This window comes from Streptomyces sp. NPDC056161 (assembly GCF_042268025.1).
In the GTDB taxonomy this organism is placed as follows: domain Bacteria; phylum Actinomycetota; class Actinomycetes; order Streptomycetales; family Streptomycetaceae; genus Streptomyces.
On sequence record NZ_JBHJUV010000028.1, the window covers coordinates 1 to 57,671 of the forward strand.

Below are 57,671 nucleotides of genomic sequence, written 5' to 3' on the forward strand. Positions count from 1 at the left end.
CTCTGGTGGCGTCCGCCGCGGCGGACGCCACCAGAGGGCGCCCGGCGTCTTGTTTCGCATTACATCTAAGTGCATAATGCGCTTATGTATAAGCAGGTTATGGATCCAGTCGACGAGGCGTCAGGGGAAGACCTGATCACCGCCGTCGAGCACCTGGTCCGCCACGTCCGCCGCAGCGCGACCGCCGGCGGACTGAGCACGACCGCCTCCGCCGTGCTGGCGCGCCTCGACCGTGAGGGCCCCCAGCGGCTGACGGAACTGGCCAGGGCCGAGGCGGCCTCCCAGCCGAACATGACCCAGTTGGTCACCCGGCTGGAGCGGGCGGGCCTGGTCAGCCGCGCCGCCGACCACAGCGACGGCCGAGGCGTGCTGGTGGCGATCACCCCGACCGGCCTGGAGGTCTGCCGGCAGCGGCGCGCGGAGCGTGCGCGGGCGCTCCAGGAGCTGATCGCGCGCTTGACCGGGCCGGAGCAGCGCGCGGTCGGCGTCGCGCTGCCCGCTCTCGCCCGGGTCATCGAACTCCAGGACCGCCGGGCCCGGTCCTGACCCCGGCTGTGCGCGCCTGCTCCGCGCACCCGTGCCCCCGCACCGGCTCGCCCGAGCCGGCCTTCCTGGACCAGTTCGCCCGCACCTGTACACCCGCACCTGCACTCCCGCATCCGTACTCCCGCATCCGTCACCGTCCCCCGGAAGAGAAGCGCCCATGAGTGCATCCGAAGGCAAGGCCGTCAGCCCCTTCAAGCAGCCCAAGGCCGTCTGGGCCGTCGCGTTCGCCTGCGTGATCTCGTTCATGGGCATCGGACTGGTGGATCCGATCCTGCCCGCCCTCGCCACGAGCCTGCACGCCTCGCCGAGCCAGGTCTCCCTGTTGTTCAGCAGCTACCTCATCGTGACCGCGGTGGCGATGCTCGTCGTCGGCTGGTTCTCCAGCCGCTTCGGCGCCAAACGCACCCTCGTCGTGGGCCTGGCGATCATCGTCGTCTTCGCCGCGCTCGCCGGCACGTCCGGCTCCATCAACGGCATCGTCGGCTTCCGGGCCGGCTGGGGCCTGGGCAACGCCCTGTTCATAGCCACCTCGCTGGCCGTGATCGTCGCATCGGCCAGCGGAGGTTTCGGCGGCGCGATCATCCTGTACGAGACCGCGCTCGGCCTCGGCATCGCCGTCGGCCCCTTGCTGGGCGGGGAGTTGGGCGCGATCAGCTGGCGCGGCCCGTTCTTCGGCGTCGCGGCGCTCATGGCCGTCGCCCTGATCGCCACGCTGGCCTTCGTGCCCGCCCTGCCCAAGCCGGAACGCCGCAGCTCGCCGCTCGACCCGATCAGAGCGCTGCGCCACCGCGGCCTGCTGACCATGGGCATCATGGCGCTGCTGTACAACTGGGGCTTCTTCACCATGCTCGGGTACGCGCCGTACCCGATGGAGCTGAGCCCCCATCAACTCGGCCTGGTCTTCACCGGCTGGGGCCTGCTGGTGGCCGGCTTCAGCGTCTTCTTCGCCCCGCGTCTGCAAGCCCGCTACGGCACCGCCCCCGTCCTCTACGCGAACCTGGTCGGCCTCGGCACCGTGATGGCCGTCATCGCCGCCGGAGTCGACGACCCGACCGTCGTGATCGTCGCGGTGATCGTGAGCGGTGCCTTCATCGGCATCAACAACACGCTCACCACCCAGGCCGTCATGCTCGTCTCCCCGGTGGAGCGCCCGGTCGCCTCCTCCGCGTACGGCTTCGTCCGGTTCATCGGCGGTGGCCTCGCCCCCTACGTCGCGGGCAAGCTCGCCGACGCCACCGACCTCAGCGTCCCCTTCTACCTCGGCGCCGCCACCTTCCTGCTCGCCATTCCGGTGCTGGCCAGCGGCCACCGCCTGCTGCGGGCCGCCGAGACGGGCAGCGGCGAGGGCGAGCCGGTGAGCCCGGTCCTCACGCCCGTCTCGGACGCGCGGACCGGCGGTGACCGGCCGGTGATCGTCGCCGTCGGCGCCCACGACGGGGCGGCCGCCACCGTCGACACCGCGGCCCGGCTGGCCCGGGAGGCCGGCAGCCCGCTGGAGGTCGTCCACGTGCAGCAGACCGCCGTCGTCGAGGAACAGGCCGCCGACACCGAGACCGCCGACCAGGCGCGCGCCGCGGTCGCCGCCCACCTCGACCGCCTCGCCGCGCTCGGCGTCCCCGCGACGGGCCAGATCCTCGGCAGCGTCGGCGACCACGCCGCGGCCGGCCGCGCCCTCGCCCGGCACGCCGCCGAAGTGGGGGCCCGCGCCATAGCGGTCGGCCGTTCGCCGCGCGGGCCGCTCGCCCAGTTCGCCGACGGCAGCCTGACCACCGCGCTCACCGAGGCCGCCGACTGCACGGTCGTCCTCGTCGCCCCCGACGCGGAACCGCGGCCCCTGACCTCGGCCGCACTGCTGGAACTGCGCACCGAGGCAGGCTGATCCACACCGCGCGCACCCCGGCCGCCGCCGACGGCCGCGTCCGCACCGGGGTACGTCCCGGCGGTCGGGACGTCGGGGCGGCCTTCGATCGGGGCCGACGCGCGTCGCGCCGGGCAGGGACGTACGCCCGGGAAGGTACGCGAGGTTACTCCCGTGGGCAGACGCCGCGGCGGCCCGCGCCCGGCACGGTGATGTCCATGAAACTGAGCCGCCGGGCCCGCCGGGCCCTCCTCGTCGTCCACGTCGTCGTCTCCGCGGGCTGGCTCGGCCTCACGCTCGGGCTGCTCGCGCTGGGGATCACCGCGGCGAGAACGGGACAGTACGCGACCGTGGCGGCCTCGGTCCGTTCGATGCGACTCTTCGCCGACTGGCTGCTGCTTCCCGTGGCGTTCGGCACGCTCCTGAGCGGTCTGGCGCTGTCCCTGGGCACGTCGTGGGGGCTGGCGCGGTACCGCTGGGTCTGGACGAAGTTCTGGCTGACCCTCGCCACGACCGCCGCGACGGCCTTCGTCCTGCGCCCCGGGGTGAACTCGGCGGTCACGGCCGTCGCCGACGGCGGACCGCTGCCCGGCGCCGGTGACGTCCTGTTCGGCCCTTGCGTGTCGCTGTCGGCCTATGTCTTCATGACGGTGATCTCGGTGCTCAAGCCGTGGGGCCCGACCCGGCGCGGGCGGCGGCTGCGGAGGGCCGCCCGCGCGGCCGGAGCGGCCCGGCGCGCCGACTCGCCGGGCGTCCGGGTCTGAGCCCAGGACGCACGGCTGCCGGGCCGCGGGCCGCGGGCCGTGCGGCGGCCCTGGGGCCAGGAGGTCAGGGGGTCACCGTGATGTTGGTCAGCCCCGCGCCGCCCGTCACCGTGTTGCTGCTGTGGACCGTGGTCGGGCAGCCGGACGACAGATTGGTGACGTCGATGGCCAGCCGGTTGGCGCCGCTCGCCCCGGTGAGGGTCGACCTGTTGTTCCGGAACACCGTGCCGCAGCCCCAACCGGACTGCTGGGTGTGGGTCTGGTAGCCGTCGTTCGTGGTGTTCTTGCCGGTGTTGTCCGCCACGAGGACGTCGTTGCCCTTCACGTCGACCCATGAGTCGTCGTAGTTGGCGCCGGTCAGGCCGCTGCCGTCGAAGGTGTTGCCGACGATCCGGGCCCCGGTCGTGCCCTCCTTGATGTCGATGTTCTCGCCGCCGACGCCGGGTCCGATGGTGTTGTCCAGGATCTGGATGCGGTCGCTCTTGTCGGAGAGGGTGTTCGCGGTGCCGACGTAGACGCCCTCGCCCATGCCGCGGCCGTCCTTCCCGGTGTCGTAGACGCGCGAGTTCCTGATCACGCCGTCCGTGCTCGACGTGCGGAAGTGGACTCCCTCCATGTCGAGGTCGTGCACGGTCACGCCGTCCACGACAACGCCCCGCGCGGAGTCGATCACGATGCCCTTCTGGCCGCCGGTCACGGTCACGCCGCTGACGGTCCAGTACGAGGCGCCGTTCAGATGCAGGCCGTAGCCGCCGCCCGCGGTCAGGACGGCCTTCGCCGAGCCGGTCAGGGTGATGCGGGAGCCGGCGGACGCCGCCGTGGCCGCCTTGAAGTTGCCGGTGTAGGTGCCGTCGGCGAGGTGGATGGTGTCGCCGGGTGCGACGGTGGTCAGGGCCGACTTGAGCTGGGCCGCCGTGGCGACCTCGATGGTCGACGCGACGGCGGCGGATGCCGCGGTGGCCGCGGGGACCAGGGCGCCGGTGACGGCGGCGACGGTGAGCAGGGAGGCGAGCAGCGTGCGGGAGCGCGTGCGCATGTGGGGGTACCTTCCTCTGTCCCTGGTGATCGGTCCGGACGGCTGCCCTCGACGAGGACGCTCGACCGGTGTTCTCATGCGTGAATTGCGAGCGCGCATATGAACGCGAGTCAGGGCAGAAGGTAGGGAAGAGTCGTGCGCACGTCAAGAAGAGGGTCGATGTGCACATCCGGCGGCAGTCGGCGACATCCGGCGGTGCCCGGCCCAGGCCGGGCCGGGCACCGCCGGGTGACCGCGCGTGCCTACGCCGCGAGCACGTGTCCTGGATGCAGGACGACCTTGGTGTACCCCTCGATCCGCTGGTCGAACTTCTCGTACGCCTGCGGCGCCTGGTCCAGGGGCAGCTCGTGCGAGACCACGAAGCTGGGCCTTGCCCGCCCCGAGATGATCAGGTCACGCAACTGCCTGTTGTACTGCTTGACGTTGCACTGGCCCGTGCCCATCTGCTGGCCCTTCTCGAACATCTTGCCGATGGAGACCAGCAGTTGGCCGTGTTTGGCGTGCTCGTCGGGCCCGCCCGGGTCGGACGGCACGTACAGGCCGGGTATGCCGAGCAGGCCGGTCGGCCGGACCGTCTCGACGAGCGTGTTGAGGACGACGGCGGGTTCCTCGTGGCTCGCGTCGTGCGACTGGGCCTGGTAGCCGACCGCGTCCACGCCCTTGTCGGTGCCCTCGCCGTGCGTCTGCTCCTTGATCTGCTCCGTCGGATCGCCCTTGGTGAAGTCGACGGGAATGGCCCCGATCTCCGCCGCCTTGGCGAGCCGCTCGGGCACCCGGTCCACACAGAACACCTTCGACGCGCCGCGCAGCAGCGCGGAGTAGGCGGCCATCAGACCCACGGGACCGGCGCCGAAGACCGCGACGCTCTCACCGGGGGACACCTTGGCGAGTTCGCAGCCGTGATATCCGGTCGGGAAGATGTCGGCGAGCAGCACGAAGTCCGTCTCGAACTCGTCGCCCGGCGGCAGCTTCAGGCAGTTGAAGTCGGCGAACGGCACCCGCAGCAGCTCCGCCTGGCCGCCCTCGTACGGGCCCATCGCCACATAACCGTACGCCCCGCCGGCGAAGCCCGGATTGACCGTCAGACAGAACCCGGTCTTCCCGGCGAGGCAGTTCTTGCAGAACCCGCACGCGACGTTGAACGGCATCACGACGCGGTCCCCGGCGGACAGGGAGGTCACGCCGCTGCCGGTCTCCTCGATGATGCCGAGGTTCTCGTGCCCGAAGACGATGCCGGCCTCGGCCGCCGTGCGGCCCTCGTACATGTGCAGGTCGGACCCGCAGATCGCGGTCGACGTCACCCGTACCAGCACGTCGTTGGGATGCTGGATGTGCGGGTCGTCGACATCTCTCACCGTCACGCTGAAGGGCTTCTCGTAAACGACGGCTTTCACCTGTACCACCTCCGCGTCGAACGCCGGGTGCCGGCGGCGGACCGCCGCAACCGCTCAGACGCGCAATGCGACCCGGCCCGTCGGCTCGTTTCGCAGCCCCAGGCGTTCTGGCTTCGCCACTCGATACTTCCAGGGAACGCCCGTACGTCACCGCCTGCAACCCGCGTCCCGTGGGCCCCCACTCCGTCCCGCACGCCGGCCCGGTTCCGTCGCCGCAGCCGCGGACATCGGCACCGCCAGGAAGATGAGGTCGGTCTCGGCCCGCCGCCGCTGCCCGGCTATCCGACCGTCCGCCTGTGCGCGGGTGACCGCTCCCGCCACGGAGATCATCCGCTCGCGCGGGTCCACATCCACGGCCCGCATCCCCCGCGCGGTCAGCTCCGGCACCGCCCGCCCGCCGCCGCGGCCCACGTCCACGAGCGCTCCGCCTGGCCCGACACCGAGCAAGTCGCAGGAGAGCGGGCGCAGTTCACCGGCGCCGGGCTGCGGTCGGCGGCGCCGAGCCGGGCGGGGAGACCGCGCGCGGCGCGCCTGCCCGCGGGAAGCCAGTATCCGGCGCGCCCGCCCGACGGACGTCGACCTGTGGGACGCCCGGCCCCGGGACCTCCGGGGACTCCGGAACCGTCGGGGACTCCGAGAACTCCAGGGGAATCGGGACCTCCGGGACCCTCGCCCCCTGACCGGAGACCTCCTCGACGGCAGACCGCCCGCGCCGGTACACCTGGACCCATGCGAACCCACGGCGGTGCGGACCTGGCCCGCGTCCTGATCATCGGTGGCGGCGTCGCCGGGACGGCGGCCGCGCTCGCCCTGCACAAAGCGGGTCACGACGTCACCGTGTACGAGGCGCACCCCGACACGGCCGAGGACATCGGGGCCCGGTGTCAGTCGGGTGTCCGGGCGGGCCCGGACGCGGGCCCGACCCGGGCCGCCTGCGACTCGGGCGGCTGGGGCGCGGCCGGCTGCGGCATCGGGGGCTGCGGTACGGGCGGCTGCCGCGCGGTGCGCAGGCCGCCGAGCAGCAACCGCCGCGCCGGCCGCTCCACCTTCTCGTACAGGACCCAGGACAGGCCGAGGGACAGCGCGAACGCGGCGGCGGTCACGGCCAGACCCGTCGCCACACCGAACCGCGGGGAGAGCCCGAGCACATTGGTCCCGGCCCGCAGCACCAGCAGATGCACCATGTAGAAGGCGAACGACAGTTCCCCCAGCCGCACCAGCCGGCGGTGCCGCCACAGTGAGGGCAGCCCCCGCAGGTCCGCGACCGCCGCCGCCGGGATGAGCAGGGCGAAGCCCACGATGGTGCAGGCGGTGGACGTGTAGCCGGGGTCGACCTGCGGCACGAGGAAGTAGCCGACGACGGCCAGGGCGAGGGACGCCTCCAGACCCGGGCCGCGCCAGCGGTCGAGGAGGACCAGCCGGGCGGCGGCGGCGCCGAGGACGAACTCCGGCAGCCGGGCGGCGGGGTTGGCGCTGATCGGCTCCGCCGTCCAGTGATGCGTCTCGGCCCAGGCCAGTACCAGCACGGCCAGCACCGAGGCCCCGGCCAGCGCCGTCGTCCCGCGGGCGCCGAGGCGGCGCAGCACCAGGGCGAGCAGCGGGAAGGCCGCGTAGAAGAAGGCTTCACAGGCGAGTGACCAGCTGACCGGGTTCAGCGTCTGCCACCAGGGACGCCACCAGGAATGCACCAGCAGGGCGTTGGCCGCCGCCTGGGACGGCTCCGGCTTCGTCTGGTAGGCGAGGGTGTACGCCATGAGCAGCGCGAGGGCCGCCGTGACCAGGTGCACCGGATAGATCCGGGCGATGCGCCGCCGCCAGAAGGCGACGGCGCGGTCCTTGGGCCGCGCGGACCACGTCAGCACGAACCCGGACAACACGAAGAAGAACGAGACGCCGCTGGCCCCCGGCCCGAACGCCCAGGTCACATAGCGGTCGCCGGTGCCCCCGAAGTAATGGAAGTTGCGTACGTGCAGTCCGAAGACCAACAGCGCCGCCACCCAGCGCAGTCCGGTGAGGGACGGCAGCGAGGGCGCGGACGCGGTGGCCGGCGGTCTGGCGGCGGGGGAGGAGGCGGTGACGGGCGGCGTCCCGGTGGTGCGGGTCGTCCTGGTCGCCGTCGTCATCGGATCACCTTCCGGGGGGAGTGGGGGGAGGGCATGGAAGGGAGCGTTGCCCGTTCGCCACTTTTCATGCGGCTTGTTCAGGAAACATCACACCCCTGCGCCCGTGGAGCGGTGGCGGCGCGTCTCGGCGGGCGGGCCAGGACCCCCGTATGGCGGACCCTCCTGACCGGGGACGGCCCGCCCGGGGGCGTGCCGGGACACCAGGTGGCCGCGCGGGGACACCACGCGGGAGCGCAGGACACGGCGGGGGTGCGTCAGGACACGGCGGGGGCGTGCCGCGGCACGCCTCGGTCGCGCCGGGGCGCGACGTGAGGCTGTCGGGACTCGACGGGAACCGAGCGGACACGCGGGACGTGACCGTTGTCGGCCGGGCGCCGTCGGGGGACCGGCGGCACCACGGCCGGCCATGGCGGGATCTGTGGGATACGTGTCGATATCGCCCTGGCAGCGGCCCGCTCCCGGCGGTGATCCTGGAACCAGCCGCGCGGCCCCGGTCCGATCCCGCCCAAGGAGACACATCATGAGCAGCGCAGATCTCGACGTGAAGGTCCCCGACACGGCCCTCGCCCGCGAGGCCACCCAGCTCGTCCGGGACACCACCAGCGACCTCATCTACCACCACTCGCGTCGCGTGTACTACTGGGGCAGCCTCCAGGGACACAACCGCGACCTGAGCTTCGACCCGGAACTCCTCTACATCGGCGCGATGTTCCACGACGTCGGACTCAACAAGGAGTTCCACCACAGCGGTCACCGCTTCGAGGTGGACAGCGCCGACGAGGCCAAGCGGTTCCTGCTGGCCCACGACCTGCCCACGGACAGCGTGCGCCGGGTGTGGACCGCGATCGCCCTGCACACCACGCCCGGCATCCCGGAGTTCATGGAACCGGAGGTCGCCCTGGTCACCGCCGGCGTCGAATACGACGTCCTCGGCATCGGCTACGACGACGTGTCCGAGACCGACCGGGCCGCGATCGTCGCCATGCACCCGCGCCCCGACTTCAAGCGGCGGATCCTCGCCGCCTTCACCGAGGGCATCCGTCCCAAGCCTGGCACGACCTTCGGCAACGTCAAGGCCGACGTCCTCGAACGCTACGTACCCGGATTCGAACGCGGCAACTTCGTGGACACCATCCTGGAATCGGCGTGGAAGGAGTGACATCCCGGCCCGCCGCCGGCCGCCGGACCGTCGCCGTCGTCGCCTTCGACGAGGTGCAACTGCTCGACGTCTGCGGCCCGGTGGAGGTGCTGACCACGGCCAACTCCTACGGCGCCGACTACGACGTGCGGGTGGTCTCTCCGTCGGGGGACGACGTGCGCACCTCCTGCGGCGTACGCCTCGGCATCGACGGCGGGCCCGGCAGCCTGCCGCCGTCCCTGGACACCGTGATCGTCGCCGGCCGCCGGGACTGGCGGCGGGCCGTCGCCGACACCGGACTGGTCGCCCTCGTGGCACAGTTGTCCGCGCGCTCCGGGCGTACCGCCTCGGTGTGCGCGGGAGCCTTCGTGCTCGCCGCCGCCGGACTGCTCGACGGCCGCCGCGCCGCCACCCACTGGGAACTCGCCGCCGATCTGACGGCGGCGTTCCCGCGGGTGGTGGTGGAGGCCGACCCGCTGTTCGTGCGCGACGGGGACGTCGTGACGTCGGCAGGCGTCTCCGCGGGCGTAGATCTGGCGCTGTCCCTGGTCGAGGCGGACTGTGGGGCCGGCACGGCACGCGACGTCGCCCGGCGGCTGGTCGTCTTCATGGCCCGGCCCGGCGGCCAGTCGCAGTTCAGCGCACGCATGGTCGGCGACCACGCGGACAACACGGCGGTGCGCCGGGTGATGGACACGGTGGTGGCGGACCCGGCCGCCGCCCACGACCTGCCCACCCTGGCCGGCCGGGCCGGCCTGAGCCCCCGTCACCTGGGCCGGGTCTTCCGCGCGGCCACCGGCCTGACCCCGGGCCAGTACGTCGAGGCCGTCCGCGCCGAGGCCGCCCAGGCGCTGCTGGCGGACGGTGAGCGCAGCGTCGAGGAGATCGCGCACCTGGCCGGCTTCGGCTCCGCCGAGACCCTGCGCCGGGTCTTCCAGCAGCGGCTGGGCGTCGCGCCCACGGCCTACCGCGCCCGGTTCCGGACCACCGCAGTGGGCTCGCCCACCACGGTGGCGGGCCGGTGATCCGTCCGTGCCCGCGCGATGAGCGGCCCCGGGCACGGCACACGAGGGCGCCGGGCTCCCCTGCGGAGCCCGGCGCCCTGATACGCGGCTGATGCCCCGATACGCAGCCGATGCCCTGATGCGGAGTCGGCGCCCCGGTCGGTGCGCGCGGTCCGCCCCTCCGGCGCCCGCTCCGCGTCTTCCGACCGGCGCCGCACGGCGCTCGGCGGGCACCGCCCTCGGCTCACAGCATCCGGCGGCGGCGCCCCAGCCAGGTCTGGGCCACCACGACGACGGCCAGGAACGCACCGCTGACCACCTGCTGGTAGGCGGAGTCGAGGGAGCCGATCTGATTGATGACGTTCTGGATCACCTTCAGCAGCAGCACCCCGACCAGCGACCCGCTGACGAAGCCGAACCCGCCGGTGAGCAGCGTGCCGCCGATGACGACGGCCGAGATGGCCTCCAGCTCCATGCCCGAGCCGAGGATGGTCACGCCCGACACCAGCCAGGCCGCGTTCAGTGCCCCCGCGAGCCCGGCGCACAGGCCGGACAGCGTGTAGACGGCGATCTTCGTGCGGGCCACGGGCGCCCCCATCAGGGCCGCGGCGTCCTCGTTGCCGCCCACCGCGTACACGTACTGCCCGAACCTGGTGCGGCGCAGCACGACGGCGCCCAGGACGAAGAGCACCACCGTGATCCACACCGGCACCCCGACGCCGAGCAGCGAGCCCTGGCCGAGCGTCGCGAAGAAGGAGTCCTTGTCGACGAGATACGTGCGCGAGCCCTCGTCGGTGACCGCCAGCAGGATGCCGCGGGCACCCAGCATGGCGGCGAGCGTCACGATGAACGGAGCGAGGCCGGACCGCGCGATCAGCAACCCGTTGACCAGGCCGATCAGCCCGCACCCCGCGAGCGGCAGCAGCAGCGCGACGGCCGTGCCGTACTGGGACCCCCAGGCCGCCAGCACGCCGCCGAGGGCGAACAGCGAACCGACCGAGAGGTCGATCCCGCCGGTGACGATCACGAACGTCATGCCCAGCGCGACCACGGCGAGGAACGCCGAGGACAGCGCCATGTTCTCCAGATTGTCACCAGTCAGGAAGGTGTCGAAGCTCAGCGAGGCCGCGACCATGGCGAGCAGCAGGGTGACGAGCGCGCCGTGCTGCTGGGCGAGGGCGCTGAGCCGTTCGGCCCGGCCGGGGCCGCCCGGCTCGGCGGCGTCCCGGTGGACGGTGTCGGACGGCATGCCGGCCTCCGTGGTCCCGGTGGTCATCGCTTCCCCCGTTCACGTGCCGCGTAGACGGCGGCGACGATCACCACGGCCTGCGCGATCTGCGTCCACGACGGCGGCAGGTCGTGCTTGACCAGCGTGGTGGTCAGCAACTGGATCAGTACGGCTCCGGCGACCGTGCCGCCGATGCGCACCCGGCCCCCGGACAGCGGCGTGCCCCCGACGACCACCGCGGTGATCGCCGACAGCTCCATCAGGGTGCCCAGCGAGGTGGGGTCGCTGGCCGACAGCCGCGCCGTGGCGAGCACCCCCGCGACCGCGGCCAGGGCGCCCGAGCAGGCGTACACCACGATGAGCACCCGGCGGACCGGCAGCCCGGCCAGCCGGGCCGCAGGCCGGCTGTCACCGATGGCGAGCAGTTGCCGTCCGAACGTGCTGCGGCGCACCACGAAGGCGACCAGCAGGGCCAGGGCGGCGGCGATGAGCACGAGATGGGGCACGCCCAGCACATCGCCGGAGCCGAGCGCCGCCATCCCCGGGTCGCGCACGTCCTTGAGCTGGGGGAGCAGCACCAGCGCCAGGCCCCGCGCGGCCACCATCAGGGCGAGCGTGGCCACGATCGGCTGTACGCCCACGAACGCGACCAGCGCCCCGTTCGCCAGCCCCACCAGCACACCGCCCGCCACCGCGACCAGCGCGGCGAGCCACGGGCCGTAGCCGAGGTAGAGCGAGAGCACCGAGGTGGCCAGCGCCATCACCGAGCCCACCGACAGGTCGACGCCCTCGGTGCCGATCGCCAGCGCCATGCCCAGCGCGACGATCAGTACCGGGGCCACCTGGACGGCCTGGGTGCGGAAGTTCTCGGCGGAGGCGAAGTGCGGCGTGAAGACGAAGTTGAACAGCAGCAGCACCAGCACGCCCGCGTAGACGCCGTACTCCTGCGCCAGCCGCAGGAGGCGGGCGCGGTCGAGCGAGCCGCGGGCGACGGCGAGTTCAGTCATGGGTGCCTCCGTCGGGTGCGGCCGCGACGGCCCGCAGCAGCGCGTCCTCGGTGACGGCCCCACCGGTCAGCTCGTCCACCACCCGCCCGTCCTTGAGCACCACGACCCGGTCGCTGCCCTCGACCAGCTCCTCCGTGTCGGACGAGATCAGCAGCACGGCGAGGCCGTCCTCGGCGAGTTCGTCGATGAGAGCCTGCACCTCCGCCTTGGCGCCGACGTCGATCCCCCGGGTCGGCTCGTCGAGCAGCAGCACCTTCGGGTGTACGGCGAGCCAGCGGGCCAGGAGGACCTTCTGCTGGTTGCCTCCGGACAGCTCGCCCACCTTCTGGTGCGGGCCCGCCGACTTGATGCGCAGCCGTCGGACGAAGGTGTCGACGACCCGGTCGACGCGCGCGTCGTCCACCAGGCCGAACCGGGAGAGCGCGGGCAGCGCGGCGAGCGCGATGTTCTCCCGTACCGAAAGACCCGGGACGATCCCCTCGGCCTTGCGGTCCTCCGGCAGCAGACTGATGCCGGCCCGGATCGCGGCGGGCGGGGAACCGCCGCGCACCGGCGCGCCGCCGACCGAGACGCGGCCGGTGTCCGTCGGCAGCACCCCGGCGACCGCCCGCGCGGTCTCGCTGCGGCCCGAGCCGAGCAGCCCGCCGAGGCCGACGACCTCGCCCGGCCGGATCGACAGCGACACGTCGTGCAACTGGTGCCGGACGGTCAGGCCCTCGGCCCGCAGCACCGGCTCCGCCTCGGCGTGATGGGAGCCGGTGAACTTGGTCAGGCCCTCACCGCGCACCTCGCCGACCTCCCGGCCCAGCATCAGCGAGACCAGCCGCAGCCGGTCGAGTCCGGCGAGCGGACCGGTGTGCACCACCCGGCCGTCGCGCAGCACGGTGACCGCGTCACAGATCTCGTACAGCTCGTCCATGCGGTGGCTCACATAGACCACGGCGACCCCCCGGTCGCGCAGCATGCGGATCACCTCGAACAAGGTGCGCACCTCGCGTGGTTCGAGGGACGAGGTGGGCTCGTCCATCACCACCACGCGCGCGTCGACGGCGACGGCCCGTGCCAGGGCCACCATCTGCTGGGCGCCGACGCCGAGTTCGCGCAGCGGGCGGCGCACGTCCACCCGGATGCCCAGGGCGCGCAGCGCCTCGTCCGCCTCCCGGCGCATGCGCCGGAAGTCGATCAGGCCGAAGCTGCCGCGGGGTTCGCGGCCCAGGAACAGGTTGCGGGCCACACTCATCAGCGGGACCAGGTTGACCTCCTGGTAGATGGTGGAGATGCCCGCCTGCTGGGCTTCGAGCGGGGTGGTGAAGCGGACGGCGCCGCCGTCGTAGCGGATCTCGCCGGAGTCCGGCGGGTGGACGCCGGTGAGCACCTTGATCAGCGTCGACTTGCCGGCGCCGTTCTCCCCGACGAGGGCGTGCACCTCACCGGCGCGGGCGGTGAAGTCCACACCGTCGAGCGCCCGTACGCCGGGGAAGACCTTCGACACCCCGGAGACCGAAAGCACGTCAGTACGCCTTGCCGAGGTCGGAGCCGGCGTTGGCCGAGGTGTACGCGCTGTCCTCGATGACGATGTTCTGCGCCACGGCCTCGCCCTTGGTGAACGTGTCGAGGGTCTGGAAGGCGAGCGGTCCGAAGCGCGGGTTCGACTCGATGACCCCGTCGATCCAGCCGTCCACGATGCCCTGCACGGCGTTGCGGGTGCCGTCGATCGTCACGATCTTCACATCGCCGGGCTTCTTGCCGGCGCCCTTGAGGGCGTTGACCGCGCCCAGCCCCATCTCGTCGTTCTCGGCGTAGATGCCCTTGATCCCGGGCTTGGACTGGATCAGGTTCTCGGTGACCGACTGGCCCTTTTCGCGGGCGAACTCGCCGGTCTGCCGGAACACCACCTTCAGACCGGGCGCCTTCTCCTTGATCCGGTCCTCGAAGCCCTTGGTGCGTTCCGTCGTCACGTTGTTGCCGGCCGAGCCCAGCAGGACGGCGATCTCGCCCTTGCCGCCGGTCGCCTCGATCATCCGGTCGGCGGCCCGCTTGCCCTGTTCCACGAAGTCGGAGCCGATGAAGCTCACGTAGTCCTTGCACGCGGCGGCGTTGATCTTGCGGTCGACGGTGACGATCGGGATGTGCTTGGCCGCGGCGGCGCGCAGTACGGGCTCCCAGCCGTCCGAGTTGAGCGGTGCGATCACCAGCAGGTCGGCGCCCTTGGCGATGAGGTCCTGGACGTCGCTGATCTGCTTGGAGAACTGGGACTGGGCGTTGGCGGTCAGCAGCTTGACGCCGCGCTTGGCCGCCTCCGCCTTGATCGATGCGGTCTCCGCGATCCGGAAGGGGTTGGCCTCCTTCTCGGACTGGGAGAAGCCGACGGTGGCGGACTTGAGGTCGATCTTGCCGCCGCCGTACGCGTCGATGGCGCAGGTGGGCCCGGAGGCGCTGGGCGAGGCGACCACCTGGCCCGAGTCGGCCCCTCCGGTGGCGGCCTGGTCGGACGGGGCGGTGGAGTCCTCGGACTTGGCGCATCCGGTGATCAGGGCCAGGCCCGTGACGAGGCCGGTGGCGAGAAGGGTCCGTGCCGCAGCACGGGAACGGAGTGACGTGGGCTTCATGAGAGTCCCCAAACGGCGCGGCCCCGGCGCGGCGAGCGCTCACGGGGATGTCGGCTCTTGCGGTCAACACAGGCGTGCACGTCGTTCAGGGGAGGTTTTTACATCGTTGGAATGGCTGTGTAAACCCTTCCGTCCGAAATCCCGGCCGGTCCGTCCGGGCCGCCGGTCAGCGTCGGCCCAGGGTGCTCTCCCGCTCCACCAGCCGGAATTCCGCGGTGAGTTCGCGTCCTCCCGGGTCCTGCCGGCCGGAGAGACTGCGCAGCAGCGAGGCCACCGCGAGCCGGGCGATGGCCTGTTTGTCGGGGGAGACGGTGGTCAGCGAGACGGCTCCGAAGCGGCCCTCGGCGATGTCGTCGAAGCCCACCACGGCGACGTCCCAGGGCACCCTCAGCCCGCGTTCGTGCAGCACCCGCATGGCGCCGATCGCGATCAGGTCGTTGTAGGCGAAGACCGCGTCGGGCCGCACGCCCGCGTCGAGCAGCTGCGCCATGGCCCGCGCGCCGTCGTCCCGGTCCCAGCCGCCCACCGGCACCACCAGGTCGTCCGGGGCCGGCGCCCCGGCCGTCGCCAGTTCGGCCCGCCAGCCGTCCAGGCGCAGATGCGCGGGGCGGTTGGCGGAGTCCGTGCGGGCGCCGAGAAAGGCGATCCGGGTCCGGCCGCGGCCGAGCAGATGGCGCACCGCGGTACGGGCCGCCGCCACGTTGTCGATCGCGATGTGGTCGAACGGCAGGTCGTACTCCCGCTCACCGAGCAGGACCAGCGGCACGTCGTCGGTCCGGCCGCGCAGGTCCTCCGCCTCCAGCTCCAGCGGGCTGAGGATCAGCCCGTCGATCACCCCGGCGCTGAACCCCTGGCTGACCAGCAGCTCCTGTTCGCGGTCGCCGCGCGTGTGGTCGAGCAGGACCGTGAACTCGTGCTCGGCGGCGGCGTCGATCACGGCGCCCGCCAGTTCGGCGAAGTAGGGATTGCCCAGTTCGGGGACGGCCAGCGCGATGATGCCGGTGCGGCCCTTGCGCAGATGGCGCGCGGTGAGGTTCGGACGGTAGCCCAGTTCGTCGATGGCCGCCTGCACCCTGGCCCGCATCGCCGGGGTGACGTGGGGATAGTTGTTCACGACGTTGGACACGGTCTTGATCGAGACGCCGGCGCGTTCGGCCACGTCCTTCAGGCTGACCCGCAAGGGATCTCCTCGGCATCGACGGGTGCTCCGGGACGGAGCTTTTGTCATGGACCTGGACAGCGGCTGAGAGCCGTGCTCTCATGCCAACTGCCTCTGCTTCCAACGTTGTACAGACTGAAGCACCGAGCCGCCACCCTTCCTCAGTCAAGGAGGATTCGTGCGCATCAGACCGATCAGAGACCGACTCGTCCTGCTCGTCGCCGCTGTGCTGGGGGCCGCGGGCCTGGCCTCCGCACCCGCCGCGACGGCCGCGGAGGATCCCGTCGAGGTCCATGGCCTCAAGGGCGAGTACTACACCCAGTCCGCGCCGGGCGCCTTCGATTTCGACCAACTCAAGGCGACCGGATTCGATCCCCAGCTGGACTTCGACTCCCTGGAGTCCCGGCTGACTTCGGCAACCGGACGGTCCGACGACGTCAGCGTCCGCTGGACCGGCCGGATCGTGCCGGAGAAAACCGGCCCCACCACCTTCTCGATCACCGGCGACAACGGCTTCCGCCTCTGGGTCGGCGGCAACCTCGTCATCGACCACTGGGTCGACGACTGGGACCGCGAACAGAACTCGGCCCCGGTGGAGCTGACCGCGGGGCAGTCCTACGACGTCAAGGTCGAGTACTTCGAGCACTACGGAGGCTCCAACCTGCACGTCCGCTGGACCCCGCCGGACGGCACCAAGACGGCGATCCCGCAGTCGGCGTTCCGGCTGCCCGAGGGGTACGCCTACGACGGTGCCATCGGCACCACGGTCCTGGGGGACGGCAGGACCCTCCGCCTCGACTTCGCCCAGGCGCTCGCCGCGCCGCCGGCGACGGTCACCGACCACCTGGACGCCGTGATCGGCGGTGCCAGTTGGCCGCTGGGCAAGGCCCGCCTCGACCCGGCCGACGACAAGTCGTTGCTGGTCGCGCTGGAGAAGCCCGTCGTCGGCAACAAGACCGGCACCGCGCGCGGCACCGCCGACGTCCGCTACGACGGTGCGGGCCGGCTCACCGGTGCGGACGGCAACGCCGTCAGCCCGTTCTGGAGCAGCGGCGCCAACCAGTCCACCTACGAGCTGAGCACCTCCTGGGGCGAGGACGTCACACCGGCCAACGCCCACCGCGAGTACCCGAGGCCGCAGCTGACCCGCGGCGACTGGCAGAACCTCAACGGCAGCTGGCAGTTCGCCGCGGCCAAGGCCGGCGAACAGCCGCCGGTCGGCCGCGACCTCGCCGAGCGGATCCTCGTCCCCTACCCCGTCGAGTCCCAGCTCTCCGGGCTCGAACGGCACGAGGACCGGATGTGGTACCGGCGCACCTTCACCGTCCCGGCCGGCTGGAAGATCGGCTCCGGCAAGCGCCTGCAACTGAACTTCGGCGCGGTCGACTGGCGTACCGAGGTGTACGTCAACGGCACCAAGGTCACCGAACACGAGGGCGGCTACGACAAGTTCAGCGCCGACATCACCGACGCCCTCAAGCCCGGCCGCACCCAGGAACTGATCGTCGGCGTCTACGACCCCACGGACGCGGCGAACGGCGAGAACCCGCCGCTCGGCAAGCAGCGCCTGGACCCCAGCGGCATCTGGTACACCCCGACCTCCGGCATCTGGCAGACCGTCTGGCTGGAGCCCGTCGCTGCCGACCACATCGACTCCCTCAAACTGACTCCGGACGTCGACGCGGGCACCCTGACCGTCGAGCCGAAGGGCGTGCGGGACGGACTTCCGGTCACGGCCACGGCGTACGCCGGGAAGCGGCCGGTGGCCACCGTCACCGGACGCAGCGGCTCGGCGCTCACTCTGAAGATCCGCGACCCGCACCTGTGGTCGCCGGACGACCCGTATCTGTACGACCTCAAGGTGACCGTCGGCGCCGACCGCGTCGGCAGCTACTTCGGCATGCGGTCCATCGCGGTCGAGAACGTGGGCGGCACCCCCCGCACCGTCCTCAACGGCGAACCGGTGTTCATGATGGCCACCCTGGACCAGGGCTTCTGGCCGGACGGCCTGTACACCGCGCCGAGCGACGAAGCGCTCGCCTACGACCTGAAGATGCACAAGGCGATGGGTTTCAACGCGGTCCGCAAGCACATCAAGGTCGAGCCCGACCGCTGGTTCTACTGGGCCGACAAGCTGGGCCTGATGGTGTGGCAGGACATGCCGGCGATGACGGCGGGCAAGAACCCTGACACGGCCTCCCGCGCCGAGTACGAGCGCGAGATGAAGCAGATGATCGACGAGCACATCAGCAGTCCGTCGGTCGTCATGTGGGTCACGTTCAACGAGGGCTGGGGCCAGTACGACATGGCCCGCATCGCCGACCAGGCCAAGGCGTGGGACCCGACCCGCCTGGTCAACAGCATGTCGGGCCTCAACCTCGGTGAGGACGGCGGCACCGGCGACATCATGGACGAGCACGGTTACCCGAGTCCCGCACTGCCACCGCATCCGGACGGCGAACGGGCCCTGGTCAGCGGTGAGTACGGCGGCCTCGGCCTGGCCGTGCCCGGACACGCCTGGTCGGTGCAGCAGTCGTACGTCGACGTCGACCCGGCCACGTACACCGACGACTACCTCGCCAAGCTCGACGAGGTGCGCGCCCTGGCCTGCCGGGGCGGCAACGGCGCGGTGTACACGCAGATCTCGGACGTCGAGGGCGAGCTGAACGGACTGCTCACCTACGACCGCAAGGTCGTCAAACCCGATGTGCGGCGGCTCAAGGCGGCCCAGGAGGCGTTGATCCACGACGCGTCCCGGGCGACCCCCGCGAACTGCGCCTGACACCCGGGCCGCCCGGCGCGCGCCTCCCCGCCCGCCGGGCGGCCCCGGGCCCCTTCCTGTCTTCCCGCCTTCCTGTCTTCCTGTCTTCCCGGCTTCCCGCTCTGAGCGGCCTCGGCCGCTCCCCGAGGTGCACCCGATGCCAGACGTACCGAACCGCGGCGGCGGCCGGTCGCCGCGCGCCGCCGGCCGGTGTGCCGTGCCGCGCGACGGCGGGGTTCGGCTGAGGGCCGGCACCACGTGGGCCGTGGCGAATCCCTGGGCACCCTGACCGGAACCCCGTGTCGCGGCGGGGCCGCGCGCCCCGTCCCGGCCACGAACCGGCACCCGTGCTCTTTGCGGAATCGGCAACGAGGTTTCCCGGACCGACACCGGGCGGTGCAGGCTCTCTCCAGGGGCGGCGGCCGGTTTTGCCCGCCCCGGCCGGACCGCGCCGATCCACCAGGAGGCCCCCATGACCGAGATGCCCACCGTGCGACCCGACGAGTTCTGGGAGAGCAGGTACCGCCGGAGCGACCGCGTCTGGAGCGGCCGGCCCAATCCGCTGCTCGTCCGTGAGGTGGCCGGACTGCGGCCCGGCACCGCCCTTGACCTCGGCTGCGGCGAGGGCGCCGACGCGGTGTGGCTCGCCTCACGCGGCTGGCGGGTCACCGGCGCCGACATCTCGGCCACGGCACTCGACCGCGCGGCGGCGCACGCCGAGCAGGCGGGGGTCGGCGGCCGCACGGCCTGGGAGCGGCACGAGCTGGGCCCGAGCTTCCCGCGGGGCGAGTACGACCTGGTGAACGTCCAGTACCTGCAGTCCCCCGTGGAACTGGACCAGCGCGCGGTGCTGCGCCGGGCCGCCGACTCGGTCGCCGAGGGCGGCACGCTCCTCGTCGTCCTGCACGCCGGCTGGCCGTCCTGGCAGACCGAGCCGCCTTTCGCGTACACCTTCCCCACCCTCGACGGCGTCCTCGACGATCTGGCGCTGCCCGACGGGAGCTGGACCGTCGGGACGCTGGAGTCGGTGCGGCGCTCCAGCTCGTCCCCGGACGGCGCGGAGGGCTTCCGCGACGACAACGTGTGGCGCCTGCACCGCACCGGCGCCTGACGTCCGCCCGCACGCGCGACTGACGGCCGCTCGCATGCGGCACGCCCGCCCGTGAGCGGCCGATGCGGGTACGGGTACGGGTACGGATCAGGCTAGGCGAAGCGCCCCTCGACGACCCGCTTCGCCGCCTCGCTCTCGGCCGCGGCGGGGGAGAGTTCGCTGAGCGTGTCGAGGTCGGTGTCCTCGCGCAGCTCCTGCTCCCAGGCGGCCGCGAGCCGTTCCTGCTCGTCGTGTGGCTGCTGCCGGACCCGCTCCCGGTCGCGGGGGCTCAGGGCGGTCAGGAAGCGCTCCAGGGTGTCGATCGGCATCCGGTTCTCCTTGGTCACGAGGGTGTCGGCGCCCCTGCGGGCACCGTCCCAGAGTGATCGGTGCCGGCCCCCGTCCCCGGGAGCTGCGGCCCGCTCGGACCCGAATGGAGCACCGGGCCACCGCGGTCACCTCTCGATCTGCTCCGTACAGGGCGCGCCGTCCGGCAGATGTGCCTTCGCCCATGCGCCCAGTTGCCGGAGCGCGGGCCCCAGGGCGGCGCCGGACTCGGTCAGCCGGTAGGAGACACGCAGCGGTGGGCCCTCGTCGACCTCGCGCAGCACGAGCCCGGCGGCGCCGAGTTCGGCCAGCCGGTCGGAGAGCATGCGTTCGCTGATGCCGGGGATCGCCCTGCGCAGCTCGGCGAAATAGGTGGGCCGTTCCACCAGGACGGCGACGATCGGGCCGTTCCAGCGCTTGCCGAGCAGCTGGAAGACACGTGTGATCCCGTCATCGACCTGCTTGCACGTTTCCACGTCGTGTTTCTGCACCGCCGTCATGCGGCCATGATACTAGCTCCCCGTTGGGAGATGAAAAAAAGTAAGTCCATGTGTTAGATATAGCCGAGTACGAAAACTCAGCCCGCGGTGGAAGCCGTGGGCTCGTTCCCCTGGAGACACGCATGGCCACCCTGCTGCACATCGACTCGTCCGTCTTCCCGAGCGAGGCGTCCGCCTCCCGGGCGGTGACGGCGGCCTTCCGCAAGAGCTGGCAGGAGCAGCACCCCGACGGAGCGGTGATCTACCGCGACCTCAGGGCCGAACCGGTTCCGCACATCACGGCGGCGGGCCACTCCGCCGGCTACACCGACCCGGCCGACCACACGCCCGAGCAGGCGAGGGACTTCGCCGTGCGGGTGAAGCTGATAGAGGAACTGGAGCAGGCCGACGCGGTGGTCCTCGGCGCGCCGATGTACAACTTCACCATCCCGTCGACGCTCAAGGCATGGCTGGACAACGTGCTCCTCATCGGCCGCACCGCGGGGGAGAACCCCTCGGCGAAGGGCACCCCGATCACCGTCGTGGCCAGCCGCGGCGGTTCCTATGCGCCGGGCACGCCGCGCGAGAACTACGAGTACGTGCAGAACTACCTGTCGGCGATCCTCGCGGACGGCTTCGGGCTCGACGTCGACTTCATCGTCCCCGAGCTGACCATGGCTCCGCACAACCCGGCCATGGCCGAACTGGTCCCGCTGTTCGAATCCTCGCGCGAGCGTGCTCTGCGGGACGCGTCGGACAAGGCGAAGGCCCTCATCGAGCGTCTCGTCGCATAGCCGCTCCCGGCCGCGACATGTGCGGTGCGGCCGTACGGGTGTGAGAGCGGCGGACTGTGTGTCTGCCTGTGCGTTTCCTGGTGCCGGGTGGTACCCGGGGGTGTGTCAGGCGTCGCCGTCCGGCGTGTCGCCCACGGCCTCGACGGGCTTCGCGGACTCCGCTTCGACGAGCGAGTACAGCACCGAGCGCTGCTCCTTGTGGCGCCGGATACGGCCCTTGGCGACGAGCGCCTCCAGGGTGTTGCGCACGACCTGCGGGGTCGGGGTCCGCTCAGGGTGCTCCCGCATCAACTCGCTACGCAGGTCCTTGGCGAGACAAGGCTCGTCGTGCGTGCGCAGCAGGTCCAGGAAGACATCCCCGAGCAGTGGCTTGCGCCCCTTCACCTGCGCGGAGGCACGGGCGGACTGCTTCTTCCCGGGCTCGGGGCCCGCGGCCGTGCGCGTGGCACGGCGCCGGGGATCCGCCGGCGCCGCCGGTGCCGCGGCGGCGGGAACCAGGGCGGGCTCGTCCTGCGCCTGCTGCGGCAGTGGCGCGCCGTCCGACGGAGCGCCGTCCGAGGGCGCGTCGAAACGCTCGGTGACGTCGAGGATGTTCCGCAGGAGGACCTCCTCCTGCTTCAACGCGGCGATCATCTCGGTGAGTTCCTGCTGCCGGCGCCGGTTGTCCCGCAGATCCGACGCGGCCTGCTCGACGTAGCGGGACCGGATCGAGGCATCGGTCGATTGACTGGGCACAGCCGTTCCCTCCTTGGAGACGATGGATGCTGGTGCGAATGGTACCGATCCACTGACGCGGTATTGACAGGTGTGAGGCCACCGAGGTGGAAACACCCGTGCACGGCACTCGATCGAGCCGCACACGGCACTCGATCGAGCGACGGGCGGCATGCGGCAGGCATGTCGCCCGTCGGCGTGCACGTACGTCGCAGAGACCTCACCGGACGTCGGGCGTCAGCCGCAGTTCGCGGCCCGGCCAGCGCCGCCGCAACCAGCGGTCGTGGCTGGCCAGGACGATGGCGCCGGAACCGGCGCCCAGGGCCTCCTCCAGTTCGTCGCACAGTCGTGGCGACAGGTGGTTCGTGGGTTCGTCGAGCAGCAGCAACTGCGGTGGGCGGGCCACCAGGAGCGCCAGCGCGAGCCGGCGCCGCTGGCCGACGGAGAGGTGCCCCACCGGCTTGTCCAGATCGGCCTCGTGCAACAGCCCCAGTGACGACAAGGGGACCGCCTCCGCCCGTTCGGCGCCGAGCGCACCCTCGTAGGTCTCCTGGACGGTGCGGTCGGGCCGGTCGAAGACGGTGTCCTGCCGCAGCAGTCCTACGGTCAGACCGGGCCGCCGTCGCACCTCGCCGTCGGCGCCGAGCCGTCCGGCGAGCACGGCCAGCAGGGTCGACTTGCCCGCCCCGTTGTCCCCGGTGACCAACAGCCGTTCGTCCGCCGCCACATCGACCCGGGGCACGGCGAGCCGGCCCGGCACCCGGACGTCGCGCAGCGACACGAGGGTGCCCGCCACCGGTTCGCCCGCGAGCACCGGATACCGCAGGCGCAACTGCCGCGGCGGCTTGGCGACCTGGGTGCGTTCCCGTTCGCCGAGCCGCCGGGCGGCATTGCGGACCCGGCGTGAGACCTGGCTCTGCACCCGGCCGCCCCGGTGGCCGTAGCCCATCTTCTCGTTGTCGCGCGGGCCCCGGTCCGGCGCGACGCGATGCGCGGTGACCCCGGCCGAGTGGCGCAGGGCCGCCAACTCCTCCTGCTCCTCGGCGTACCGCTGCTCCCAGCGTTCCCGTTCGGCCTGTTTCTCGGTCAGATAGGCGCTGTAGTTGCCGCCGAAGCGGACCGGGCCCTCCGGCGCGGGATCGAGGTCGATCAGGTCCGTGCACACGGCGTCGAGGAACGCCCGGTCGTGGCTGGCCAGCACGACCACTCCGGGCAGGCCGCGCACCTGTTCCTCCAGGAAGGCGGCGGCGCCGTCGTCGAGATGGTTGGTCGGCTCGTCCAGCAGCAGCGCGGTGGGCCGCCGGAGCAGCAGCGCGGCGAGGGCCAGCCGGCCGCGCTGCCCGCCGGAGAGCGAGCCGAGCGTGCGGTCGTGCGGGATCTCGCCCAGGCCGAGCCCGCCGAGCACGATCGTGGCACGCCGGTCCGCGTCCCAGGAGTCCCGTTCCTGCGCCAGTTCCAGTTGCCGACCGTACTCCTGGAGGAGTCCGGTGTGGTCGGGGTGGGACTCCGGGGTGTCGGCGAGCCGCCGGGTGAGGTGGTCGAGCCGCGCGAGATCGTCCCGGGCCTCGCGCAGGGCATCGTCGAGCACGTCGGCGAGCGTCGACACGGCGTCGTACGGCATTTCCTGGTGCAGATGCCCCAGGTCGGCGGGGCGTACGACGGTGCCGGAGTCGGGTCGGTCGGTTCCGGCGAGCAGGCCGAGCAGGGTCGACTTGCCGACGCCGTTCTCCCCGATCAGACCGATGCGGTGACCGGGGGAGGCGGTGAGGGAGACACCGTCGAGCACACGGCGGGTGCCGAGGGTGCGGACGAGGTCGTGGGCGAGCAGCGCGGGCTGCACAGACATGGGGGTCCACCGGAGGTGTGCGGGGTGAGCGAGGCCCGCCGGGCTGCTGCCTCGGGCGCGGGCACGGCCGATGAGTCGGCGCTCACACCTCGGGCGCCGCCGTCCCCACCAGCGCCCCGCCCTCCAGCCGCAGCCGGCGGTTCACGCCGATCTCGGCGAGGAACCGCTCGTCGTGGCTGACGACCACGAAAGCGCCCTGGTAGGAACCGAGCGCGCTCTCCAACTGGCCGATGCTGACGAGGTCGAGGTTGTTCGTCGGCTCGTCCAGGAGCAGCAGGTTGGGGGCCGGCTCGGCGCACAGCACACAGGCCAGGGTGGCCCGCAGCAGTTCCCCGCCGGACAGCGCCGCCACGGGCAGATGGGCCCGCGCGCCGCGGAACAGGAAGCGTGCCAGCAGGTTCATCCGCTCCGCCTCCGTGCGGTGCGGCGCGTACGCGGCGAAGTTCTCGGCGACCGTCCGGCCGGCGTCCAGCAGGTCGAGTCGCTGCGAGAGGTACGCGACGCGGCCGTCGGCCCGCTTGATCCGCCCCGTCTCCGCGTCGAGATCGCCGCTGATCAGGCGCAGCAGGGTGGACTTGCCCGCGCCGTTCGGTCCGGTCAGCGCGATTCGTTCGGGGCCGCGGATCGTGAGCTCGACGCCGTCCCCGGCGAACAGCGCCCGGTCGCCGTGGCGGACCTGTAGGCACTCGCCGAGGAAGACGGTGCGCCCCGCCGGGACACCGGTGTCGGGCAGGTCCAGGCTGATGCGCTGCTCGTCGCGCACGGCACGCCCGGCCTCGTCCAGCCGGGCCTTGGCCTCGCTGACCCGGGAGGCGTGCAGCTGACCCGACCGGCCCGCCGACTCCTGCGCGCTGCGCTTCAGGTTTCCGGCGACGATGCGCGCCAGGCCCGCGTTCTTGAGGTTGCGGGCGGCGTTGCTCGCCCGCCGCTCGGCGCGCTCGCGGGCCTGCTGCAACTCCCGCTTCTCCCGCTTCAGCTCCTGTTCGGCGTTGCGTACGTTCTTCTCGGCGACCTCCTGCTCGGCCTTCACGGCTTCCTCGTACGCGGTGAAGTCGCCGCCGTAGAAACGCAGTTCACCGCGGTCGAGTTCGGCGATGCGCTGAAGGCGGTCCAGCAGCGCGCGGTCGTGGCTGACCACCAGCAGACAGCCGGTGAAGTCGTCCAGCACGTCGTAGAGCTTGTGCCGGGCGCCGAGGTCCAGGTTGTTGGTGGGCTCGTCGAGCAGCAGTACATCGGGCCGCCTGAGCAGCTGGGCGGCGAGGCCCAGCGAGACGACCTGGCCGCCGCTGAGCGTGCCGAGGCGCCGGTCCAGGTCGAGATCGCCCAGGCCGAGCCGGTCCAGCTGGGCGCGGGTGCGTTCCTCGATGTCCCAGTCGTCGCCGATGGTCGTGAAGTGCTCCTCGCGCACGTCCCCGGACTCGACGGCGTCCAGGGCCCGGATCACCTCGGCGACGCCCAGCACCTCGGCCACCGTCAGGCCGCGGGTGAGCGGAAGGCTCTGCGGCAGGTATCCGAGTGTGCCGGAGACGGTCGACGACCCGGAGGTCGGCCGCAGGTCTCCTGCGATCAGCCTGAGCAGGGTGCTCTTGCCGGAGCCGTTGGGCGCGACCAGGCCGGTGCGGCCGGCGTCCACGGTGAAGGACAGGTCCTGGAAGACGGGGGTGTCGTCCGGCCAGGAGAAGGACAGGTGCGAGCAGACGACGGAAGCGTCGGACATGGAAACCTCGGGGGAGGAGAGGGCAGGTAGGCGTCACTGCCCGGGGCAGACAGGGGGAGAAGGCGACGACGACCGGGCCACGTCGGCGGCGCTCCACTGCGCCCACCGGTGGCCGATCAGCTCCGGGTATCACCCGGAGATGTCGTCGTCACCCGCCATGTCTGGTCTCCTCACAAACGATCAAAGGTGTCGCCGAGTGTAGCAGTCCGACGAGGCGGATTCGGCTGTCTCCGGGCTCGTCACTCTTTCGGCAGGTGGCGATATCGAGGTGTGCGGTGCATCACCGGTCTGACTGGTGAGTGTGCGTCGCGAGAGGGTGCGGCCCCGGGTGGAATATCCTGCGAAGCGCCGGTGGTTCGCAGGAACGGCCACGGCGGACGCCGGTGAACCGCGCGTGGGGCGGGGCACGGGCGTCGGCGGTGCGCCGGAGTTCCGGACACGGAAGAAGGGTGATGTGTGATGAGCGACAACGAGCAGAAGGCACTGCTGGCCGGTGGCTGCTTCTGGGGCATGCAGGAACTGATCCGCAAGCAGCCGGGAGTCCTGAAGACCAGGGTGGGCTACAGCGGCGGCGAGATCGCACATCCGACCTACCGCAATCACGGCAACCACGCCGAGTCGATCGAGATCACCTTCGATCCCGCCGTGACCGACTACCGCACCGTCCTTGAGTTCTTCTTCCAGATCCACGACCCGAGCACCAAGGACCGGCAGGGCAACGACCTGGGTGCCAGCTACCGCTCGGCCATCTTCTACCTCGACGACGAGCAGCGGCGGATCGCCGAGGACACCATCGCCGATGTCGACGCGTCCGGGCTGTGGCCCGGCCCGGTGGTCACCGAGGTCGTCCCGGCCGGCCCGTTCTGGGAGGCCGAACCGGAGCACCAGGACTATCTGCAGCGCTATCCGAACGGCTACACCTGCCACTTCCCGCGCCCCAACTGGCGGCTGCCCAAGCGCGCTGCGTGACATCCCCGGCGGCGGTGCTGTGGGCGCCGCGGTGCGGACGGGCACGGGCACGGGCCGCCGTACGGTCCGTGGTCGCCGGTGTGCCCGTCCGCGTGCCGGCATGCGCACTCCGGTGACGCCCGGCCGAAGGAGCCCGCCGGCCGGCGCCGGGAACCGGACCGGCGGGTCCGGGAGCTTCCGCTCCGGTGGGCCGGGGTGTGCGGGGGCCCGGGTGGGGATCCGACGGCCGCGAGGGGACCTGGGAACCGCCTGACCGGGAAACGGGAAACGCGTGTCCGCGCATGAGGCGTCCGGTCCGGTCATTCATGGCCGCGGGGCCGCGGCCGTGGAGGGGCGAGATGTGTCGGGGGACGCGGTCGGACGAGGCCGACCGGGAGGCGCTGGAGCGGGCGCTGGGGGTGGCCGGGCGGCACGGGCTGGGTGAGCACGTCATGACCCAGGGCCTCGGCGGCCGGACCACGGGACTCGGATGCGTGGCGGCGTCGGTCGCCCTCGTCCTGCTGCTGCCGGGCATCGGCCTGCTGGCCGGACCGTACGGCGGCCCGGCGAAGGCGGTCGCGGTGGCACTCGTCGTGCCGGCGATCGCCCTCCCCGTCGTCGCGATCCGGGTCGAGGGCCGGCTCGCCCACCGGGACACCCGGCTGCACGTCTTCGACGGGGGCTCGTCGTCACCAGGTCCGGGCGCACCGTACCGTGCGGCTGGCCGGACCTCCGGCTCGACGAGCGTGTCGAACACGGCTCCTACGGCAGTGCGGGACACGGCTTCACCGCGCACTGGCTGCACCTGTCCGCGCACGGCGCCCCCCTGTGCCGGCTGAACGCGAACAGCCCCGCCGCGCGGCGCCTACCGCCCGCCGCGGCGGAGGCGTAGGGGCCGCTGCGGCCTCGGCCGCCCGGGGCTGCGGGCCTACGCGGCGGCGCCGCCTCCCTGGGACGGGGAGACGGCGCCGCTGTGCGCTTCTGCGGACGTCAGACCAGCCAGCCGATGAAGTGGACGAGGCCGGCGAGGACGTCGGTGAGAAGGTTCATGATTGTGCTGCTCCTTGCGATGGGACTGTCATGTGGGACCTGTGCGTCAACTACGGTCTGCAGCCCGCGCCTTGCACGCCGTAAGTATCGTTCCGTCCCGCACGCCCCGGTGGTCTCCTGAGCGACGATCACCTGTTCCAGGGAACAAGTGATCCCCTGTTCGGATCGCCGCCGGCCTTCGCGCTCGGCCCCTGCGGCCCGTCGCCCCGTCCCGCCGTTCATGAGCCTTCGTGCGCTTCGTGGGCCTTCGTGCGCTCGGATTCCCTGGCCTTCGTACACTCAGATTCGGTCACACGCCCAAGAGTTAACGGCCCATTAGGGCCGACGCGGTTGGTCGGTCGTGCGTTCCGCACCATGATTGTCATGCCCCTGTCGCTTCTGCCGCGGCGGCAGCTTCCCTGAGGAGTGGAATGCACCGCAGACTCGCCACCGGCCTCGCCGCATCGGCGCTCGCCCTGATCACCGTCACCGTCACCGCCACGGCGGCCGACGCCGCCCCCGCGGACAAGCCCCAGGTGCTCGCCAGTTGGACGCAGACCAGCGCGTCGAGCTACAACCAGTGGGTCGCCGCCCGGGGGAATCAGGCGGCCTGGTCCGCGTACGGGTTCGACTGGTCCACCGACTACTGCTCGTCCTCCCCGGACAACCCCTTCGGCTTCCCCTTCGCCACGTCCTGCGCCCGGCACGACTTCGGCTACCGCAACTACAAGGCGGCCGGCGCGTTCGACGCCAACAAGTCCCGCCTCGACAGCGCCTTCTACGAGGACCTCAAGCGTGTCTGTGCCGGCTACGGCGGTGCGACCAGGACCGCCTGCGACGGCACGGCCTGGACCTACTACCAGGCCGTCAAGGCCCTCGGCTGACTGCCGGCGGTCCGGGCGGGCGGGGTGCGGTCTTCCGTGCGGAACGGCGCCCCGCTCCGTTCGGAACTCATCATTCCGCCATGTGGGGGTCATGAATCTTCCAAGTCGGTGTCGTGTCCGGCGCCTGCAATGCATCCGGCACCCCTTTCGACCCGGAGGTCCGGATGACACCCGCAACGGGCCTGTCACACTCCGCTCATGAACTCCGCGCCACGGCCCGCCACTTCGGCCGCCGCCGGTTCTCGACCGGCACCGCCGCCGCAGCCGCCCTGGCGTTCGCCGTGAACCTGCCCGTGGCCGGCACCGCCGGTGCCGCCGAACTCGACGCCGCACGGCTCGCCGACGACCCGTTCACCCTCAAAGTCGCCTCGGGCGACCCGCTGCCCGGCTCGGTGCTGCTGTGGACCAGGCTCGCCCCGGCGCCGTTCCAGCCGGACGGCGGACTCCCGGACCGGCGCATCGCCGTCGACTGGGAAGTGGCGACCGACGACGGCTTCCGCAACGTCGTGCGGCGGGGCACCACCACCGCCCGTCCCGAGTTCAACCACGCCGTCCACGTGCAGGTCGACGGACTGGCGGACAACCGCGTCCACCACTACCGCTTCAGGACCGGCGGCTGGATCAGCCCGGCCGGCCGCACCCGCACCGCACCCGCCGAGGGCAGCCGGGTTCCCGGACTGACCTTCGCCGTGGTCTCCTGCCAGCGCTACGACGAGGGCCACTACACCGCCTACCGGCATCTCGCCGAAGAGGACGTCGACATGGTCCTCCACCTCGGCGACTACCTCTACGAGTACGCCGTCGACTCCACGGGCGGCGCCCGCGCCTGTCCCGCGGGCACCGTACCGGCCCTCTACGACCACGAGACGGTGAGCCTGGACGACTACCGGCTGCGGTACGCGCTGTACAAGACCGACCCGGACCTCGCCGCCGCGCACGCCGCCCACCCGTTCGTCGTCCTGGGACGACCACGAGACGGAGAACAACTACGCCGACGACGTCCCGGAGAACGGCGACCCCGCCGAGCAGTTCCTGATCCGCCGGGCCGCCGCGTACCGGGCGTACTGGGAGAACATGCCGCTGCGCCGTCCCCAACTGCCGGACGGACCCGATCTCAGGCTCCACCGGCGGCTGCACTGGGGCAGGCTCGCCCAGTTCGACGTCCTCGACACCCGCCAGTACCGCTCCGACCAGGCATACGGCGACGGCTGGCAGTACCCCGGTCCCGAGTCCGAGGACCCGGCGCGCACCCTTACCGGAGATGCCCAGGAACGCTGGCTCATCGACGGCTGGCGCCGCTCCCGGGCGCTGTGGAACCTCGTGCCCCAGCAGGTCACCTTCTCCCGCCGGTACAACACCACGACCCTGCCGTCGAAGGTCTCCATGGACTCCTGGGACGGCTATCCGGCGTCGCGGGAACGCGTGCTCGCCGGGGCCGGGGCCGCGGGCGTGGACAACCTGATGGTCCTCACCGGCGACGTGCACGTGCACTACGGCTTCGACATCAAGCGGGACTTCGCCGACCCGGGCTCGCGCACGGTGGGGACGGAGATCGTCACGTCGTCGATCACCAGCGGCGGCAACGGTGCGGCGCGGCCGTCGAACTGGGCCACCTACCTGGCCGCCAACCCGCACCTGAAGTTCTACAACGGGCAGCGCGGCTACGCGACCGTGGCCCTGGCCCAGGACCGGGCGCACATCGACTTCAAGACGGTCTCCCAGGTCACGGTGCAGGGGGCGCCCCTCACCACCGCGGCGTCCTTCGTGACCGAGGTGGGCGACCAGGGGCTGAAGCCGGCGTGGGCGCCGCGTCGGCCGGGCCGTGGTGGAGTGGGGTGGGGGCCGGTTTCGTCCGCCGGGGGCCGGCCGCGCAACTCCCCGCGGGGCGCCTTCGTGGGTGCTGTCGACGGTCGACGGCGAAGGCTGTTTCGCTTACGGTTCAGGCGCGTCAACGAGCCACTTCCGCACGGTAGTCGAGACCCTTCCAGTCCGCGTACGGGCTGACCGCCGACGGCGGCGTCGGCCCGCAGACCCAGAGCGGGCTCAACGGTTTGGAGAACGCGGACGGCTCCGCGGCCCACTTCGACTGGAGCGAGTTCTCCTCCAAGGACGGCTCCGGTCCCGGCGGCGGCAAGATGGGATCCGCGCAGGTCAAGGAGAACGTACGGCGGTTGATGTACAGGCTGGAGGCGGTGCGCGGGAGGGCCGGGAACAGCGCGATCACCGTCAACTCCGGCTTCCGCAGCGTCGCGCACGACTCGTCCGTGGGCGGCGCTGCCAACAGCATGCACGTGTACGGCGTCGCCGCCGACGTCGTCGTCGCGGGCCACGCCGCGCTCCAGGTCTACCGGATCGCCGAGACCTGCGGTTTCTCCGGCCTGGAGGCGTACACGCACTCCTGGCAGCACGTCGACAGCCGGGTCCAGTACCCCCTCGTACGGCTCGGGGCCGTGGTGGTGGGAGAGCGGCGTGGTGTGACCGCCCTGGCCTGACCGCCGCCGGCGCCCCCGCACAGGGGGCCGGCGCCGTTTCGGGTCGGCGGCCGAGGGACGTCGCGGCGGGGCTCCGCGGGCCGGGCCGGGCCGTCGCGCAGACCGCCATCCGGGTGATCTACGGCCCGCCCCGGCAGCCCGCGTCGCCAGGAAACACAAGGTCAGCGCGGGTCGGCAGGGCGTCGTGGGCCTCGGGCGGAGTGGCAGCCCGACGGTGGCCGACCGAAACTGACAGAGCGGTTCGTGATCAGGTAATTGCGCAGGGAAACGTCCTCCAGGAGGTCGATGGTGGAGCAGTCCGCCGACGTCTATATATCCGGGCCGGACGACGCACCCTTTTCCGGGGGTACCGCCGACAGCCCGGCCCAGACGGAAACCGAGAGAAAATTCGCCGAAGTCCTGGCCGATCTGGTGAAAACGGAAAGCGTCCCGGTCGACAGCCATTTCTTCAACGACCTCGGCGCCAATTCGATGGTAATGGCCCAATTCTGCGCACGGATCAGAAAGCGCACGGACCTGCCATCCGCGTCCATGAAGGACATCTACCGCAGCCCGACCGTCCGGAGTCTGGCGGCGGCGCTGGCGCAGACCGCGCCCGCCCCGGCCGCGGCGACCCTCCAGACCTCCCCGGCACCGTCCACACCGGCGAGCACGCCGACACCGGCGGGCAAGGCGAACCACGTCCTGTGCGGCACCTTGCAACTGCTCATCTTCCTGGCCTACTCGTTCGCCGCCGGACTCTTCACCGCCCGGGGCTTCGAATGGGTCGCCGCCGCCTCCGGCTTCACCGACATCTATCTGCGGTCGCTGCTCTTCGGCGGCATCGGCTTCACGGCCCTCTGCGTCTTCCCGGTCGTCGCCAAGTGGCTTCTGGTGGGCCGCTGGAAGCCGCAGGAATTCCCGGTCTGGAGCCTTGCCTACCTACGCTTCTGGTTCGTCAAGGTACTGCTGCACGCCAACCCGATGGTCCTGTTCATCGGCAATCCGCTGTACGTGCTCTACCTGCGGGCCCTCGGCGCCCGCATCGGCAAGGGCGTCACGATCCTCTCGCACGCCGTCCCGGTCTGCACCGACCTGCTGACGATCGGCGACGGCGTGGTGATCCGCAAGGACTCCTACTTCCTCTGCTACCGCGCGCACGCCGGACGCATCCAGACCGGCCGGGTCACCTTCGGCCGGGACGCGTTCGTCGGTGAGAAGGCGGTGCTGGACATCGACACGGAGATGGGCGACGGGACCCAGATCGGCCACGCGTCCGCCCTGTACCGGGGACAGCGGATCCCGGACGGCGAACGCTGGCACGGCTCCCCGGCACAGCCCACGCAGACCGACTACCTGCGGGTCCCCCCGGCCCGATGCGGTCGCCTGCGCCGGATCTGGTTCGGTCTCGGTGCCCTGCTCCAGCTGTACTTCCTCTACCTGCCGCTCGGCCTGGGCGGTACGTACATCCTGTTCACCAGCGTTCCGGCGATCGGGAACCGGCTGAAGTCAGACGCCGCCGGACTCTCCTCGCCGGCGCTGTTCTCCGACGCGCTGGTGCTGTCCCTCCTCCTCTTCTTCGGCCTCACCGCGGTCGGCCTCGTGGTGCTGTTCATGGTGCCGCGCCTGCTGAGCCTCGCCGTCCGGCCCGACCGGGTCTACCCGCTCTACGGATTCCACTACGTGGTGCACCGCGCGGTGGCCCGGATGACCAACATCAAGTTCTTCGCCTGGCTGTTCGGCGACAGCTCCTACGTCGTGTACTACCTCCGCGGGCTCGGATACCACCTGAACCAGGTGGACCAGACCGGCTCGAACTTCGGCTCGGAGTTCCAGCACGAGACGCCGTTCCTCGTCTCCATCGGCAGCGGGACCATGGTGGCCGACGGACTGTCCATACTGAACGCGGAGTACTCCAGCACGTCCTTCCGGGTGTCGCAGGCGTCGATCGGCCCGCGCAACTTCCTCGGCAACAACATCGCCTATCCCGCGGGCGGCAGGACGGGAGACAACTGCCTGCTCGCGACGAAGGTGATGGTGCCCCTCGACGGAGAGATCCGTGAGGGCGTCGGGCTCCTCGGCTCGCCGTGCTTCGAGATCCCCCGGTCGGTGGAGCGCGACTCACGCTTCGACGACCTGAGGACCGGCGAGACCAAACGACGCCGGCTCGCGGCGAAGAACCGGCACAACCTGGGCACGATGGTCCTGATGATGGGCGTCCGCTGGCTGCACTCGTTCGTGCTCACGGTCATCGGCCTGGCCGCCGTCGACCTGTACGGCGTCGTCGGACACCTGGTGATCGCCGGATACCTGGCCCTCTCGCTGGCCGTCACCACGCTCCACTACGTCCTGGCGGAGCGCCTCATCACGCGGTTCCGCCCGCTGCAGCCCCGGCTGTGCTCCATCTACGACCCGTACTTCTGGTGGCACGAACGTCTGTGGAAGGTGCCGGACCAGTACCTCGAAATCTTCAACGGAACGCCCTTCAAGTCGCTGGTGTGGCGGATGCTCGGCGTACGCATCGGCCGGGCGGTCTTCGACGACGGCTGCTTCATCACGGAGCGGACGCTCACCGCCATCGGCGACGGATGCACCCTGAACCAAGGGACCAAGATCCAGTGCCATTCGCAGGAGGACGGCACGTTCAAGTCCGACCGCACGGCACTCGGCGCCGGCTGCACGCTGGGCGTCTCCGCCCATGTGCACTACGGCGTGACCATGGGCGACGGCGCGCTGCTGGCGCCCGACTCCTTCCTCATGAAGGGCGAGGAAGTCCCCGCCCTTGCGCAGTGGGGCGGGAACCCCGCCGCCGACCTGCCCGACGCCCCCGAGCTGACCTCGGGCGCCGGCACGCCGGCAGTGGTCCGGACAACGGCGACACCGTCCGTCAACGGCTCGGCAACGTCGGTGAGTTGAGGAAGGTCAGGCGATGGGAGCGCAGGTGGAATCGGACCGGGAGTACTGGAGCCGTGTGCTGAGCGCCGGCGGCTGCACCGCGGTGCCGCGGTGGGTCGGCGAGCCCGTGCCGGGCGTGGCCGCGTACGAGACGGCGGTGCCGGACGACCTGGCGGCACGGGTGCGCGAGCTCGCACGGGAGCTGGGGGTGCCGCTGAGCGCGGTACTGCTGGCCGCGCACGCCAAGGTGTTGGCCGCGCTCTCCGCCGAGCAGGAAGTGGTCACGGGCTATGTCGCCGGCGCGGGGAAAAGGCCGCTGCCGTGCCGGCTTCCCGTCGCGCCCGAGACCTGGCGCGCCCTGGTGTCCGCCGCGCACCGCGTCGAGTCCGAACTGCTCGCGCACCGGGACTTCCCGGTCGACGGGCTGTGGCGGGAGCTGCGGGTGGCGGGGCCGTCGTACGAGGTCGTGTTCGACCCGGCCGGGGCCGAGGGCGGGCTGGTGGACGACGCCGTCCTCGGAGTCGGCTGGTGGGAGCGGAACGGCCGGCTGGCCCTGCGGCTGCGCTACCGCACCCAGGTGCTCGACGCCGGATACGTGGCCCGGATCGGCGGCTACCACCTGACCGCACTGCGGCTGATGGCGGCGGATCCGGACGCCGAACACGCCGGACAGAGCCTGGTGTCGGCCGACGAGGTGCACGAGCAGCTCGAACGACTGGCCGGACCCGAGCGTGCACTGCCGCAGGCGAGGGCGCACGAGCTGTTCGAGCAGCGGGCGCGCGAGCACCCGGAGGCGATCGCCGCGGTGCAGGGCGACCGGTCGTGGACGTACGGCGAGCTGAACGCCCGCGCCAACCGTCTGGCACGGGCCCTCCTCGCCCGCGGACCAGGACACGAGGGCGTCGTCGCCGTGGTCACCGAACGCAACCTCGACTGGCTCGCCTCGGTCCTCGCGGTGTTCAAGGCCGGCTGCGTCTACCTGCCGATCGAACCGCACTTCCCCGCCGGACGCATCCTGGCAACGTTGTCGCGTGCCGGATGCCGTCTGGTGCTGACCGAGTCCGGCAGCACCACCACCCTCGACGAGGCCCTGACCGGCCTGCCGGACGTGGAGAAACTGCTGATCGAGGCGGCCTACGCGGAAGGGCACGCCGACGGGGACGTCGGGGTTGCGGTCTCGGCCGGGCAACTGGCCTACATCTACTTCACCTCCGGCTCCACGGGTGAGCCGAAGGGCGCGATGTGCGAGCACGCGGGCATGCTCAACCACCTCTACGCCAAGATCGACGACCTGGGCATCACCCAGGGGCGCGTGGTGGCGCAGACCGCCCCGCAGTGCTTCGACATCTCGCTGTGGCAACTGGTGTCCGCCCTGCTGGTGGGCGGCCGGACGCTGCTGGTCGGCCAGGACACCGTGGTGGACGTGGAACGGTTCGTCGACACCCTCGTCGAGGGCCGGGTCGGCGTGGTGCAGGTCGTGCCCTCCTACCTGGAGGTCGTGGTCTCCTACCTGGAGCAGCACCCGCGCGAGCTGCCGGACCTGCGCTGCGTGTCGGTGACCGGCGAGGCGTTGAAACGGGAACTGGTCCAGCGCTGGTTCGCCGGCCAGCCGCGCATCAAACTCGTCAACGCCTACGGCCTCACCGAGACGTCGGACGACACCAACCACGAGGTCATGGACAAGGTGCCCGAGCGGGTGCTGCTCGGCCGCGCCGTCAACAACGTACGGGTCCATGTCGTCGACGAACAGCTGTCCCTGGTGCCGCTCGGCGCCCCCGGGCTGATCGCCTTCTCCGGGGTCTGCGTGGGCCGGGGCTACGTCAACGACCCCGAGCGGACCGCCGAGGCGTACCGCGAGGACCCCTACCGGCCGGGCGAGCGGCTCTACCTGGCGGGGGACTGGGGCCGCTGGCACCCCGGCGGAAAGCTGGAGTTCCTCGGCCGCCGGGACAGCCAGGTCAAGATCCGCGGTTTCCGCATCGAGATCGGCGAGATCGAGAACACCCTGCTCGGGGTGGACGGCGTACGGGACGGCGCGGTCGTCGTCGCCGAACGGGCCGGCGGCAGCAAGCACCTGATCGCCTTCCACACCGGTCGGCGGCTGCCCACGGACGAACTGCGCGAGGAACTGGCCGACGTGCTGCCCGACTACATGGTCCCCTCGGCCTTCCACTGGCAGGACGCCCTCCCGCTGACCGCCAACGGCAAGATCGACAAGAAGGCCCTGAAGGCGCTGGCCGAACAGACGGCCGCGCCCGCCGAGCGGGACACCGCCGCGCAGCCCGACCGCGCGCCGCGCACGCCCGCCGAGCGGAAGCTGGCGGCCGCCTGGGCGGAGCTGCTGGGCGTCCCCGAGCCGCAGATCGGCCGCCGGGACCACTTCTTCGACTCCGGTGGCACCTCGCTGTCGGCCGTGAAGCTCACCATCGCCCTGGACCGCGCGGTCTCCCTCAAGGACATCACCCGCAACCCGGTGCTCGCCGACCTCGCCGCGCTGCTCGACGGCGGCACCCGCGACCGCACCGACCTGCTCCAGCCGCTGGCGGAGGCGGCCGGCGCCCCGGAATGCACCCTGGTCTGCTTCCCCTACGCGGGCGGCAACGCCGTCAACTACCAGCCGATGGCCGGTGCGCTGGCCGGCGGCGGTACGGCGGTCCACGCCGTGGAACTGCCCGGCCACGACCTCGCCGCCCACGCCGAGCCGTTCGCGCCGCTCGCCCGGGTGGCCCAGCGGGCCGCCGACGAGATCGTCGCGCGCGGGCCCACCCGGGTCATGCTGTGGGGCCACTCCGCGGGCGCGGCCGCGGCGATGGCGACGGCCCGGCTGCTGGAGGAACGCGGCGTGGACGTCGCCCGGGTGTTCCTCGCCGCTCAGCTGCCCTGCACCGCCGCGGAACGGCGTGCCGCCGCCCGGGAGCTGACGGAGCTGAGCGACGCCGAGATCGTCAAGCGGCTGACCGCGGACAGCGGCTACCCCGAACTCGCCGAGCTGAACGCCCGGCACGCCGAACGCGTGGCCGCCGCCTACCGCCACGACTGCGTGAGCGCGCACCACTACTTCGCCGACGCCCTGGAGACCCCGCCGGAGCGCAAGCTGGCCGCGCCGGTGACCGTGGTCATGGCCGCCGACGACCCGAACACGGCCGGCGAACCCGACCGACACCGCGCCTGGCAGCTGCTGGCCGAACAGGTGGAGTTGCACGAACTCCCCGACGGCGGCCACCACTTCCAGCGAACCCGGCCGGCCGAAGCGGCTCGGGCCGTCCTCGGTGCCACCGCACCACTGGCCTCTTCCTGAGCCCCCACCGCCCCCACCGGGGCAAGCGAAAGGAAACCGAGATGTCGTCCTCACCCCTGGCACCACCGCTCGACGTGGAGCTGGCGCCGGACCGCCCTCCGATCCTGCGCGTCAACACCCCCGCCGACCCATCCAGCTGGGCGGCCGAGTACCGCGACGCGCTGCGCGCGCAGGTCACCGAGCACGGTGCGCTGCTGGTCCGCGGTCTGGGTCCGGGCACGCCGGACCAGGTCGGCGCCGTCTTCGCGGGCCTCGCCGGCGGCCTGATGACCGAGCGGGAGGCATTCGCCCCCCGGGAGACGTACAGCCCGGGGCTGTACTCCTCCTCGACCTGGCCGGCCAACCAGCCGATGTGCATGCACCACGAACTGAGCTACTCGCTGGAGGTCCCCGGCCTGATGCTGTTCGCGTGCCTGATCCCGCCCGGTGAGGGCGGGGCGACCGCGGTGGCCGACGCCGAACAGGTCCTGCGGGCGCTGCCCGAGGAACTCAGCGAGCGTTTCGAACGCGAGGGCTGGCTGCTCACCCGCAGCTACAACGACGAGATCGGGGCGTCCCTCGCGGAGTCCTTCGGCACCGACGACCGCGCCGCCGTCGAACGCTACTGCCGCGCCCACGCCATCGACTTCACCTGGCAGCCGGACGGCTCCCTGCACACCCGGCAACTGCGCAGTGCCGTGGTCCGCCACCCGGTCACCGGACGGCGCTGCTGGTTCAACCAGATCGCCTTCCTCAACGAGTGGACGCTCGCCCCCGAGGTGCGTGAGTACCTGGTGGAGGAGTACGGCGCGGACGGGCTGCCGTTCAACACCCGGTACGGCGACGGCTCCGCCATCGGCGAGGACGTCGTGCAACAGCTCAACAGCACCTACGAGAAGCTGACCCGGCGCGAGCCCTGGCAGGCCGGCGACGTGCTGCTCGTGGACAACATACGCACCGCGCACAGCAGGGAGCCGTACACCGGAGAACGCCAGGTGCTGGTCTCCATGGCCGAGCCCCGGCGGCTGACCGACTGCGTCCCGACCCCGGAAGCGAGCAGGCGATGACGAACCTCCTGTCCCCCGACGCGCGGCGGGCCACCACCGGGGCGGCGCACGTTCCGGGCTTCGCGGTGATCTCCGGAGCCCAGGTGCAGCAGGCCCTCGCCGGGCGCGAGAAGGAGATCGTGGAACTGGTCGAGCAGACCTACCGGCTGCACGGCGCCGGGGACACGGTCAACCCGCCGTCGTACTTCCTGCGTTTCGCCGACCGTCCCTCCGCGCGCATCATCGCGCTGCCGGCCTCGGTCGGCGGACCGGCCCAGGTGGACGGCCTGAAGTGGATCTCCAGTTTCCCGGAGAACGTGGCGTCGGGGCTGCCCCGGGCCTCCGCGGTCCTCATCCTCAACGACCACGACACCGGGTACCCGTTCGCCTGCCTGGAGAGCTCCATCATCAGTGCGACCCGGACCGCGGCGTCGGCCGCGCTGGCGGCCGACCGGCTCAGCCGGGGCCGGTCCCGGCCCACCCGCATCGGGTTCTTCGGCACCGGACTGATCGCCCGCTACATCCACACCTTCCTCGCGGGCACCGGCTGGACCTTCGAGTCGGTCGGCGTGCACGATCTGTCCACCGACAGCGCCGCCGGGTTCTGCGGCTACCTGAAGCAGTCCGGCGCCACCGGGGAGATCACCGTCCACGAGCGACCCGAGGAACTGATCCGCTCCAGCGACCTGGTGGTCTTCGCCACCGTGGCCGGCACCCCGCACATCACCGACCAGGGCCTGTTCGCACACCACCCGCTGGTCCTGCACGTGTCGCTGCGCGACCTCGCCCCCGAGGTCCTGCTCGGCGCGGCGAACTTCGTCGACGACGTCGACCACTGCCTGAAGGCCGACACGTCCCCCCACCTGGCCGAACAGCTCACCGGAAACCGCGACTTCCTGAACGGCACCCTCGACGACGTCATGTGCAAGCGGGTCCTCCCGCCGGCCGACCGCACGGTGATCTTCTCGCCGTTCGGCCTCGGCGTCCTCGACCTCGCCGTCGGCAAGTTCGTCTACGACCAGGCAGCCCAGGCGGGTCACCTCCGCCTCATCGACGACTTCTTCCACGACCTGCGCCGGTACGGCTGACGCCCTTCCCCTCAGCCCTGGCACCAGGAGGTCAACCGTGCCCGTCATATCCGCTCCCCACGCCTTCAACGAAGGCCAGCTCTACGTCGATCTGCAGCCGACCCTCGGGCGTTCCCTCTACCTGAAGTGCGAGGGCTTCAACTTCGCGGGCTCGATCAAGTTGAAGGCCGCGGTGGAGATGGTGGAGGCCGCCGAGCGTGACGGCATCCTGATGCAGGATTCGACGCTGGTCGAGTCCTCCTCGGGAAACCTCGGCGTGGCCCTCAGCATCATCGCCGCCAGCAAGGGTTACCGGTTCCTGTGCGTGACGGACTCCCGCTGCAACCTCTCCACCCGGCTCCTGATGGAGGCGCTGGGCAGCGAGGTGCACGTCATCGCGGACACCGACGCCAACGGCGGTTTCCTCGGCGCGCGGATCGACTACGTCCGTGCGCTGTGCGCCTCCGACGACCGCTACGTGTGGCTCAGCCAGTACACCAACCCGGGCAACTGGCGGGCGCACTACCACCGTACGGCGCCGGAGATCGCCTGTCAGTTCCCACGGCTCGACGTGCTGTTCGTCGGCGCGGGCACCACCGGAACCCTGATGGGCTGCGCCCGTTACTTCCGGCACTGGCACCGGCCCGTGCGGATCGTCGCCGTGGACAGCGCGGGCTCGGTGGCCTTCGGCGGCAAGCCGGGCCGCCGGATGATCCCCGGCCTGGGGATGAGCATGCGCCCGCCGCTGCTCGACGAGTCCCTGGTGGACGAGGTCATCTGGGTCGAGGAGGCGGACACCATCCGCACCTGCCACCAACTGGCCAGACGCGGCTTCCTGTTCGGCGGCTCCACCGGCACGGTGGTCAGCGGCGCGTCCGACTGGCTGGACGAGCACGGGACGCCCGGCCTCACCGCGGTCGCCATCGCCCCGGACCTCGGCGAGCGCTACCTCGACACCATCTACCAGACCAACTGGCTCCAGGACCTCTACGGAGACCAGATCCTCGACCCCGAGCAGGTGGCCGCGGGTCCGCAGCGGTCCAAGCCGGTACCGCCCACCTCGGAGCGCCGGCAGCGGCCCTGACGGGTGCCGGACCGATACCGTGCCGGACCCCGGTCCGGCGAAGCGGCCGGTCCTTCCCGTCCGACACATGTGTGGCGGGCCCCCGCCCCCGGGCGCGCCCCCCCACCGCCGCGGGGGGCGCACCGCGCGGGCCCCCCCCCCGCCCGGCCCCCCGCCCCCGCCCCCCCGCCCGCCCGCGGGGCGCGCGGCCCGCGCCCCTCCGGGGTGCCGCACCTAAACGGGGCCGCCCCCGGGGCGGCCGAGGGGGCGGGGCGTGCCGGCCCCACACTGGGGGGGCGCCCCCCGGCCCGGGTGCGCGCCACACATCGTCCGCGGTGTCCGAACGGCGCGGAACCCCCGCTCGACGGACCCCCCTCGACGGAACCGCCGCTCGACGGAGTCCCTACTTGATGCGGACCACCTGCGGGTCGTGGTCGCTCGTCTGGTCGGCGAACTCGGCGTTGATGTGGACGACCTCGTAGTCCGGCCGCTTGACGGCCGGCGAGACCAGGATGTGGTCCAGGGTCTGCGAGTTGCCGTCGTACACGTAGCTGTACCGCTCGTCGGCGGGCAGCGTGTTGATCAGGTCGTTGAGGACGCCACCGGAGGTCAGCGTCTTCAGCGGCTTGGAGAACTGGTAGTCGTTCAGGTCGCCCAGCACCACGACCTTGGCCTTCTTGTCCTTGGCGAGGATGCTGCGGACGAAGGTGTTGACCTCCTGCGCCTGAGCGGTGCGCTGGGTCTCGGAGCCGAGGACCGGCGGCTGCTGCGCGCCGTGCACCGGCTGGTCGCCGCCCTTGGAGTTGAAGTGGTTGCCGACCACGAAGACCTGCTCGCCACGGAAGACGAACTCGCCGACCAGCGGCTTGCGGCTGCTCTTCCAGGCGTCGGAGGTGGGGTCGATCCGGCCCGGCGAGACCGAGAGCTCTACGCCCTTCTTGCCGTCGCTGACGGCCTGGACACCGGTGGTGGAGTCGCCGCCCGGCCGGTCGACGAAGCTGACGCGCGCCGGGTTGAACAGGAAGACGTTGCGGATGTTGCCGCCCGGCTCGCCGCCGTCCTGGTCGTTGACCGGGTCGATGGAGCGCCAGGCGTACGTCGGGCCGCCGGCCTTCTCGATGGCCGCGATGAACTGCGCCATCGTCTTGCCGGCCGAGACCGTGCCGTCGTCCTTGGCGCCGTTGTCGTCCTGGATCTCCTCCAGGCTCACGATGTCCGGGGCCGCCAGGTTCTTGACGACGCCCTCGGCGAGCCGGTCGAACTTGCTCTGCGGGTCCGTCGGGTCGAGGTTCTCCACGTTGTACGTGGCGACCGAGAGCTCGTTCGACTTGCCCTTCTTCGCCACGTCCGGCTTGATGCCGCCGCTCTTGACGGTGCCTACCTGCGTCGCCTGGATGCTGTAGCCGCCGTAGGTGCCGTAGTCCACGGGGCCCGCGGTCGTGCCGGTCAGCGTGTCGCCGACGTCGGCGTGCAGCGGGTCGCCGGTGAGCGGGGCGACCAGCAGACGGCCCGAGTTGGGCTCGTCGTACCCCTGGTAGATGGTGCCGCCGCGCGGAGTCGGGTTCTCCTTGGGCTTCGTGGTGATCCAGGTCTCGTTGTACGCGTTGGAGGCGCCGACCACGCGGGAGTCGCCGATCTGCACCAGCATGCCCTCACGGGACTCCAGCCAGTCCAGCGCGTACTTGCCGGGCGCGAGCTGCTCCGGCTCGATGTTGCCGCCGGGGACCTCGGGCGCGTAGGTCTCGGGGATGGTGCCCGCGTCGACGACCTCCGCCGCCGGCAGCTTGTTGCCGGCGGAGAGCACGACCGCGCTCGGGCCGGTCAGTTCGGTGACGGACTGGGCGCCGCTGCTCTGGCCACCGGGGTAGTACTCGCTCACCTTGCCGGACACCAGCACCGAGTCGCCGACCTTGACGAGCGGGGTGGCGGAGCCGGTGAAGACGAAGATGCCCTCGCTGGTGGCGGGGTTCTGGTCCGGCTCGGGGTCCTGGATCCAGTAGCCCTTCGAGCCGGTGGAGCGCACGCCGGTCACCACGCCGGGCACGTTGGTGACGGACTTGCCGTTCTGCGGGGAGATCCGGGTGGTGCCCTGGATGTCGTGGATGCGCAGGCTGCCCGGGGCGGTGTCGGTGGGCGACGGGGTGGGCGTCGGGTCGCCGCTGTCGCCGTCGCCGGCGGAGTTGCGGGGGCTCGGCGTCCCGCCGGTGAAGTCCACCGAGTTGTCGTCCGTGTCGGTGAGCGCGGCACCGCGCGCCACGGAGGTGGTGTTGCCCGCGCCGGTGGCGGGGCTGCCCTCGCGGACCACCGCGGTGCCGAAGCCGGCCAGGTCCTTCACGGTGGTGTCGGCCGCGCAGTCGGCGGCGGTCAGGCAGGTGAGCGCGGTGGTCGAGTGGACCAGCGCGACCGTGCCGCTGGTCGCCGACATGGCGATGGTGCCGGTGGCGTCCGGGGTGGGCAGGGCGGTGTCACCCGCCGCTCCCTTCGCCTCCTGGACCAGGTAGCTGCCGCCCGCGGGGACGGCCCCCGTCAGGGGGGTGACCTGCCACTTGGTGCTTGCGGTGGGCGAGCCGCTCAGATACTGCACGGACCAGCCGCTCAGATCGAACGGCGCGGAACCGGCGTTGCCCAGCTCGATGAAGTCGTTGGTGAGGGAGGCTCCGGAGTTGCCGCCGCCGCCGTAGACCTCGGAGATGACGGCGTCCGGTGACGGCGCCGCCTGGGCGGTGAGGGGGAGGGCGAGCAGCGATCCGGCGATGCCGAGAGGAAGGGCGATGAGGCCGGCCTTGGCGCCTCTGCCGCGCAGGCTCAACGGTATGTGTGCAGACACGTGGGCTCTTTCGTGCAGGAATCGGAAAAGTCGCGACTGAACCGTGGGAGGTGGCAGACGGGTTGTGAACCGGCAGAAAAGATACGCGCGTAGATAGGGCGCAACAAGACGCTGTCGGGCTCAAGTACCAAGCGTTACCCGAACCGTTCGCCGGAAGTAACCTCGGTGTCCTCTTCTTCGCCTCCCGGACGCGTTCGTAGCGGAGCGGGGCGTTCGAACCGCCGACCGACGGAGTGCGCCGCGGGGTGTCAGGGGACGGACGAGGTGTGCCGGGGCATCAGGTGGCACGGACCGGAGCCGGAGCGGTCGCCCGCGCGAGCGGTCCGCCCACCGAGGGACCGGTCCTGGCGGGCCGCCACCGGCGGGCGGCGGACGGGGTCCATGGTCCCCACCGCCGGCCGTCCATGACCCCGATCGTCCAGCCCGCGGCCTCGGGCCTCGAAGACCCGGCCGGTGACATCGCACGCGCCGACCACCGGGAAGATGTGCACTGTCGGCCACCGGCAAGGTGTGCACTGTCGGCCACCGGCAAGGTGCGCACCAACGGCCGGCGGCAAGGTGCGCACCGCCGGCCACCGACAAGGTCCCACCGTCGGCCGGCGGCCCGGGGTTCCGGCTGTCTCCGGCCTGCCGGCCGGGGGCGGTGAGTGGCCGCTCGCCAGGACCCTCGCCCACGTCCGTGAGCGCCGTCGGTCCTCGCGGGCCGGTGGGCTCGGGCCCCGGGTCTTCGCGGGCCGGGACCGACTCGGCTCGGCCCGGCCCACGGTCCGGGCCGGGCGCCGGGACGATCGGCGGCCCGGATCCCGGGGCCGTGCGGACGACGGGCGGCGGAGCGGAGCCCTCCTCTTCCTGCCGCCCCGGCCCTCGGGGTGCCTCGGGCCCGCCACGGCGACGCACCTGTGCGTGCGCTGCTCCACCCCGCGCGGCCTCCGCCGTGTTCCCGCCCTGACCAGGTGAAACGGCCCCGGGCGCGCCCGCCGGGCGCCGCGCCCGGTGACCGGCGTCGCAGACGTAATCGGAAAGGCGAGGCATTGTAGAGGTGTGATCGTGCTCGCCGTCGCCTGTGCCGTAATGGGGGCCGCCAGTAATGCCGTGGGAACGGCGTTCCAGCGCAAGGCGGCCTCCGCGGTGTCGCGGGGCGGCGGGCTCGGCCTGATGATCGCCCTGGTCCGCCGCCCCGCCTGGTCGATCGGTATCGCCGGTGTCGCCGGTGCCGCGATCTTCCAGGCCCTGGCCCTGGTCAACGGGCCCCTGGCCCTGGTCCAGCCGCTGTTCATCCTGGAACTGCCGTTCGCCCTGCTCGTTGCGGCCCGGCTGATGCACCGCCGGCTGTCCGCCGCCGGGTGGTGGGCGGTCTCCGGCATGGTCGGCGGGCTCGCCCTCGTCCTGGCCGCCGCGGCGCCCTCGGGCGCACGCGACCAGGCGTCCATGGTCCGCTGGCTGCCCGTGCTGGCCCTGACCCTGGGCGCCATCACCGTCGCCGTCGTGCTGGCCCGCTCGACGCATTCCTCCCTGTGCCGCGCGGCGACGCTCGCCCTGGCCGCCGCGATCGGCAACGCCCTGACCGCCGCCCTGATGAAATCGGCCACCGGGGTGCTGGCCCACGCCGGGTTCCCCGCCTTCCTGCGGACCTGGCAGACCTACGGCTTCGCGCTGGCCGGCATCGGCGCCGTGCTGCTGCTGGAGAACTCCCTCCAGGCCGGCGCGCTGATCGCCTCGCAGCCCGCGCTGACCATCGGCGACGCGACCATGAGTCTGTTCCTCGGGGTGACGCTGTTCGGAGAGGAGGTCCGTACCGGCTGGTGGCTGCTGCCGGAGCTGGCGGGGGCCCTGCTGATCCTGTGGGGCGTGCTGAGGCTCACCCGGGTCGTGCCCCACCTCATCGACCCCAACCAGTGAGGGCCGCGCCGGCCCGCGCGTGGTCAGCGGGTGCCGGCGTGGCGCTGCGCGGGCGGCAGCAGCAGCACCTCCAGCGCCCGCGCGCAGGCACGCGCCTGATCGAGGAACCACTCCGTGGTCTCGGCGGTGATCAGGTCCGGCGTGCCCCGCACCGCGAGGGCGAAGCGTGCCGCGTCCGTGCGGTCCAGGACCGGCACGGCCAGGGTGCGGACGCCCTGGGCGGACTCGCCGTCGTTGACCGCGTGCTCCCGGTCGCGCACCCGTGCCAGCTCGGCCGTCAGCAGGTCGGGCCGGACGATGGTGCGGTCGGTGAACGCGCGCAGCGGCGGCAGCGACTCGGCGCCGCCCTCGCCCGGCCGCGGCCAGGCCAGCAGTACTTTGCCGAGCGCCGTCGAATGCAGCGGCCGGCGCAGTCCCACTTTCGGGGTGACCGACCCGCCCGCCACGATGACCGCGTACGGTCCGCTGCGCAGCGCCAGGTCCGCGGTCGCCCCGGTGCGCCGGGCCAGGTCGGCCAGTTCGGGCGAGGCCAGATGGAGCCCGCGCTGGTGGTACGACAGCCGGCCCAGTTCGGTGACGGCGGGCCCCAGCCGGTAGCGGGCGGTGCGCGGGTCCTGCTCCAGGAAACCGGCGCCCAGCAGCGTGCGGGCCAGCCGGTGGGCCGTGGACGTCGACAGGCGCAGCCGCCGGGCGATCTCGGAGGCGCTCAGGTCGGGGGCGTTGTCGTGGAAGCAGTGCAGGATGTCCAGCGCGCGTCGCACCGCCTGCGCGCCCGCGACGGGGGTCTGGGTCACCGCACGTCCTCTCCCGGGCGCCAGGGGCGTCCGACAGCTCCGACCCTGCCACATCGCGGCAACCCCAACGCACGGCCATGACCTGCTGAAACAGTCTGTTCACGCTCGTTCCCACATGGTGGCAAGCGGCTTGCCCGGTGGCTTTCGGCCGTGTCAGGCTGCGGGCACCGCGCCGGTCAGGTCCGGCGGACGACCTCGAAGGGAGCCGAGCGATGCACGCCACCGCCGCTCCGCCCGCCTTCACCACGCGCCGCCACATCGACCTGGGGCGCGTCTCCAGCGCGGTCTGTCGCTGACCCGCCGCACCACCGCCCCGGGCGACGCGGACCCCGCCGCGAGAGCGGGGACCGGTCACCGCGCCCGGCCCGCCTGCGCCTGATCCGTCCGTCCACGGCCGTCCCGGCCGCGCCTGTCCGCCCCTCGGCGGCCGTCCCGCCCCTCCCCGTCGCGCGACCGGTCCGTCCACCCTGTGCCCGGCCGTCCCGGCCGGGCGTCCCGCCCGCGGTCCCCGGACCGCGCGCCCGCCGCCTCCGCGCCCCCTACGGGGCGCCCGCCCGATCCAGGGAAGAGTCCATGACGCACCCAGCCCTGCCCGAAACCCTGTGGTTCACCCGCTGTCCCGTGCCCACCGCGACCGGCATCGCCGCCGACCGGGAGTGGCTGTCGCGGGAGTTCGCCCCGGACGGCATCACCGTCCGCTCTCTTCAGGAGAGCGCCGCCGACGTGGACGCCGCGGCCCGGCGCACCCACTACACGCACGAACTGCCCGCACTCCTCCGCGAGGGCGGCAACGTCCCCGCCCTGTGGGCGCGGTCCCGCGGAGAGCCGACCCGGCTGATCGGCCTCACCTGGATCGAGGAGCGGCAGACGGTGCTCGTCGCGCCGGGCTCCGGCATCCGGGGCGCCGCGGCGCTGCGCGGACGGCGGCTGGCCCTGCCCCGGCACTCCGTTCCCATCGACTTCTGGCGCGCCATGGCCCTGCGCGGCTTCGAGGGGGCGCTCGCCTCCGCCGGATACGGCCTGGCCGACGCGGTGCCGATCGACGTACCCGCCGACGGACACCGCGGACAGTGGGCCGCGGAACTGGCCGCGCTCGTCCGCGGCGACGTCGACGCGGTCTACGTCAAGGGAGCCGTCGCCGTCGAGGCGGCCCGGCGGGCCGGGGCGGAGGTCGCCGTCGAACTCGACGAACTGCCCGACCGCACGCACCGGGTGAACAACGGGACACCGCGCCCCATCACCGTCCACCAAAGCCTCCTGGACGATCACCCCGACCTCGTCGACCGGTTCCTCACGGTCCTGCTGCGGGCCGCCGACTGGGCCGCCGGGCAGCCCGCGGAGGTCGCCCGCATCCTCGGCGCCGAGACCGGCGCGGGCGCGGACGGAGTGCACGGCGCCTACCGGCCCGGCACCCACCGCACCCTGCATCCGGACCTGTCGGACGACCGGCTCGCGCTCCTCGCCCGGCAGGAGGCGGCCCTGCGCGCCCACGGCTTCCTGCCCGCACCCGTCGACGTACGGGCCTGGGCCGACCCCGAGCCGTTGCGCCGTGCCCGGCGGCGCCTCGCCGAGACATCGCCCACCCCGTCCGCCCCCGCCTCCACCGACACGTAGGACCCGCCATGCGCTTCGCCCGTACCGTTCCCGCCGCCCTGGCCGCCGTCACCGCGCTCACCCTCCTCACCGGCTGCGGCACCTCGCAGGCCGACACCACCGACGGCGCCGACACGTCCGTCACCGTCCGCATCCCCGATCCCGGCAACTCCGGGGTGCTCGCCCTGGGCAAGAAGGACGGCTCGCTCGCCAAGGCGCTGGCCAAGGTCGGCGCCAAGGTCGCCTGGACCGGCAGCGCGGGCCCCTTCGCGCCCGCCGCGCAGGCCATGAACGCTGACAAACTGGACATCGCCATCGGCTCCATCACCTCCGGCATCACCTCCTTGCAGCAGAACCCCGGATTCAAGTTCTTCACCGCCACCGCCCCCGACCCGGTGGGCGAGGGCATCCTCGTCAAGAACGGCTCCGGCATCGACCGCGTGCAGGACCTCGTCGGGAAGAAGGTCGCCGTCAACCAGGGCGGCACCGGCGAGTACCTGCTGCTGAAGGCACTCGACAAGGCGGGCGTACCGGCGGACCGGGTCGAGCGCGTCTATCTCCAGGCCGACCAGACCGCCGCCGTCTTCAACGCGGGCCAGGTCGACGCCTGGGCGTCGTGGGCAACGTACTCCGTCGCCGAGGTCGGCGGCGGCAAGGCCCACTTCCTCACCGACGGACAGCAGATCGGCTCCGACAACTACAGCCTCACCGCCGTCCGCACGGGATTCGCCGATCAGCACCCCGACGTCGTCAAGGCCCTCTACGCCTACCTCCACGACGGCAGCGTCAAGGAGAAGCAGGACCCGGCCGCCTACCTGAACGTCAACACCGACGCGGGCCCCCAGGCGCTCACCGGTGCGGCGAAGCAGGTCCAGATCGACTACACCGGCAAGGACGGCACCGTCGAGCCCGTCACCGACGCGGACGTCAGGCGCTTCCAGGAGGTCGCGCGTTTCTACGCCGACCAGAAGGTCACCCCGACCGAGGTCGACGTCACCCCGTACGTGATCGACGTGACGAAGCTGTCATGACGGCCGCCGACGACACGCTCACCTCCCGGGCCGCCGCGCGGCCGGCGGGCGGGGGCCTGGTGACGCCGCGGGCCGTCGTCCGCCGCCCCCGCCCGCGCGCCCTCACCCTGACGGTCCGGGCGCTCGGACCGGTGGCCCTGCTCCTGCTGTGGTGGATCGCCTCCGCCACCGGGGTGCTCACCCCGGACGTGCTGGCCTCACCCGCCGACGTGCTGCGCGCCGTCGGCGAGCTGTGGGGCAACGGCCAGTTGCCCGACGCGCTCACCACCTCGCTCACCCGCGCCGGCGCCGGCCTGCTCATCGGGATCACCGTCGGCCTGGTCCTCGGTGTCGTCACCGGCTTCACCCGGCTGGGCGACGAACTCCTGGACTCCTCGCTCCAGACGCTGCGCGCCGTCCCGTTCCTCTCCCTCGTTCCGCTGTTCATGGTCTGGTTCGGGATCACCGAGATCGCGAAGATCGTACTGATCGCCGTCGCCACCACCTTCCCCATGTACGTCTCCACCTCCAGCGGGGTGCGGGCCACCGACCCCAGGCTGTTGGAGGCGATGCGCAGCTTCGGGATGGGCCGCTTCGCGATCGTGCGCGAGGTCGTCCTGCCGGGCGCGCTGCCCTCGCTGCTCGCCGGGCTCAGGCTGTCCATGACCCTCAGCGTGATCGCCCTGATCGCCGCGGAGGAGATCAACTCGACCGCCGGCATCGGCTACCTGATGGCACAGGCGCAGAGCTACGCCCGGACCGACGTCCTCGCGGTCTGCATCCTCGTCTACGGCCTGTTCGGCCTGTTCGCCGACGCCCTGGTGCGGCTGCTGGAGCGCCTGCTGATGCCGTGGAAGGGGGCACGCCGATGACCACCGCCGTCGAGGTCAAAGAACTGCGCCGGGTGTTCGGGGAGCGAGCCGTGCTCGACGGGCTCGATCTGACCGTCCGGCGGGGGGAGTTCGTGGCCCTGCTGGGCGCGAGCGGCAGCGGCAAGACCACCCTGCTGCGCATCCTCGGCGGCCTGGACGGCGCCGACGCGGGCGAGGTCCTGGTGCCGCGGGCGCGCACCATCGTCTTCCAGGAGCCGCGGCTCGTCCCGTCCAAGCGGGTCCTGGCCAACGTGACCGTGGCCCTGCCGCGCACCGAGACCGGGCGCGGCCGCCGCGCGCTCGCCGAAGTCGGCCTGGCCGGGCACGCCCGATCCTGGCCCGCCACCCTCTCCGGCGGCGAGGCACAGCGCGTCGCACTCGCCCGCGCCCTGGTGCGGGAACCGGAACTGCTGCTGCTCGACGAGCCGTTCGCCGCACTCGACGCACTGACCCGGCTGCGCATGCAGGACCTGGTCGGCGAGCTGTGCCGCGCCCACCGGCCGGCCGTCCTGCTCGTCACCCACGACGTGGACGAGGCCGTACGGCTCGCCGACCGCGTCTGCGTCCTGCGCGCGGGGCGGCTCGTCACCGACGAACCCGTCACCGCCGCCCGGCCCCGCGACCTCGGCGACCCGGCCTGCCTCGCCCTGCGTCGCCGCCTGCTGACCGACCTCGGCGTCCAGCCGACCGGGACCGCCGTCAACTCCACTGCCACAGGAGCGATCTGAATGACCATCACCATCGGTGTCCACAACAGCAACCCCACCCTCTACTACCTCTCCCGCCTCGACCACGCCGCCGAGGAACTCGCCGCGGTGGGCGAGAGCGTCGCCTTCCACGCCTACACCGACGGCGTGCGCACCGGACAGCTCCTCACCGAGGGACTGATTGACTTCGGCGGCACGGGATCCACCCCGCCGGTCACCGCGCAGGCAGCCGGGCACGACATCGTCTACGCCGCCGTGTCGGCCCCACGCCCGGACCACGGCGCCCTGCTGGTGGCAGCGGACAGCCCCGCGCGCACCGTCGCCGACCTCAAGGGCACCACCGTGCACCTGGCGATCGGGTCCTGGCAGACCCACCTGGTCGCCAAGGCGCTGGACGACGCGGGACTGTCGTACGCCACCGACATCACCGCCGAGCGCGGCGGCCCGGACAGTGAGCGGCTGCTGCGGTCCGGCGCGCTCGGCGCCTGGGTCGCCCAGGGACCGCAGCTGGCCGCCGCGCTGCGCACCGGCGGTGTCCGGGTCCTGGTGCGCACCGGTGACGTCATCACCGACCGGTCGGTGTTCTTCACCCGCCGGGAGGTGGCCGAGCGGCGGCCCGAGGTCGTCGCCGCCCTGCTGCGGGCGCTGCGCCGCGCGGACGCCTGGGCCGCCGCCCACCCGCGCGAGGCCGCCGCCATCGCCGCCGACCACCAGGGCGGCGGCGTCGACGACTGGGAGACCGCGCTGCGCGCCCTGCCCTGGCGCATCGAGGACGTGAGCGAGGACTTCCTCGCCGAGCAGCAGCAGGCGGCGGACGTCTTCGTCCGCACCGGATTCATCGAACGCCCCGTGACGGTCGCCGACGCCGTCGCGCGGCGCGCCTGACAGGGAGGAGCCGGCCATGGCATCCGAGTTCCTCTGGTACATCATTCCGCGCGAGGGCGCCTACCCCTGGGAGCCCGCCGGGCGCCGCCCGGTCGACCTGGGCTACCTCCAGCAGCTCGCGGGCACCGTCGAACGCCTCGGCTTCAGCGGCGCGCTGCTCGCCACCGACCTGTACGACGTGTGGCCGCTCGGCAGCGCGCTGGCCGCCGCCACCAGCACCCGCTTCCAGCCGCTGCTCGCCGTCCACCCCGGCCTGATCTCCCCGACCCTGCTGGCCAAGATGGCGCTCACCTTCGACACCCTCTTCGGCGGCCGGCTGCGTTTCAACGTCGTCAACGGCTCGACGCGGACACTGCGCGAGTACGGCCTCACCGTCGACCACGACGAGCGCTACGCGCTGAGCGCCGAGTACTGGTCGATCGTGAAACGGCTCACCGCCGGTGAGGTCTTCGACCACCAGGGACGCTTCTACGACCTCAAGGGCGCGGGCGCCTCCTTCGGCGATCTGCGGCCGGTGCAGTCGCCGCACGTCCCGCTGTGGTTCGGCGGTTCGTCGCAGCCGGGCATCGAGATGGCGGCCGAGCACGTGGACGTCTATCTGACCTGGGGCGAGCCGCCGCACCTGCTCAAGGAGAAGCTGGACCGGGTCCGGGAGCGGGCGGCGGCGTACGGGCGGACGCTGCGCATCGGACTGCGGCTGCACCTGATCGTCCGGGACACCGAGGACGAGGCATGGGCCGCGGCCGACCGGCTGCTCGACGTCACCAGCGAGGCGACCTACGCCCGGCAGCTCGGTGGCCGGGCCGGGGAGGACGGCGTCGGCTGGCAGCGCCAGTTCCGCCAGCACGGGGGCCGGGTGCCCGCTCGGGCCCGGGAACTGGAGACGCATCCGAATCTCTGGCCGGGCATGAGCCTGTTCCGACCGGGCCCCGGCACCGCCGTGGTCGGCTCGGCCGCCCAGGTCGTGGAGCGGCTGAAGGAGTACGAGGACCTGGGCGTCGACACCTTCATCCTGTCGGGCAACCCGCTGCTGGAGGAGGCCCACCGGGTCGCGGAGACCGTACTGCCCGCGCTGCGGGCGCGCGGGTAGCGGACCGCCGCCATGGACGGGTGAGCGGACCGCCGCCGTGGACGGGTGAGCCGGCCGCCGCCGTGGACGGGTGGGGGACCGGTGGCCAGGGCCGGTGGGAGGCCGCCGTCTCAGCATGTGTCAGCGGCATTTGACATTAGATCCTCTTATGACAGATAAAGGGCATGCTTTGGCCACCCAATCGCGCAGCGTGACGTCCGCGGTGTGCGGCCGCCGTCCGTGCTACCTGAATGAGTCCCACCGTGTCCCTTGCCACACCCGACCAGCCCGACACCGATGCCGTCGCGCGGTGGGACGCCTGGCGCGCCGAGCGTCGCCGGGCCCTCACCGCGCCGACCGGGAACCTCGCACTTGTCGAGACCCGCTGGCTCCCGTCCGGTGAGCACCCCGACGCGGAGCGGGCCCGGGCGGGCCGGCCGGACACCGTGACGGTGACCACACTCCAGCGGACCGACCTCGTCACCGGCGCGCCCGAGCACGGCCTGCGCTTCTGGGACGCCGACTCTCCGGCCGTCCGCCACTTCGACCGGGTCGACGCCTTCCCGTACGACCCCGCCTGGGTGCTGCACGCCGTCTACACCCCCGTGCCCGGCGCCCGGCAGGTGCCCTTCGAGCACATCCGGGACAACGGCGGCACCCGAGACCTCGTCGTCCCCGGCGACATCACCCTCACCGTCGACGGCCGCGAGTACACCCTCAGCGCCTTCGACGACGACGGCACCCTGCTGCTCGTCTTCGGCGACCCCACCAACGGGGACACCACCTACGGCGCCGGCCGTTTCCTGTTCGTGCAGCGGACGGCGGACGAGCACCGCGTCCTGCTCGACTTCAACCGCGCCTTCGTGCCGCCCTGCGGATTCTCCGATCAGTACAACTGTCCGATGCCGCCGCGGCAGAACCGCTTCCACCTGCCCGTCGAGGCCGGTGAGCAGCGCCCCGTCTTCCGCGACGGCTTCCCCGCACAGCACTGACCCGCAACCCGCCCGCATCGCAGTCCGAAGGCCCACACACCGTGAACATCAAGAAGACCTCCCTGTACGCCACCGCGACCGCCGCCTCCCTCGCCCTGACCCTGACCGCGTGCGGCGGCTCGGGCTCGGGCGGCAGCGCCTCCGGCGGCTCCTGGAACAAGAACGCCACCGTCAACATCGGCTCGCTCTACGAGCCGCAGAACCTCGACAACACCGCGGGCGGCGGCCAGGGCGTGACCGAGGCGCTCAACGGCAACGTCTACGAAGGGCTGTTCAAGCTCACCGACGACGGCAAGGTGGACAAGCTCCTCGCCCAGGACTACAAGGTCAGCCCCGACGGACTCACCTACACCTTCACCCTGCGCGACGGCGTGAAGTTCCACAGCGGCAAGCAGCTGACCAGCGACGACGTCAAGTACAGCCTGGAGAAGGTGATCGCGCCCACCTCCCAGTCCGCCCGCAAGAGCGACCTCACGGTGATCAAGGACATCGCCACCCCCGACGCCCGTACCGTCAAGGTCACGCTGTCGCAGAAGTCGATCTCCTTCGTCTACAACCTCTCCTACGTCTGGATCATCGACTCCCAGGCGAAGAACCTGAAGACGACCGAGGACGGCACCGGCCCCTACACGCTGGACAAGTGGACCCGGGGCTCCGCGCTGAGCCTGAAGCGGTTCGCCGGCTACTGGGGCGACGCCGCCGCCAACCAGGAAGTCGTCTTCCACTACTACAAGGACGCCACGGCCCTCAACAACGCGTTGCAGACCAACGCCGTCGACGTCGTCACCAGCGAGCAGTCGCCCGACTCCCTCGACCAGTTCAAGAACAACCAGAACTACAAGGTCAACGACGGGAACTCCACCACCAAGCTGCTGCTCGCCTTCAACGACAAGGCCAAGCCCTTCACCGACGTCAAGGTCCGCCAGGCCGTCACCGACGCCATCGACAAGAAGAAGCTCCTGGAGTCGATCTGGGGCGGCTACGGCAAGCTGATCGGCTCGATGGTGCCGCCGACCGACCCCTGGTACGAGGACCTGACCAAGGTCAACGCCTACGACCCGGCCCACGCCAAGCAACTGCTCGCCGAGGCCGGTTACGCCAAGGGCTTCTCCTTCACCCTCGACACCCCGAACTACGACCCGCACCCCACCGCCGCGACCTTCATCAAGTCGGAACTCGCCAAGGTCGGCATCACCGTCAAGATCAACATCATCACGCCGGACGAGTGGTACACGAAGGTCTACCAGAACCACGACTTCACGGCGACGCTCCAGGAACACGTCAACGACCGCGACCTCGTCTGGTACGGCAACCCCGACTTCTACTGGGGCTACGACAACAAGCAGGTCCAGCAGTGGGTGAAGCAGGCCGAGCAGGCCGACACCACCGCCCAGCAGACCCAGATCCTGAAGCAGGTCAACCGCAAGACCGCCGAGGACGCGGCCAGCGACTGGCTGTACCTGTACCCGCAGATCGTCGTGGCGAACAGCTCGCTGTCCGGCTACCCGCTCAACGGCCTCAACTCCCAGTTCTACGCCTACGACATCAAGAAGAAGGGCTGATGGCGCGCTACCTCCTGCGTCGCCTGGTCTTCCTCGTGGTGTCCCTGGCCCTGGCGAGCGTCGTGCTGTTCGTGCTGCTGCGCCTGCTCCCGGGCGACCCGGCCAACGCGCTCACCTCGGTGGGCGCGAGCCCCGAGCAGATCGCCGCGGCCCGGCACGCCATCGGCTCCGACAAGCCGCTGCCCGAGCAGTTCACCCACTGGCTCGGGCAACTGGTGAGCGGTGACCTCGGCACCTCCTTCGTCAGCTCGCTCCCCGTCGGGCCCGAGGTCACCAGCAGGCTGAACGTCACCGTGCCGCTCACCCTCGCCGCCTTCGTCCTGGCCGTCCTGATCGCCGTACCCGCCGGGTTCGTCGCCGCCCACAAACGGCACACCTGGTACGGCGCGCTGCTCAGCGGCGTCTCCCAACTCGGCATCGCCGTCCCGGTGTTCTGGCTCGGCATGATCTTCATCGCCGTGTTCGCGCTGAACGCGGGCTGGCTGCCGGCCGGCGGCTTCCCGCAGGACGGCTGGTCCGCCCCCGCGGACGCCGTCCGCTCACTGGTGCTGCCGGTCGTCACCATCGCCCTGGTGATGAGCGCGTCGCTGATCCGCTACGTGCGCTCCGCCACCCTCGACGTGCTGGGCAGCGACCACCTGCGCACCGCCCGCGCCCTCGGCGCGTCCTTCGCGGGCGCGATGTGGCGGCACGGACTGCGCAACGCCTCCGTGCCGGTGATCTCCGTCCTCGGCATCGAACTCGCCTCCACCCTGCTCGGCGCGGTCGTCGTGGAGTCCGTGTACGCCCTGCCCGGCCTCGGCTCCATGCTCGCCACCGGCATCTCCCAGCACGACTACCCGGTCATCCAGGGCGTGCTGTTCGTCTCCACCCTCGCCGTGCTGCTCATCGGTTTCGCGGCCGACCTGGTCCAGCGGATCATCGACCCCCGGCTGCGCGGACGACTGACGGGAGCCGCCCGATGACCGGGACCGACCTGCTCGAACCGGCGCGGGCCGGCAAAGCGGCGCGGACCGCGCGGCGACGGCGCGGCTCCGCCACGCTCGTCGTCGGCTGCGTCCTGGCCGGCGCCATCGCCCTGCTCGCCGTCGTCTCCCTGTGCTGGCTGCCGTACCCGTCCGACGACACCTCCGGCGGGCGCCTTGCCCCGCCCGGCGCGGGACATCTGCTGGGCACCGACAAACTCGGCCGGGACCTGTTCACCCAGGTGATGACCGGCTCCCGGATCGCCGTCGAGGCGGGGCTCGGCTCGGTGCTGATCGCCGCCCTGATCGGCGTCACCCTCGGGGTGCTCGCCGCGTTCGCGCAGGGCTGGCTCGACGACACGCTCTCCGCGTTCCTCGACATCCTGATCGCGTTCCCCACCCTGCTGCTCGCCATGCTCATCGTGGCGGCACGCTCGGCGACCCTCTCCTCCGCCGTCCTCGCGATCGGCCTGGCGCAGAGCGCCGTCGTCGCCCGGCTGGTGCGCATCCTCGTCAAACGGGTCCTCGCGCAGGACTACATCATCGCCGCACGCACCTCCGGGACCTCCTGGCCGCGCACGGTGCTCGGCCACGTCCTGCCCAACATCTGGCCCACCCTCGTGGTCAACCTCGCCCTGCAGTTCGGCCTCGCCGTGCTCGCCGAGGCCGGGCTGTCGTACCTGGGCCTGGGCGCGCCGCCGCCCAACGCCTCGTGGGGACGCATGCTCCAGGAGGCGCAGGCCACCTTCACCACCGCCCCGGCCGGCGCCCTGGCCCCCGGCATCCTGCTCGTCCTGCTGGTGATCGGGGTCAACCTCGTCGCCGACGGGCTGCGCGACACCCTCGACCCGGCGACCCGCCGGAGGCGCACATGACCCTCCTCGACGTCCGCGGCCTGACGGTCCGCACCACCGACGGCCGGACCCTGGTCGACGACCTGTCCTTCCGCGTGGCGAGCGGCGAACGGCTCGGCCTCATCGGCGAGTCCGGCTCCGGCAAGTCGCTCACCACGCTCGCGGTGCTCGGTCTGCTGCCCGACGGCATGACCGCCACCGGCAGCGTGGAACTGGCCGGCACCCAGATCGTCGGCGCGCGCGAGAAGCGGCTGACCGCCGTGCGCGGCCGGGACGCGGCCGTCGTCTTCCAGGAGCCGCTCACCGCCCTCGACCCGCTGATGCGGGTGGGCCGCCAGGTCGCCGGACCCCTGGGCCGACGCACCGGCCTGAAGGGCGCCGCCCTGCGCGAGGCGGTACGCGAGGCGCTGGCGCAGGTGCGGCTGCCCGAACCCGAACGCGTCGCCCGTGCCTTCCCGCACGAGATCTCCGGCGGACAGCGCCAGCGCGTCGCCCTGGCCATGGCCCTGGCCTGCGCGCCCCGGCTGCTGATCGCCGACGAACCGACCACCGCCCTGGACGTGTCCGTGCAGGCGGAGATGCTCAACCTGATCGATGCCCTGGTCCGCGAGCGGGAGATGGCGGTCCTCTTCGTCAGCCACGACCTGGCCGTGGTGGCCCGGGTGACCGACCGGGCCCTGGTGCTGAAGGACGGCCGGGCCGTCGAGGACGGCACGGTGCACGACCTCGTCCGCAACCCGCGCGAGCAGTACACCAAGGACCTCGTGGCCAGCGCCCGCACACTGGAGTCCGCCCTGGACCTGAGGAGCCCGCGGTGACACCCGTACTGGAGCTGAAGGACGTGGCGCTGCGCCACCGGGGGAGCGCCGCCCACGCCGTGGAGGACGTCTCCCTCACCGTCGAGACCGGGCGGAGCCTCGCCCTCGTGGGGGAGTCCGGGGCGGGCAAGACGACGCTGCTGCGCCTGCTGCTCGGCCTGTCCCGGCCCACCGCCGGTACCGTACGCTTCGACGGCGCCGAGCTGTCCCCGCGCGACCGGGCCCAACTGCGCCGCTTCCGGCGCGGCGTGCAGTGCGTCTTCCAGGACCCCTACTCCTCCCTGGACCCGCGCCGGCGCGTCGCCGCGATCGTCGCCGAGCCGCTGCGCTCCCTGGGCATCGACACCCGGGCCGGCGCCGCCCCGAAGGTCGTCCGTGCCCTGGAGCGGGTGGGTCTGCCCGCCGACGCGGCCACCCGCTATCCGCACGAGTTCTCCGGCGGTCAGCGCCAGCGGATCGCCATCGCGCGGGCCACGGTGTGCGAGCCACGGGTGCTGCTCGCCGACGAACCCGTCAGCGCGCTCGACGTCACCACCCGGGTCAAGGTCGT

General features: G+C 72.0%; 47 protein-coding genes and 2 pseudogenes (1 of these 49 running past the window's edge). 33 read left to right on the forward strand and 16 right to left on the reverse strand.

All coding sequences use genetic code 11. The features are described 5' to 3' along the window. Positions 1-99: 99 nt before the first annotated feature. From ACFC09_RS25045 to ACFC09_RS25055, 3 genes are all read left to right on the forward strand, one after another. A complete protein-coding gene (locus ACFC09_RS25045; RefSeq protein WP_376532151.1) occupies positions 100-546 on the forward strand; it encodes a MarR family winged helix-turn-helix transcriptional regulator in 447 nt (148 codons plus the stop codon). Between the two features lie 157 nt (positions 547-703). Next, the gene (locus ACFC09_RS25050) at positions 704-2,425 is read left to right on the forward strand and encodes an MFS transporter (RefSeq protein WP_376532153.1); all 1,722 of its coding nucleotides are present in this window, start codon (positions 704-706) and stop codon (positions 2,423-2,425) included. 197 nt (positions 2,426-2,622) lie between these two features. Further along, positions 2,623-3,168 carry a DUF2269 family protein gene (locus ACFC09_RS25055; RefSeq protein ID WP_376532155.1) on the forward strand — a complete coding sequence of 182 codons (546 nt, stop codon included), beginning with the start codon at positions 2,623-2,625 and terminating at the stop codon, positions 3,166-3,168. 64 nt (positions 3,169-3,232) lie between these two features. Here ACFC09_RS25055 and ACFC09_RS25060 read toward each other — a convergent pair whose 3' ends face one another. From ACFC09_RS25060 to ACFC09_RS25070, 3 genes are all read right to left on the reverse strand, one after another. Beyond that, complete coding sequence (locus ACFC09_RS25060; protein WP_376532157.1) at positions 3,233-4,204, reverse strand: right-handed parallel beta-helix repeat-containing protein; 972 nt, start codon at positions 4,202-4,204, stop codon at positions 3,233-3,235. 242 nt (positions 4,205-4,446) lie between these two features. Next, entirely contained in the window at positions 4,447-5,598 is a 1,152-nt protein-coding gene (locus tag ACFC09_RS25065) for a glutathione-independent formaldehyde dehydrogenase (RefSeq protein WP_376532159.1), read from the reverse strand. A 147-nt stretch (positions 5,599-5,745) separates the two neighbouring features. Continuing rightward, entirely contained in the window at positions 5,746-6,015 is a 270-nt protein-coding gene (locus ACFC09_RS25070) for a hypothetical protein (protein ID WP_376532161.1), read from the reverse strand. A 312-nt stretch (positions 6,016-6,327) separates the two neighbouring features. Between ACFC09_RS25070 and ACFC09_RS25075 the strand changes: the two are divergent. Further along, positions 6,328-6,465: pseudogene (locus ACFC09_RS25075) on the forward strand (FAD-dependent oxidoreductase); the annotation flags it as partial. Between the two features lie 17 nt (positions 6,466-6,482). Here the strand turns inward: ACFC09_RS25075 and ACFC09_RS25080 are convergent. After that, positions 6,483-7,721, reverse strand: coding sequence for an acyltransferase family protein (locus ACFC09_RS25080; protein ID WP_376532163.1), 1,239 nt, complete (start codon positions 7,719-7,721; stop codon positions 6,483-6,485). 520 nt (positions 7,722-8,241) lie between these two features. Between ACFC09_RS25080 and ACFC09_RS25085 the strand changes: the two genes are divergently transcribed. Continuing rightward, positions 8,242-8,880, forward strand: coding sequence for an HD domain-containing protein (locus tag ACFC09_RS25085; RefSeq protein ID WP_376532165.1), 639 nt, complete (start codon positions 8,242-8,244; stop codon positions 8,878-8,880). Further along, positions 8,868-9,884 (forward strand): GlxA family transcriptional regulator, encoded by a 1,017-nt coding sequence (locus ACFC09_RS25090; RefSeq protein ID WP_376532167.1) that lies wholly within the window; start codon positions 8,868-8,870, stop codon positions 9,882-9,884. Before ACFC09_RS25085 ends, ACFC09_RS25090 begins: the two co-directional genes overlap by 13 nt. A 223-nt stretch (positions 9,885-10,107) precedes the next feature. Here the strand turns inward: ACFC09_RS25090 and ACFC09_RS25095 are convergent, their stop codons facing one another. The 5 genes from ACFC09_RS25095 to ACFC09_RS25115 form a co-directional block, all read right to left on the reverse strand. Further along, entirely contained in the window at positions 10,108-11,139 is a 1,032-nt protein-coding gene (locus ACFC09_RS25095) for an ABC transporter permease (protein WP_376532169.1), read from the reverse strand. After that, a complete protein-coding gene (locus ACFC09_RS25100) occupies positions 11,136-12,098 on the reverse strand; it encodes an ABC transporter permease (RefSeq protein WP_376532171.1) in 963 nt (320 codons plus the stop codon). The genes ACFC09_RS25095 and ACFC09_RS25100 overlap by 4 nt, the downstream gene beginning before the upstream one ends. Then, the gene (locus ACFC09_RS25105) at positions 12,091-13,608 is read right to left on the reverse strand and encodes a sugar ABC transporter ATP-binding protein (protein WP_376532173.1); all 1,518 of its coding nucleotides are present in this window, start codon (positions 13,606-13,608) and stop codon (positions 12,091-12,093) included. The genes ACFC09_RS25100 and ACFC09_RS25105 overlap by 8 nt, the downstream gene beginning before the upstream one ends. Before the next feature lies 1 nt (position 13,609). After that, on the reverse strand, positions 13,610-14,707 hold the full coding sequence (locus tag ACFC09_RS25110; protein ID WP_376532175.1) for an ABC transporter substrate-binding protein: 1,098 nt from the start codon (positions 14,705-14,707) through the stop codon (positions 13,610-13,612). 166 nt (positions 14,708-14,873) lie between these two features. Next, entirely contained in the window at positions 14,874-15,887 is a 1,014-nt protein-coding gene (locus ACFC09_RS25115; RefSeq protein WP_376532177.1) for a LacI family DNA-binding transcriptional regulator, read from the reverse strand. Between the two features lie 157 nt (positions 15,888-16,044). Here ACFC09_RS25115 and ACFC09_RS25120 point away from each other — a divergent pair, with 157 nt between their 5' ends. Beyond that, positions 16,045-18,648 carry a PA14 domain-containing protein gene (locus ACFC09_RS25120; protein ID WP_376532179.1) on the forward strand — a complete coding sequence of 868 codons (2,604 nt, stop codon included), beginning with the start codon at positions 16,045-16,047 and terminating at the stop codon, positions 18,646-18,648. A gap of 451 nt (positions 18,649-19,099) precedes the next feature. Beyond that, positions 19,100-19,738, forward strand: coding sequence for a class I SAM-dependent methyltransferase (locus ACFC09_RS25125; RefSeq protein ID WP_376532181.1), 639 nt, complete (start codon positions 19,100-19,102; stop codon positions 19,736-19,738). Positions 19,739-19,830: 92 nt separating this feature from the next. Here the strand turns inward: ACFC09_RS25125 and ACFC09_RS25130 are convergent, their stop codons facing one another. Both ACFC09_RS25130 and ACFC09_RS25135 read right to left on the reverse strand, forming a co-directional pair. Next, entirely contained in the window at positions 19,831-20,046 is a 216-nt protein-coding gene (locus ACFC09_RS25130; protein ID WP_376532183.1) for a hypothetical protein, read from the reverse strand. Between the two features lie 126 nt (positions 20,047-20,172). Continuing rightward, positions 20,173-20,544, reverse strand: a complete 372-nt coding sequence (locus ACFC09_RS25135; protein ID WP_376532185.1) for a winged helix-turn-helix transcriptional regulator — start codon at positions 20,542-20,544, stop codon at positions 20,173-20,175. 122 nt (positions 20,545-20,666) lie between these two features. Between ACFC09_RS25135 and ACFC09_RS25140 the strand changes: the two genes are divergently transcribed. Further along, positions 20,667-21,317 (forward strand): FMN-dependent NADH-azoreductase, encoded by a 651-nt coding sequence (locus ACFC09_RS25140; protein WP_376532187.1) that lies wholly within the window; start codon positions 20,667-20,669, stop codon positions 21,315-21,317. 105 nt (positions 21,318-21,422) lie between these two features. On the opposite strand, the gene ACFC09_RS25145 is transcribed toward ACFC09_RS25140, so the two are convergent. The 3 genes from ACFC09_RS25145 to abc-f all read right to left on the reverse strand — a co-directional run bounded on the left by ACFC09_RS25145 (position 21,423) and on the right by abc-f (position 25,594). After that, the gene (locus tag ACFC09_RS25145; protein WP_376532189.1) at positions 21,423-22,052 is read right to left on the reverse strand and encodes a hypothetical protein; all 630 of its coding nucleotides are present in this window, start codon (positions 22,050-22,052) and stop codon (positions 21,423-21,425) included. A gap of 199 nt (positions 22,053-22,251) precedes the next feature. Further along, entirely contained in the window at positions 22,252-23,877 is a 1,626-nt protein-coding gene (locus ACFC09_RS25150) for an ABC-F family ATP-binding cassette domain-containing protein (RefSeq protein WP_376532191.1), read from the reverse strand. 82 nt (positions 23,878-23,959) lie between these two features. Beyond that, positions 23,960-25,594, reverse strand: a complete 1,635-nt coding sequence (gene abc-f, locus ACFC09_RS25155; RefSeq protein WP_376532193.1) for a ribosomal protection-like ABC-F family protein — start codon at positions 25,592-25,594, stop codon at positions 23,960-23,962. A gap of 459 nt (positions 25,595-26,053) precedes the next feature. Between abc-f and msrA the strand changes: the two genes are divergently transcribed. The 10 genes and pseudogenes from msrA (at position 26,054) to sbnA (ending at position 40,295) form a co-directional block, all read left to right on the forward strand. Then, positions 26,054-26,563 carry a peptide-methionine (S)-S-oxide reductase MsrA gene (gene msrA / locus ACFC09_RS25160; protein ID WP_376532195.1) on the forward strand — a complete coding sequence of 170 codons (510 nt, stop codon included), beginning with the start codon at positions 26,054-26,056 and terminating at the stop codon, positions 26,561-26,563. 338 nt (positions 26,564-26,901) lie between these two features. Next, the gene (locus ACFC09_RS25165) at positions 26,902-27,381 is read left to right on the forward strand and encodes a hypothetical protein (RefSeq protein WP_376532197.1); all 480 of its coding nucleotides are present in this window, start codon (positions 26,902-26,904) and stop codon (positions 27,379-27,381) included. A gap of 621 nt (positions 27,382-28,002) precedes the next feature. After that, positions 28,003-28,455, forward strand: coding sequence for a phospholipase (locus ACFC09_RS25170; protein WP_376532199.1), 453 nt, complete (start codon positions 28,003-28,005; stop codon positions 28,453-28,455). Between the two features lie 164 nt (positions 28,456-28,619). Continuing rightward, positions 28,620-30,255 (forward strand): annotated as a pseudogene (locus ACFC09_RS25175) (alkaline phosphatase D family protein); the annotation flags it as partial. A 251-nt stretch (positions 30,256-30,506) separates the two neighbouring features. Beyond that, positions 30,507-30,947, forward strand: a complete 441-nt coding sequence (locus ACFC09_RS25180; RefSeq protein ID WP_376532202.1) for a D-Ala-D-Ala carboxypeptidase family metallohydrolase — start codon at positions 30,507-30,509, stop codon at positions 30,945-30,947. 285 nt (positions 30,948-31,232) lie between these two features. Further along, positions 31,233-33,842: a Pls/PosA family non-ribosomal peptide synthetase gene (locus tag ACFC09_RS25185; protein ID WP_376532204.1), complete on the forward strand. Its 2,610-nt coding sequence runs from the start codon at positions 31,233-31,235 to the stop codon at positions 33,840-33,842. Between the two features lie 13 nt (positions 33,843-33,855). Next, on the forward strand, positions 33,856-37,119 hold the full coding sequence (locus ACFC09_RS25190; RefSeq protein ID WP_376532206.1) for an amino acid adenylation domain-containing protein: 3,264 nt from the start codon (positions 33,856-33,858) through the stop codon (positions 37,117-37,119). Between the two features lie 41 nt (positions 37,120-37,160). Then, the gene (locus tag ACFC09_RS25195; RefSeq protein ID WP_376532208.1) at positions 37,161-38,165 is read left to right on the forward strand and encodes a TauD/TfdA family dioxygenase; all 1,005 of its coding nucleotides are present in this window, start codon (positions 37,161-37,163) and stop codon (positions 38,163-38,165) included. Next, entirely contained in the window at positions 38,162-39,232 is a 1,071-nt protein-coding gene (gene sbnB / locus ACFC09_RS25200) for a 2,3-diaminopropionate biosynthesis protein SbnB (protein ID WP_376532210.1), read from the forward strand. The genes ACFC09_RS25195 and sbnB overlap by 4 nt, the downstream gene beginning before the upstream one ends. 37 nt (positions 39,233-39,269) lie before the next feature. Then, entirely contained in the window at positions 39,270-40,295 is a 1,026-nt protein-coding gene (sbnA, locus tag ACFC09_RS25205; RefSeq protein ID WP_376532212.1) for a 2,3-diaminopropionate biosynthesis protein SbnA, read from the forward strand. 382 nt (positions 40,296-40,677) lie between these two features. On the opposite strand, the gene ACFC09_RS25210 is transcribed toward sbnA, so the two are convergent. Then, the gene (locus tag ACFC09_RS25210) at positions 40,678-43,101 is read right to left on the reverse strand and encodes an endonuclease/exonuclease/phosphatase family protein (protein ID WP_376532215.1); all 2,424 of its coding nucleotides are present in this window, start codon (positions 43,099-43,101) and stop codon (positions 40,678-40,680) included. A gap of 1,041 nt (positions 43,102-44,142) precedes the next feature. Here ACFC09_RS25210 and ACFC09_RS25215 point away from each other — a divergent pair. Then, positions 44,143-45,000: a DMT family transporter gene (locus ACFC09_RS25215; protein ID WP_376532217.1), complete on the forward strand. Its 858-nt coding sequence runs from the start codon at positions 44,143-44,145 to the stop codon at positions 44,998-45,000. A gap of 23 nt (positions 45,001-45,023) precedes the next feature. Here ACFC09_RS25215 and ACFC09_RS25220 read toward each other — a convergent pair whose 3' ends face one another. Continuing rightward, positions 45,024-45,848, reverse strand: a complete 825-nt coding sequence (locus ACFC09_RS25220) for an IclR family transcriptional regulator (RefSeq protein ID WP_376532220.1) — start codon at positions 45,846-45,848, stop codon at positions 45,024-45,026. Between the two features lie 158 nt (positions 45,849-46,006). On the opposite strand from ACFC09_RS25220, the gene ACFC09_RS25225 reads away from it, so the two are divergent. From ACFC09_RS25225 to ACFC09_RS25285, 13 genes are all read left to right on the forward strand, one after another. Beyond that, positions 46,007-46,090 (forward strand): putative leader peptide, encoded by an 84-nt coding sequence (locus ACFC09_RS25225; RefSeq protein WP_376532349.1) that lies wholly within the window; start codon positions 46,007-46,009, stop codon positions 46,088-46,090. A gap of 277 nt (positions 46,091-46,367) precedes the next feature. Beyond that, complete coding sequence (locus ACFC09_RS25230) at positions 46,368-47,408, forward strand: ABC transporter substrate-binding protein (RefSeq protein ID WP_376532222.1); 1,041 nt, start codon at positions 46,368-46,370, stop codon at positions 47,406-47,408. Between the two features lie 8 nt (positions 47,409-47,416). Then, a complete protein-coding gene (locus ACFC09_RS25235) occupies positions 47,417-48,418 on the forward strand; it encodes an NrtA/SsuA/CpmA family ABC transporter substrate-binding protein (protein ID WP_376532224.1) in 1,002 nt (333 codons plus the stop codon). Next, entirely contained in the window at positions 48,415-49,269 is an 855-nt protein-coding gene (locus ACFC09_RS25240; protein ID WP_376532227.1) for an ABC transporter permease, read from the forward strand. The genes ACFC09_RS25235 and ACFC09_RS25240 overlap by 4 nt, the downstream gene beginning before the upstream one ends. Beyond that, positions 49,266-49,997 carry an ABC transporter ATP-binding protein gene (locus ACFC09_RS25245; RefSeq protein WP_376532229.1) on the forward strand — a complete coding sequence of 244 codons (732 nt, stop codon included), beginning with the start codon at positions 49,266-49,268 and terminating at the stop codon, positions 49,995-49,997. Before ACFC09_RS25240 ends, ACFC09_RS25245 begins: the two co-directional genes overlap by 4 nt. Then, positions 49,998-50,861 (forward strand): ABC transporter substrate-binding protein, encoded by an 864-nt coding sequence (locus tag ACFC09_RS25250; protein ID WP_376532231.1) that lies wholly within the window; start codon positions 49,998-50,000, stop codon positions 50,859-50,861. Between the two features lie 16 nt (positions 50,862-50,877). Then, entirely contained in the window at positions 50,878-51,951 is a 1,074-nt protein-coding gene (locus tag ACFC09_RS25255; protein ID WP_376532233.1) for an LLM class flavin-dependent oxidoreductase, read from the forward strand. A gap of 230 nt (positions 51,952-52,181) precedes the next feature. Continuing rightward, the gene (locus ACFC09_RS25260) at positions 52,182-52,922 is read left to right on the forward strand and encodes a DUF1684 domain-containing protein (RefSeq protein WP_376532235.1); all 741 of its coding nucleotides are present in this window, start codon (positions 52,182-52,184) and stop codon (positions 52,920-52,922) included. A 41-nt stretch (positions 52,923-52,963) separates the two neighbouring features. Then, a complete protein-coding gene (locus tag ACFC09_RS25265; RefSeq protein ID WP_376532237.1) occupies positions 52,964-54,484 on the forward strand; it encodes an ABC transporter substrate-binding protein in 1,521 nt (506 codons plus the stop codon). Next, positions 54,484-55,449: an ABC transporter permease gene (locus tag ACFC09_RS25270; protein ID WP_376532239.1), complete on the forward strand. Its 966-nt coding sequence runs from the start codon at positions 54,484-54,486 to the stop codon at positions 55,447-55,449. The genes ACFC09_RS25265 and ACFC09_RS25270 overlap by 1 nt, the downstream gene beginning before the upstream one ends. Next, positions 55,446-56,324, forward strand: coding sequence for an ABC transporter permease (locus tag ACFC09_RS25275; RefSeq protein WP_376532241.1), 879 nt, complete (start codon positions 55,446-55,448; stop codon positions 56,322-56,324). Before ACFC09_RS25270 ends, ACFC09_RS25275 begins: the two co-directional genes overlap by 4 nt. Continuing rightward, complete coding sequence (locus ACFC09_RS25280; protein WP_376532243.1) at positions 56,321-57,121, forward strand: ABC transporter ATP-binding protein; 801 nt, start codon at positions 56,321-56,323, stop codon at positions 57,119-57,121. Before ACFC09_RS25275 ends, ACFC09_RS25280 begins: the two co-directional genes overlap by 4 nt. Then, positions 57,118-57,671: the 5' portion of an ABC transporter ATP-binding protein gene (locus ACFC09_RS25285; RefSeq protein WP_376532245.1), read on the forward strand. Its footprint extends 211 nt past the window's final position; the window shows 554 of its 765 coding nt (coding positions 1-554); its start codon is at positions 57,118-57,120; the stop codon falls past the right edge of the window. The genes ACFC09_RS25280 and ACFC09_RS25285 overlap by 4 nt, the downstream gene beginning before the upstream one ends.

Excerpts from the sequence above, each read along its gene's own strand:
- ACFC09_RS25045 (WP_376532151.1), top strand. The coding sequence starts at position 100 with ATGGATCCAGTCGACGAGGCGTCAGGGGAAGACCTGATCACCGCCGTC.
- ACFC09_RS25050 (WP_376532153.1), top strand. The coding sequence starts at position 704 with ATGAGTGCATCCGAAGGCAAGGCCGTCAGCCCCTTCAAGCAGCCCAAG.
- ACFC09_RS25055 (WP_376532155.1), top strand. The coding sequence starts at position 2,623 with ATGAAACTGAGCCGCCGGGCCCGCCGGGCCCTCCTCGTCGTCCACGTC.
- ACFC09_RS25060 (WP_376532157.1), bottom strand. The coding sequence starts at position 4,204 with ATGCGCACGCGCTCCCGCACGCTGCTCGCCTCCCTGCTCACCGTCGCC.
- ACFC09_RS25080 (WP_376532163.1), bottom strand. The coding sequence starts at position 7,721 with ATGACGACGGCGACCAGGACGACCCGCACCACCGGGACGCCGCCCGTC.
- ACFC09_RS25085 (WP_376532165.1), top strand. The coding sequence starts at position 8,242 with ATGAGCAGCGCAGATCTCGACGTGAAGGTCCCCGACACGGCCCTCGCC.
- ACFC09_RS25095 (WP_376532169.1), bottom strand. The coding sequence starts at position 11,139 with ATGACCACCGGGACCACGGAGGCCGGCATGCCGTCCGACACCGTCCAC.
- ACFC09_RS25100 (WP_376532171.1), bottom strand. The coding sequence starts at position 12,098 with ATGACTGAACTCGCCGTCGCCCGCGGCTCGCTCGACCGCGCCCGCCTC.
- ACFC09_RS25110 (WP_376532175.1), bottom strand. The coding sequence starts at position 14,707 with ATGAAGCCCACGTCACTCCGTTCCCGTGCTGCGGCACGGACCCTTCTC.
- ACFC09_RS25125 (WP_376532181.1), top strand. The coding sequence starts at position 19,100 with ATGACCGAGATGCCCACCGTGCGACCCGACGAGTTCTGGGAGAGCAGG.
- ACFC09_RS25130 (WP_376532183.1), bottom strand. The coding sequence starts at position 20,046 with ATGCCGATCGACACCCTGGAGCGCTTCCTGACCGCCCTGAGCCCCCGC.
- ACFC09_RS25135 (WP_376532185.1), bottom strand. The coding sequence starts at position 20,544 with ATGACGGCGGTGCAGAAACACGACGTGGAAACGTGCAAGCAGGTCGAT.
- ACFC09_RS25140 (WP_376532187.1), top strand. The coding sequence starts at position 20,667 with ATGGCCACCCTGCTGCACATCGACTCGTCCGTCTTCCCGAGCGAGGCG.
- ACFC09_RS25150 (WP_376532191.1), bottom strand. The coding sequence starts at position 23,877 with ATGTCTGTGCAGCCCGCGCTGCTCGCCCACGACCTCGTCCGCACCCTC.
- abc-f (WP_376532193.1), bottom strand. The coding sequence starts at position 25,594 with ATGTCCGACGCTTCCGTCGTCTGCTCGCACCTGTCCTTCTCCTGGCCG.
- msrA (WP_376532195.1), top strand. The coding sequence starts at position 26,054 with ATGAGCGACAACGAGCAGAAGGCACTGCTGGCCGGTGGCTGCTTCTGG.
- ACFC09_RS25165 (WP_376532197.1), top strand. The coding sequence starts at position 26,902 with ATGTGTCGGGGGACGCGGTCGGACGAGGCCGACCGGGAGGCGCTGGAG.
- ACFC09_RS25170 (WP_376532199.1), top strand. The coding sequence starts at position 28,003 with ATGCACCGCAGACTCGCCACCGGCCTCGCCGCATCGGCGCTCGCCCTG.
- ACFC09_RS25185 (WP_376532204.1), top strand. The coding sequence starts at position 31,233 with ATGGTGGAGCAGTCCGCCGACGTCTATATATCCGGGCCGGACGACGCA.
- ACFC09_RS25190 (WP_376532206.1), top strand. The coding sequence starts at position 33,856 with ATGGGAGCGCAGGTGGAATCGGACCGGGAGTACTGGAGCCGTGTGCTG.
- ACFC09_RS25195 (WP_376532208.1), top strand. The coding sequence starts at position 37,161 with ATGTCGTCCTCACCCCTGGCACCACCGCTCGACGTGGAGCTGGCGCCG.
- sbnB (WP_376532210.1), top strand. The coding sequence starts at position 38,162 with ATGACGAACCTCCTGTCCCCCGACGCGCGGCGGGCCACCACCGGGGCG.
- ACFC09_RS25220 (WP_376532220.1), bottom strand. The coding sequence starts at position 45,848 with ATGTGGCAGGGTCGGAGCTGTCGGACGCCCCTGGCGCCCGGGAGAGGA.
- ACFC09_RS25225 (WP_376532349.1), top strand. The coding sequence starts at position 46,007 with ATGCACGCCACCGCCGCTCCGCCCGCCTTCACCACGCGCCGCCACATC.
- ACFC09_RS25230 (WP_376532222.1), top strand. The coding sequence starts at position 46,368 with ATGACGCACCCAGCCCTGCCCGAAACCCTGTGGTTCACCCGCTGTCCC.
- ACFC09_RS25235 (WP_376532224.1), top strand. The coding sequence starts at position 47,417 with ATGCGCTTCGCCCGTACCGTTCCCGCCGCCCTGGCCGCCGTCACCGCG.
- ACFC09_RS25240 (WP_376532227.1), top strand. The coding sequence starts at position 48,415 with ATGACGGCCGCCGACGACACGCTCACCTCCCGGGCCGCCGCGCGGCCG.
- ACFC09_RS25245 (WP_376532229.1), top strand. The coding sequence starts at position 49,266 with ATGACCACCGCCGTCGAGGTCAAAGAACTGCGCCGGGTGTTCGGGGAG.
- ACFC09_RS25250 (WP_376532231.1), top strand. The coding sequence starts at position 49,998 with ATGACCATCACCATCGGTGTCCACAACAGCAACCCCACCCTCTACTAC.
- ACFC09_RS25255 (WP_376532233.1), top strand. The coding sequence starts at position 50,878 with ATGGCATCCGAGTTCCTCTGGTACATCATTCCGCGCGAGGGCGCCTAC.
- ACFC09_RS25260 (WP_376532235.1), top strand. The coding sequence starts at position 52,182 with ATGAGTCCCACCGTGTCCCTTGCCACACCCGACCAGCCCGACACCGAT.
- ACFC09_RS25270 (WP_376532239.1), top strand. The coding sequence starts at position 54,484 with ATGGCGCGCTACCTCCTGCGTCGCCTGGTCTTCCTCGTGGTGTCCCTG.
- ACFC09_RS25275 (WP_376532241.1), top strand. The coding sequence starts at position 55,446 with ATGACCGGGACCGACCTGCTCGAACCGGCGCGGGCCGGCAAAGCGGCG.
- ACFC09_RS25280 (WP_376532243.1), top strand. The coding sequence starts at position 56,321 with ATGACCCTCCTCGACGTCCGCGGCCTGACGGTCCGCACCACCGACGGC.